The sequence below is a fragment of the Serratia sp. JKS296 genome (genome assembly GCF_900215445.1).
Taxonomy (GTDB): domain Bacteria; phylum Pseudomonadota; class Gammaproteobacteria; order Enterobacterales; family Enterobacteriaceae; genus Serratia; species Serratia marcescens.
Genome location: NZ_OCMX01000002.1, coordinates 1 through 57,671, shown reverse-complemented (window position 1 = coordinate 57,671; position 57,671 = coordinate 1). Strand labels below are relative to the sequence as shown.

Sequence of the window (57,671 nt, the reverse complement as noted above, 5' to 3'; positions counted from 1 at the left end):
CACTTAAAACTGTATAGAAGCGTTGCTCTATGCAGGGAGTATAGTTTTATGCCTTTTAAAGGTCAACTCCTTCGGCGCAACATAAGCGCAGGGCTACTTGAATAGCCAATTTGCGAATGTTGAGCACCACATCAATGAATCCCGTGGCTCCCGGCGTGGCGAGGCTAATGCGCTTCGGCGTGGGCAACAAAAAATTCATCGGCGCTATACGCCAAACCTATGCTGCCGGGTGCCGAAAGGCATGGCGAGCAAAGTTGTTGCTCGCATGAGTAGTCACGACTGGCGGCGTAATGATGATCTGATCGAGCTGCGCCGGCAGGGCTACATCCCCTATACCCAACGCAATAACCCAGACTATCGTCCCAAACCGATGCGTATTGCCGCGCGGTCGGAGAGCCGTGAGGCGCTGACAGTGCTTTCCCTCGTGCTGGGGGCAAACTGCGACTATAACCCGGACAGCGACTACCCGTTCGAGATCATGCTGCCGTTCGAGGACGTGGCCAAAGCCATGGGAGTGCTGCACGTCTACGAAAGTGGCCGAAAGGCTTATGACGTGGCGTTGCATGCGCTGTCGGTGCTCGAGCAGCTGGACTATCTCATCGTGTCGCGCGGGCAGGATACTGACACTGGTCAGAACAAGCCGCTGCGCATCTGGCTGACGGAGAACTTCTTCACCAGCCGCGGCATCCAAGTGGACGAAATTCGCCAGTGGCTGAACCAATACCGGCTGTGGGCGATTAAAAACGGCCTGACTGAAACGCTCAGGCAAAAATACGAGCGCCACCTGGTTCGCATCGCGCATCTGGGGATCGACATCGAGCGCAAGCACTCGCTGAAGAACCGGCTGAAAAAGATCCGGCGGTGGGTGGTGAGTCCCGACCTGCAAAACCTTAAGCGCGGCGCGGAACAGGCGATTGGCAATGAACTGGCCAGGCGGCAGCAGAACGAGCAGCGATTGGATACGCTGCTGGATGACACCGCCGCCGGCATCAAAAAGCTGGCCGCAGCCCGTCGCCAGAAGCAGAACGGCTTTTATCAGGCCTGGGTGCAGTGGACGATGGGCAGCTCGCCGCTGAAGGCGATGGAGCTGGAAAATACGCTCAAACGTGAACAGCCTGGACTGCTGAACAGCGATCCAGAGGCATTCTACCGGCTGCTGCTGGAGCGTGCTGGCGCCATTCCAACCTAATTTTCCGAACATAGCTTGCTTTACCCTGCCTGACCTGCGGGGGTTTTGTGCTGCCAGTTTCCCACCGCTGATGCCTGGTTGGCTATTGATCCGGCATGTTTCGGCAGAGGCCGGCATGATTTTCGCGACCGCCGACGTCGATCGGGGATGCAGACAATAGCGCTCGACGAGGAATAACCCTTTAACTTCGACATTAACTTCGTAATGTGCATTAACTTCGAAAAGGTACTCAGTAATATGCTTAATTTCGAAGGTTGTTTCTGAACAAACTAAGCCCTTTTAAAAGGGAGTAACTCAGCGCACCGGCTTACGCCGTTGCCGTTGAGTACCTCCCTCACTTCGCTCGGGCAAAAAAACAACATCACCCTTAACATCCCAATCTTACTCGGCAAAACCTGAAGTAGCTCCTGCAGCAACAGCTGCAGGCAAAAAACTCTGCACCCAAGCAAGAATCGTGAAAATTTATCAGCAAACCGAGCTCACCAACCTCAGCCCCACAATCCTCCTCACCATCGCTGAAAAGCGCCGCCGCCCCGGCCCAAAGGGCCGGAACAGAGTCGCTTTTAATAATGAATGTTATAACCAGAAATTAAGTGGCTTTCAGATTTCTTGCTGAGCGTACTGAGTACACGCCCGTAAGCGGCCCTTCGGCCCGCTAACGCGGAGATACGCCCCGACGGCGGCTACGCCTTGTCGTGACCACTCCGACGGCGCACACAAAGACATACGTCGCATTTAGCAGTATTGGTCTAGCAGGGCGAGGGGTGGGATAGGCGATACCTATCAGGCCTGGGCGGCTTCGCCGCGTCTCCGGCGACCCTGACCTAATGGCGTTCTCCTGCCGCTCAGCTGTCGCCTCCATGCGCTAACGCGCATACAGGGGCGATGTTGTGAGGACAATGGAACAACACGGGCTAATCGCTGTAACGGGCACGGCAGACACATCATTCAGCCGCATGATCCAGGCCGGCGACAGCTGTTGTCGCCTCCATGCATCGGCGCGCATAAACCTTGCACTTAGAAAGTTATGCCAGTTTGGCAACAGGGATATCCTGAAGTCGTGTTGTGTAGCGTGGTGACAACATTTCTCGGCGCATTGTCCAGGCTGTATTTGTACCCTGGCCGGCAAACCAGACTTTCCCCAACCCGGATTGGTTTATGCCATCGATGACCTTCATCAGTTGTTCACTACCGGCGCGCGGCGGCCGCTCGTCGAATAAATCGATCTGGCCAGGTTTGTCGCAGAAGTCGTTAAGCATAATGCCCGCTTTCTGATACCGAAACCCGTCACGCCAGATCGCATCGAGGGCTTTTACTGCTGCTGCAACAATGTCGCGGGTGTCTTGTGTGGCCAGCATGAGCTGCACGCTGTGGCTGTTGGCGTAATAAGGCTCATGAGGCGCAAAGGGGCTGGTTCGCGCAAACACCGAAACGTGCCGGCAGTATTGCCGCTCTCGGCGCAATTTCTCGGAAGCGCGCTCTGCGTATTGGCACACCGCCTGGCGCATGTCCTGCAGCTGCGTGACGCGCTGGCCAAATGACCGGCTGACGATGATCTGCTGCTTTGCCGGCAGCGCATCGATCGATATACACGGCACACCGTTCAGTTCACGCACGGTGCGCTCGAGCACAACCCCGAACGTCCTGCGTATCAACGCCTGATTGCTGTCGGCAAGCTGCAGTGCAGTCGTGATCCCCATCGCTGCCAGCTTTTTGGTCAACTGGCGCCCACATCCCCAAATTTCGCTGACCGGCAGTAACGCCATCAACCGTCGTTGTCTATCCCGGTTTGTCAGATCAACGACGCCGCCGGTAGCCGGCCAGGTTTTAGCGGCGTGATTGGCGAGTTTGGCCAGGGTCATTGTCTGAGCAATGCCGATCCCGCAGGTGAGCCCGGGTTGCTGAAGCACCGTATCACGGACTCGGCGCCCGTAGTCTTCGAATTACTCTGTGGCATCGATGCCGGCAACGTGAAGAAATGCCTCGTCGATGCTATAGATCGTCATCGCCGGCGCGAGGGATTCTAAAATCGTCATGCAGCGTGCCGACATGTCGCCGTACAAGGCATAGTTGCTTGAGAAGACAGTTACGTTCTGATTTTTAATGATTTCTCTGGCCTGAAAAAACGGCATGCCACGTTTCAGGCCGAGCTTTTTTCCCTCGCGGTTGATTGCCACCAGGGCGCCGTCGTTGTTCGAAAGAACAGCCACTGGACGCCCTTTAAGATCCGGACGGAAAACCTGTTCGCAGGCGCAGTACATCGAATTGACGTCAGCCAAGAGAAACATGGTCACCTCACGAACGAGTGCAGGGCATGGATCACTACCCCGAAAATTTCCAGCGTTTCGGGATAAATAGGACTGTAGGCGGGATTCATCGGCGCCAGGCAAACCCTGGGCGTAAGCAGCAGCCGCTTGACGGTAAACTCACCGTCGACCGCGGCGATCACGATGCTGCCATGCATGGGTTTTTCAGCCCGATCTACGATCAGCAAATCTCCTGACAGTATGCCGCCATCGCTCATTGACTCACCCGTTGCGCGGATGAAATACGTGGCGGCCGGGTGTCTAATAAAATCATTTAAATCAATGGATTGTTCTATGTAATCGTCGGCAGGGCTGGGGAAACCTGCCGGGCATGGTGTCCCGTATAGCGGGAGTTGGATGGGTTGGTCTGGCGAAAAAAAGTACAATTCTCTGGCGTTCATAATAGGCATAATTTATCTGTATATATACAGCAAGTCATAAACGAAACGTGCGCACACGCAAGCCTGAAACCGGGTCTCGTAGCGCGATCCGACGTAATATAATAATTTTCTGAGTGATTTTTTCTGCAGCTTTTGACGTTCTTCATGTGTTTTTGCACACATGATATCCACCAAAACTGTGGATAACGCGCAGCTCAGACCGTTGGTGCCTCGATGGCCAGGATGAGTGAGGGATTGTCATTGCGAACGGCGCCCACCGCCGGCGAGACCGGTTGCCAGGTGAAATCCTCCGCTTGCAGGCTGTACAGGGGTCCGCTTGGAAAACGGAAAATATCCTACGCTAAGCCTGTTTTTTATACAGACCGCTGTCTACTGAGCGTAACGAACGGTATTTCCCCTGTCCCAGCTTGAGGTTTGTTCGCCATACGTAATCTCCGCTCAGGTTGATGTGTTCCCATCCCAGAGGGGACAGATGAGAAATCAGCTGGTCATTGAATGGGATCCCTTTTCGCTTCAGAGAATCTATGGCTCTTTCTATATATACCGTATTCCAGAGTGAGATCGCCGTAGTCAGCAAGGTGAGCCCCGCTTGCGGTTGGCCAAAAAACCGCAGTACTGCACCATCTTAAAATGCCGTGCCGGAATATGGCTGACGTAGCGCTGCAGCATTTCCTCCTGGCTGATTTTCTGGCGTTTGTGCTGCTGCGTTTGGTGATGATGGACCACGGTGCCGTCACGGCAATAACGGAGCTGAGAGGCTGCCACTGGTGGGCGCTTCAGAAAACGGCCGAGGTATTTCACGCTTCGCCAGGCTCCGCGGGTCTTTTTGGCGAAGTGCACTTTCCAGCAACGACGGTATTGTACATGAAGGTAGAGATGCTGGGAGCAATACCATTTATGATATGAATTACAATATTTTTAGCATTGGAATGAGGTGATAGCCTGTCACTAAAATGAAATCACCTGCCCGAAATGGCGCATAAACAAATATGGTGATCTATCTATGAGTAAGGCTATTGCAAAAATACAGGACGCCAATGCACGGCGTGGTGGTGATGTGCTTTTGGAAGTGTTGGAGAGTGAAGGGGTTGAATATGTGTTCGGAAATCCCGGTACAACCGAACTACCGTTCATGGATGCGCTGTTAAGAAAACCTGCAATTAAGTATGTGTTAGCGCTACAGGAGGCCAGTGCAGTAGCAATGGCGGACGGCTACGCACAAGCAGCGAAAAAGCCAGGTTTCCTTAATCTGCATACGGCGGGCGGCTTGGGGCATGGCATGGGCAATTTGCTAAACGCCAAATGTTCACAAACACCTTTGGTGGTAACTGCGGGACAACAGGATTTACGTCACACAACAACTGATCCATTATTGTTGGGCGATCTAGTCGGTATGGGTAAGACGTTTGCTAAATGGTCACAAGAAATCACACATGTTGATCAACTTCCGGTGTTGGTTCGTCGTGCTTTTCATGATTCTGACGCTGCTCCGAAAGGTTCCGTTTTTCTCTCTCTACCAATGGATGTAATGGAATCGCTCAGCACTATTGGGATTGGCACTCCCTCAACGATTGACCGCTCAGCTGTTGCCAGCTCGCTGCCTCTACTTGCCAGTAAATTAGCGGCATACACACCGGGAAAAATTGCCATTGTTGCCGGTGATGAGATCTATCAAAGTGGTGCGTCATGCGAAGTTGTCGCAGTGGCTGAAATGCTTGCCGCCGATGTTTACGGGTCTACTTGGCCTAATCGTATTCCTTATCCAACCGCGCATCCACTGTGGCGGGGCAACCTTTCTACAAAAGCTACGGAAATTGCTAAAGCGCTTAATCAGTACGATGCGATCTTTGCTCTCGGCGGTAAGTCGCTGATCACTATTTTGTACACGGAAGGTAGTGCGGTTCCCGAACATTGCAATGTGTATCAGCTTTCATCCGATGCGGGCGATTTGGGGCGCACTTACTCTAGTGATCTGTCGTTGGTAGGTGACATAAAATCATCGCTGGCGGCGTTGTTGCCAGAATTGGATAAAGCGACGGTGAATAATCGCACCGATTATAACACTCGATATGTGCAAGCTGCTGCAGAGTTTGCATTAAGCAAAGAAAACCTGTTAGAGCTAGTGAAAGAGCAACAATCAGCGGCGGTGATCACTCCGTTAGTGGCGGCATTCGAGGCTGCACGAGCTATCGGGCCTGATGTGACAATTGTTGACGAAGCAATCGCAACCTCTCAAGCTCTGCGTAAATCACTGTCGAGTGATAGGGCGGATCAATATGCATTCCTTCGTGGTGGCGGTTTGGGGTGGGGGATGCCTGCTGCAGTTGGTTATTCGCTTGGACTCGGTAAAGCACCGGTAGTGTGCTTTGTCGGCGACGGTGCGGCGATGTACTCCCCACAAGCGCTCTGGACGGCAGCGCACGAACATTTACCGGTAACGTTTATCGTGATGAATAACACAGAATATAATGTGCTTAAAAACTTTATGCGCTCACAGGAGGATTACACATCTGCTAAGACTGATCGATTCATCGCTATGGATCTTGTTAACCCTACTATTGATTATCAGGCGTTAGGCGCGTCTATGGGGCTGGCAACATGCAAAATTACCCGGGCCGGTGACATTGCCCCAGCAGTTGAGGCAGCATTAGCTTGTGGTCAGCCAAGTCTTATCGAAATTGTTATCAGCAAAGGCTGAATAGTCCCTTAATCTTGTTGTGCCGCTAGCAAATTATCTCGTATTGCCCGGCACATTTTCAAAAAGTGCTTTAGGCATGGATTTCGATTTTTATCAGACCACATTAATACATTCTGGATCTGGTTTGCATCCTCAATCTTTCTATAGATAACGCCTTTAATTTGTGCGTTTTCCATGCTTGCTGGTATAAGTGCAACGCCGAAACCGTATGCAACAAAGTTTACGATTGTTTGTTGCACTGAGACCTCCATTCCTATTTGTGGGCTAAAACCTGCCTTTAGGCATTGATGTAAAATGGTGTCGTAAAGCATGGGGGCCATCAATCGCGGTACGGTTATAAATCGATCTTTGTTTAATTCACTCAAGCTGAAATGTTCGGCTGTTGCTTGTGGGTGAGTTGTGGGCAAAGCAATTATCAATGGTTCTTGTAACAGTATCATTGTGTTAATTCCCGGTGTTGGTCTTTCCGCAAAACTGATCGCTGCATCTAATCGCCCATCCTGTAACGCAGTGTTAAGTTCGGTGGGGATCATTTCCTGAAACTGTAAAACTATGTCAGGTTGATTGGCCTGGTGTTTCATAGTTACGGGAGGGATAACGCTATACGATGCATACATAGTCGCGCCAAGTTTTAACAAACCTCGTTGCCCTGCGGCTACTGCCTGTACATTGTTGCAAGCCTGTTGCATTAAGTTTAATACGGCGCGGGCGTCGACTAAAAATTGCTCACCGGCAAGTGTTAAACGCATTCCTTTTGCGTTGCGAGTGAATAATGTTGTACCTAATATGCGCTCTAATTGAGCTATCTGTCGGCTTAGTGGGGGTTGAGATATATTCAGTTTTTCGGCAGCCCTACTCATATTTCCAATCTCTGCGACGATGCAAAAGCTGGCTAGCTGGTTAAGTGTTGGGGTCATTGTAGTGCCTCTCCTGAGGGCGAATGATATCGATTAAAAGTAGTGTGTATAATTAATTGAATTTAATGGCATAATTGTCAATTTTGGAGTTCATTCATGGCTAGGGGGCATTCATTATCCCGTTGTCAGTTTGCTCAAGCTTATCGTCATGGGCAGAATTTGAAAGGAAATCGCCGTGATTGTCACCGCATGATTCAGCTCATTTACGAATTAGAAGCCGGAAAGTCAGATGTTAAAGAAATAGCTTTCAGCGGGCTCGGCATTGTGATATCGCCAGGACATTGAAGGTTTGCATTAACATAGCCATCCGGACTTTAAAAAACTCTAGCACGGTTATCTCATGCTGATGTGACGCTCATCTGTAAACTCGAAGGACAGTAGCGTTTTGTTGGCAATAGAACCCAACTAAACTGGCTTGTGTTACGGATATAACATGAAAAACGATGGTGTACTAGCCTTCACACTTTTGGCTCTCGAACTGACAACATGTGTCGTGAGTTACTAGCTTGCGGACTTCCTTTAACATCAGCATTATAACCTATAATGATGATTAGGGGATAGTTATATCAGATAGATATCAAAGGATAATCATCTGACTGGCAAGTTCTTAACTCAACACATTGAACGTAATAATCTGATGCTAAAAACCCGTATCAAACGGTTGGCCCGCAGAACCCTCAGCTATTCATGCTCTGTTGAGTCTCATGAAAAGTTTATCTGTGTTTTCATAAAAAAACTCATGTTCTACAAATTGGATCCATCATTCTAGAGTTTAATGAACATAAAATTCCATTTATAACCAACTTGATTGTTGTTTTTGATATGTGACAATGGAAAAGTAGTGATACTAAAGATAATGTGCTGTTTTTTTGTCTTGGTGTGATGCTGGTCCCATTTCTTAAGGTTGAATTGTTAGCCTAAATTTAATTTAATTAGCTTATAAGCGTAAAGTAATAGGGTTGGAAGATGTTTTTTGTTACGCGATTATTGTGGGTTTGTCATGTTGAAATTTTTCCAGTCAGGCATAAGACATAAGAACTGTTTTTTGATATGAAGGTTGTAGATGTTTAAATGATATATGAAAGTGAATAATTGACCGTGTAGGTATGTTACTTAATAAAATTTAGCAAGGCAGCGCATAATATTTAGAAAGTAAAATAATATGAGTGTCTATATTTAGGTGAGGATACTGCTGATAAATATGTTGAGCTCTTAGATAAATAAGTTAGGAAGGGTAATGAGGTGTTTTTGACATAAATCATTTAGTGTGAATATATGTAATTTTTTCAATAATGCAATAAGTGAGTTTATTGCGAGCAGTGAAAATTAGCGTGTGAAATTGATGTTTATTAGTTGAAATCACAATAATGAAGAGTAAGTGCGTTTGTAAAATATAATGCAAGGGAGCGCTAATATTAAAATATGTGCAGAGAGTTTATATGATTATTAAGGTTATTCGGTTGAGTAGGTTGAATGGTTGATGTTTTATATGCCGTTATAATGCATTTTTAGTATAATGTGAGGTTTATTTTATGAATGGATTAAAAAAATTGCCCGTCCTATTTTTAATGATAACATCCATGGTTTATTTTAAAACTTCTTTTGCCGTTAGTCAAAATGCTCTATATCCGGGTTCTTTGTATTGTTATTTTATGAGCGGCAAGATGACGGTGAATGGCAGACAAGGCGTTGCTTCTGATAATAGCTATTATTATATTTCAGGAACAAAAACGCTAGCAAAATATGATAAGAATGGGATGCTGAAAAAATTAAATAAAACACCTTTTGTAGGAAGAGAAAAAATATTGAACCATTTAGGTGGGATCTCTATATTAGATGATAAAATTTATGCGGCTGCGGAGTGGTTTGATGAGCGCGAAGTTAAAAATCTAAAAATATCGATTTATGATGCTAATAATTTATATCATATAAAAGATATCCCTCTCGATTTATCATCCGGACAACGCGAAGGTTCTGCTGTTGCCATTGACGAAGATAATCACTCACTATGGGTTTCTTCTTGGCTTGATGATAAAGGAAAGAGCTATATCTATGAATATGACATTGATAGTGGGAGATATAAGCGAAAGGTTGAAATATTGCCTTATTTGAAATGGATTCAAGGTGTGAGTTACGTTGATGGTAAACTTTATATTACTGCTGATGACGGGGATGCTGATAAAAAACAGGCTGATGGTTTATATAGAATTGATTTGTCAAAAGCATCAGTTGCAACGGCTGTATTGGAAAGAAAATTTAGTGATTTTAATGATTTTGGAGAAATAGAAGGGGTGTTCATTAAAAATAATAATCTATTGGTACTTGCAAATCGCGGAATGAAAATAATTAATGGGATACCAAAAAAACCTTATCCTGGTTATAAAAAAGAAGTCAGCGAGGTTTATCTTTATAAGATGGGTGATATCTGTAAAAGAATAAAATAGTCATCATATCCATTGGTTAGGAGAGTAAATGTTTTTTGCGTCTCCTAGCCCCATGGAATGTTACACAAGATACATCGGCGAGAATTCAAGGTAAAACATTTAATAAGTTCCTGTTAAAAATTATGGACGACTAAGCCTCTCTTCCAGTGAAGATGTATCAGATTTCTAAGTACACAAATCCTTTTTTCTTAGTGATGTTGTGATCATAATCGTAAAAATAACCACAGCGTGCGCTGAAAATTCTTTTCTGCTGTTCAGTATTATATTCGATACTATTGTTTCAATACTTTATTGTAGATGCGAAACGTCCGATGAGCATAAAAATTTACATTTGAGCGGGGTACGCGTATATGTTAGTGCTTGAATGAGGTAGTTGGTTTATATTATTGCTTAATTCCTTTACTAGATGGAGCCCAATATCGCTATGTATGGCAGCTAATGGAGGATTAAAGCCGGGTGCCCGCAACGCTTGCGGCGCGCGGGAAAGCTGCGCCGCATACTCGGCGAGAACGCGCCCGCCCTGACGTTGCACCTCGGTCAGCGCCTGGCGTTCCTGCGCGGACAGCGCCGCGCCACCGCCTGCCAGATAGGTGTTGAGCTTTTCGCTGGTCAGCAACAGGCTGCGCGTCTGGTTAAAGATCAGTTGGATATGCCGGGTGAAGCTTTCATGGTTATCGTCCGCCAGCTGCCAGGTGGGCTCCAGCGTCACCCGGGCCACCACCGCTTCGCAGCCCTCGATCTTTTGCCAGATGCCGATGGCGTTGGTGTTCTCGCCGCTGAGGAAGCGCGACAGTTCCCGCAGCACGTTGGCAACCTGCTGCCGCAGTGACTCCCCTTCGTATTCCGGCCACAGCGTGGCGTGAATGAAGGTGGCGAACCCTACCCCCAGCACGATGCCGATCAGGCGATCGCGGATCTCGGTCAGCTCGGTGACCGGGCCGAAGCTTTCCAGCAGCGCCAGGGAAAAGGTGAACAGGATCTGTATCCCGGCATAGCTTATTTTCTCGGAGCCGGCGGCGATCCAGGCGGAGAGGGCGATCACCGGCAGCGTCAGCAGCAGCAAGCCGACGAGGCTGTCGAGGTGAGGCATGATCCACACCACCGAGATCAGCGCCAGCAGGCTGCCGATCGCCGCGCCGCCGAGACGCAGCCGCGCCCGCCGCTGCGTGGCGCCGAGGCTGGGCTGCGCCACGATCAGGCAGCTCAGCATGATGGTATGAATGCCGGACCAATCGACGGCGGTATAAAACACGTAGGCGACCAGCACGGTCAGCAGCGTTTTCAACGAAAACTGGATGTAAACCGGGTTGGTCAGGGCATCGGGGGTAAAGAAGGGCACTTTTGGCGGCGGCGCGGCCTGCAGGGCGTCGGCGTAGTCGTAGTCGCTGCGGTTGGCGTAGACCTGCAGGAGGCCGGCCATTTCATTGAGCGGCGCCGGCACCTGCGGATCGTCGCTGCCGGCGATCGCGACGGAAAATCGCAGCGCGCTGTCGTGGCTGATCGCGGTTTGCAGCGCGCGGCAGGCGGCGTCTATCTCTTGCGCCAACTGACGCGCGGCCGCACCGAAAGCCGGCGGCAGTTGGTAGGCCAGAATATTGAGCTGCAACACCAAGGTGATCAGCGCCAGATATCCGGGCTCGTTGGCGCGGCAGCGATCGCTGCGCATCACCGAAAAGCGCAGCAGCTTATGCAGCTCGGTGGCGTGCTGCGAGATGGCGCTCAGATCGCGCGTCTCGCCGCCGTTGGCCAACATAGCGCGGGTTTCGTCCAACACCGCGTTCATCCGGCCCTTTAGCTGTTTCAGCGGTTCGGCCGGCAGCAGCAGGGTATTGACGATCAGGGTGAGCAGGATGGCGTAGTTGATCGCCACCCATACCCACAGCACCAGCCGTATCACCACTTCCGCCTGCGGAGTGAGATCGACTAAGCTTTGTGCCTCAATAACTACCAGCGCCATCAGGAAAAACAGCACCCCGACCTTGGTCACCCGCATCAGGAACACGCTGAGGAAAAACAGCGCGCTGGAGAGCAGGATGCGTAGCATTGGGTAGTCGTAGGTGAACTTCAGCACCAGGATAGCGGCGCCGATTGCCAGCGTGGAGCTGACGAAAAACAGGATGCCTATCATGCGGGTGATCACAATATTGGACTGCGTGATAAAGAAGACAGCAATCAGCGACAGCGCCAGCCACGGTACCTGCAACGTCTGCGAGATCATGATGGCGATCGCGCTGGAGAGCAGGGTGCGGCTCATCAGGTTGATGCGGCTGTCCGAAGGGCGCAGCTCGTTAATTAGTTGAGACAGCCAGCCACGAGACATCGTTTTACTCTTCATGGCGCAGGTTCAGCTTGGCGACCGCCGAAGCGCCCACGCGAAACAGCGCCGGGTTGGGGGCCTCTACTACGATCTTGACCGGGAAGCGTTGCGAAACGTGCACCCAGTTGATGTTGCGCGCCACGTTGGGCAGCCCGCCCAGCACGGTGCCGCCGTCGTCGGGCTGCACGCCGTAGCTGATCGATTCCACCTTGCCGCTGAAGGTCTGGCCGGCGTCGCTCATTAAATACAGCGTGGCCGGCACGCCGGGATGCACGCCTTTCAGGTCGGTTTCGCGGAAGTTGGCGACCACGTACCAGCGGCGGGTGTCGATCAGCGTGAATACCGGCTTGGCGCTGGAGGCATACTGGCCGACGGTGGTTTTCAGGGAGGCGATGCGGCCGTCGAACGGTGCTCTCACCTCGGTGAACTCCAGGTTCAGTTTGGCGATGGCGATGTCGGCCTGTACTTCGGCGCGCTGCGCGACCAGGGCTTCGACGCCGCTGACGGCGGCTTCCGCCTGTTTCGCCTGCAGTAATGCGGCCTGCAGCTCCGCCTGCGCCGAGCGCTGGGAGGTGCGGGCGGTTTCCACTTCTTCCGCCGAAACGTAGTTCTTGCCGAGCAGCTTCTGCCGGCGGTTGAGGGTGTCGGTCGCCTGTGCCACCACTGCCTGCGAGCGTTTGACGATGGTGTTCATCGACTCGGCGTTGTACTGCTGTGCGTTGATCGAGCGCTGCGTCAGCTTGATCTGTTCATTCAACGTGATCAGGCGTGCTTCGCTGGCCGCTAGCGCGTCCTGGTAAGGGCGCGGATCAAGGCGGAACAGCAGATCGCCTTGCCGCACTTCCTGGTTGTCTCGGATCGGCATCTCGACGATGCGACCGTTCACCTCCGGCACTACGTCGATGGTGTCGGCATAGGCGTAGGCATCGTCGGTAGTGGGGGCGTTTTCCACCCGCCAGACGACGACGACGGCCACGATGAGCGTCAACGCCAGGATGATAAGTACCAGTAGTCTGCGCCGGTTTGGGATGTAGGATTGGGTCATAGCACTAGACTCAGTGGGGGAAGACCAGTAACCAGATCAGCATGGCGATCAGCGCGGTCAGCGCAGGATACGTCAGCAGTTGCGGCGCCAGCCAGGCGCGTTTTTCCTGGGTGCGCAGCAGCAGGTGGATCGCCACCATGCCCGCCACGCCGCCGTACAGGCAAAACAGCCAGTCGGGGAACGAAGCGCCGAACACCACTATAGCTGGTGCAGGCTTACACCCCATTGGTGTAACGAGAATGATCCCTGTCAGCAGGGCTTTGACTTGAGTCCGCATTCCGTTTTCTCCGTGTTGTTGGGGGCAGGGTAGTAAAAAGGTCGCAGGGCGGCCTTTAAATCATGCAAAAGTCGTGTGACGCTTAGCCGCGTTTGCCGGCTGCGATTTCCGCGTGGTGTTTCTTTTCGTTCAGCATGGTCAGCAGCAGCAGGATAACCGCCAGCACGCCGCCGCCGATCATCACCATGAAGCCGCCGTCCCAACCGAAGAAGTCTACGGTGTAGCCGACGATGGCGCTGGCCGCGACCGAGCCGCCCAGGTAGCCGAACAGGCCGGTGAAGCCCGCGGCGGTGCCGGCGGCTTTCTTCGGCGCCAGCTCCAGCGCGTGCAGGCCGATCAGCATTACCGGGCCGTAGATCAGGAAGCCGATGACCAGCATACAGATCATGTCTACGGTCGGGTTACCGGCCGGGTTCATCCAGAACACCACGGTGGCGATGGTCACCAGCGTCATGAAGAACACGCCGGTGGCGCCGCGGTTGCCTTTGAACACTTTGTCCGACATCCAGCCGCACAGCAGGGTGCCCGGGATACCGGCGTATTCGTACAGGAAGTAAGCCCAGGAAGACTTGTCCAGCGCGAAGTGCTTCACTTCTTTCAGGTAAGTCGGCGACCAGTCCAGAATGCCGTAACGCAGCAGGTAGACGAACACGTTGGCGACCGCGATGTACCACAGCAGCTTGTTCGGCAGGATGTACTGCATGAAGATCTGCTTGGCGGTCAGCTCTTCTTCGTCTTTTTCACTGTAGTCGTCCGGATAGTCGTTTTTGTACTCTTCAATCGGCGGCAGGCCGCAGGATTGCGGGGTGTCGCGCATCAGGGCGAAGGCGATCAGGGCCACCAGGATGGCGCCGAAGGCCGGCATGTACAGCGCCGCGTGCCAGTCGTTGAACCAAGCCATGCCCAGCAGGAACAGCAGCGGCGGCAGGCCGCCACCCACGTTGTGGGCGCAGTTCCAGATGGAAACGATGCCGCCGCGCTCTTTCTGCGACCACCAGTGCACCATGGTGCGGCCGCACGGCGGCCAACCCATGCCCTGGAACCAGCCGCACAGGAACAGCAGGACGAACATGATGGCGATGCTGGAGGTGGCCCACGGCACGAAGCCCATGAACAACATCACCGCCGCCGCCAGGATCAGGCCGGCAGGCAGGAACACTCGTGGGTTGGAACGGTCGGAGACCGAACCCATGATGAATTTGGAGAAGCCGTAGGCGATGGAGATGCCCGACAGCGCGAAGCCGAGGTCGCCGCGGCTGAAGCCTTGTTCGATCAGGTAAGGCATGGCCAGGGTGAAGTTCTTACGCACCAGATAGTAAGCGGCGTAACCGAAGAAGATCCCCAGGAAAATTTGCCAGCGCAGCTTACGGTAGAGCGGGTCTACCTTATCGCTCGGCACACGGGCGATGTGTGCGGCCGGCTTAAAAATACTGAACATAAGCGCCTCCAGCGACTTAAATTTTTTAGAAGATCTCTCCTTGCAAATTTACAACGCCTATGCAGTCTGTATCATTGATCTAAACGTGCGCTGAATATGCATTTTTAAAGTGAGTAAATCCTGATTAGGTAGTATTTTTGATGTAAAATATTAAATCCTTTACTTTGAAGAACATAAAACTATATATAAATTAAGCTCGCCACAAATAAATTGACGGTATTTTGTTTTGGTTCTTGTTACCAATTTGTGCGGAAAATAAAAAAAATAAAACTAGTAATCGCATTTTTTATGGTTTAAACTATTAAATAAACACCGCTATGCAGGATAAAACACTAAAAAAAACATAACAAAATAAATCTCTTTTTTATAAAAAACAAAAAAAACCGATAAACCTATCACTGGAATGTTGAATACCCTGTTAGATTCATAGTGTTCTGTCTGATTGGCATTGTTACGTTGGCGTGAGATGTGGGTCAGAATAAGCAGTGAAAAGTCGAAATCGCTCTACTATGGTCACAATTCCCTAGCGCCTGCCATCAGCCAGCGGTGCATTGATACTTCCGGCTCCAGATTAATCTTCTTGGCATCAAAAAGTTGCTGTTTGAGCTCTAGCCACGAGATGAACTGTTGCTTACGACAGGTTTGGCGGGGGTTTTTCTCAAAGGATCAAAGCGGCACTTTGCAAGCCAAGAGGCACGTTGATCGATGAGATGCACCTACTTAATTAGAGGTTTTACCCGCAATCATCCCTTATTTATTGTAATTATTGGCTGCTAGTAAAATACTGAGCCACCCGTATGACATCTTTTTCATCTAACGTACCGGAGTCGCTCAGCAAGGTAATCCAGGACTTGATGTAGGCGTACTTGGCGGAAGCCAGATCGCGCTGGGCGCTATAGAGCTGCTGTTCGGCGTTGAGCACGTCAACGTTGACACGTTGTCCGGCCAGCACGCTTTGCCGGGTCGCCGTCACCTGTGTAGTCGCCGATTGTACCGCCAGCTCATAGGCCGCCACCTTGGCACGGCTGCTGATGCACAGATTGTACTGCTTGCGCAGATCGTTGAGCGTGGTGCCTGTCTGTGCATCCATTTCATACATCGCCTGGCCATAGCGCGCTGCCGCCTGCCGGGTCGACGCCGAAACGCCGCCGCCGGAATAAATAGGTATGCTGACCTGCACACCGATGCTATTGGTGCGATATTTCTGGTTAACCGTGTTATCGCTGCTGGAGTCGTTTTCCGAATGCGAAGCATACAGCTGAACCTGCGGCATAAAGCCCGCACGATTCCTTTCGACGTCATACTTGGCGGCGTCCACGCCATGACGCGAGGCGGCCAGCACCGGGTTGTTCTCCAGCGCGATCTTTTGCCATTCTTCGAACTTGGACGGGATCAGCGGTGCCACCTTGAACTTGCCCGGCCGCAACACCTGCAATTCATCCAGCTGGTTCAGCGGCATGCCGATAATCACTTCCAGCTCGCGCTGGGCGGCGTCCAGCGCATCGCGCGCTTCGATGACCTGCGCTTCGGCCAGACTGTAGCGCGCCTGGGTTTCCGATACGTCGGTAATGGTGCCTTCACCGGCGCTCTTCAGGTGATCGTTCAAGGTCAGCTGTTCCTTGTAAGCCGCCTTTTGCGCTTCGGCCAACGCGATTTGATCCTTGGAATAGGCGACTTCGACATAGGCGTTAATCACCCTAACCGCGAGATCCAGCAACTTGCCGCGATAGCGCTCGTCCGACATCATCGTCTGTGCCACGCCGGCTTTGTAACGCGCGTACGCTTCATAGTCGAATAGCGGCTGCGTCAACGTGATCGAACTGGAATAACTGCGATATTGCTGCCGCCGTGTGACCTCCGAAACATTGCCGAAAAAGTCGCTCTGCGGGTATTTTTGCGTCTGCCAGTTACGCGGTGAATTCTGATAGTTCAACGACACCTTCGGCAGCAGCCCCGCCCTGCCGATGTTTTCGTTCTCATCTCCCGCTTCTTTCTCTTTTATAGCCGCCCGGAAAGTCGGGTCCTTCTCTAATGCCAGCGAATATGCGTCTAAAATCCCTATCGAATAAACCGGCGCAGATATCGCAAATAAAAGGGTGCCGATAACCAGACCGGCAGCCTGTCGTTTTGATTGAATCAAAATTATTCCTCGGTTAATGAAGTATGAGCGCGATCCAAAATAGGTTTAAACAGATAGCTCAGCAGCGAGCGCGACCCCGTTTTCACGAACACCTCGACCGGCATCCCCGGCTTGATGTCCTCGCCACTGAGCATCTTCATGCCCTCCGGCGAGACCGTGACCTGCATCTGGTAGTAAGGTTCACCGTTGGCTTTGTCGACCAGACGATCGGCGGAAACCAACGTGACCGTTCCCGGAATTTTCGGGGTTTTGTTTTGGTTGAAGGCAGTAAACATCAGATCCACCGGCAACCCGTTGTACACTTTATCGATCAGGTCGACTTTGAGGCGAGAATCCACCACCAATGTCGCCTGACTGGGTACAACGTCCATCAGGTGGTCACCCGCTCCCACGACGCCCCCCTGAGTGAAGATATTCAATCCGACCACGGTGCCATCCACCGGTGAAGTGATGGCGGTGTTGCCCAGATCGAAATCGGCCATTTGCAGCTTGTTGCGAAACTCGCTGGCGTCCATTTGGGTTTGCGCCAGTTGCGTCCTGACCTCGCGCTGATAGTCGGCGAAACGCTGGTCGATACGCTGCTGAGATTCCTGCAGCTGCTTTTGCAGCTGGCCAATCCGCCCGATGGTTTCATCGATGCTGCTGTTCACCTCGGCAAACTGACGCTGCACTTCCAGGTAGCGGTTGCGCGGCAGGTAGCCGTCCGCCGCCAGTTGCTTCATGCTGTTCATCTGCTCACGCAGGCTGGAAAGTTGGATCTGCTTGTTGGCGCGCGAATCCTGCAGGCCTTTCAACTGGAAGCGGATCCCATCCATCGACTGCTTATAGCCTTCAATTTCACTTTGCAGCCCCTGGCGGCGGGAGGCGAACAGTTGCGTTTGCAACGCGATGATTTCGGCCACGCGCGGCTGAGTTTTGATCTGGGCAAAAATAGGGGAAAAAGTGACCTTGCTCAGACCGTCGCGCTCGGCGAGTAAACGCCCTTCGGTGGCCAGCGTGGTGTAGTACTGGTCGCGCAGGGAGTCGACCTGCGCCTGTGCCTGCACCTGGCTCAACTGCACCAGGACTTCTCCGGCTTTCACCTTGTCGCCGTCTTTCACCATAATTTTTTTGATGATGCCGCTGGCCGGGGCCTGCACCGTTTTGCGGTTGCCGGAAACGGTTACCGATCCCGGCGATGCCACCCCTTTATCCAGAGGCGCGAACGCTGCCCAGGCCAAAAATCCGAACAGGCCAATTCCCACGACCAACCAGCCCATCCGGGTAAACCGCCGTTCATCCTGCGGGATCTCTTCAATATACGAGTCTTGCGGCTCGCCAATGTGCGTCGACATACCAACTCCTTTACACTGCGGACGGCAATAAAACCATCAGGCAATTCACGGCTTAATTAATTTGGGTTTTGCATATTGTTTTCATTCTACATGGAGCTCATCGCATGCGCCGCCTGCGAAGGCATCTGTGCTTTAGCTAAGGCTTGTAGCACCTGCTGTGTTGGACCAAACGCGTTGACGTTGCCATTCACCAACAGCAACAACTTGCTGGTCATCGACAGCAAATTGGTGCGATGGGTAATCAGCACCACCGTTTTATTACGTTGCTTGAGGAACATAATGGCCTGGTTCAACGCTTGCTCGCCCGCATCATCCAGGTTGGAGTTAGGCTCATCCAATACCACCAACGAAGGGTCGCCGTATAATGCGCGCGCCAGGCCGATACGCTGTTTCTGTCCACCGGACAACCCAGCGCCACCGTTGCCGAGCACCGAATCGTAGCCGTTAGGGAAACGCAGGATCAGTTCGTGCACACCGGCCAGCTTGGCGGCTTCAATGACTTTCTCTGAGTCAATATCGTTAAAGCGGGCGATATTCTCGGCGATAGTCCCGGCAAACAGCTCAATGTCCTGTGGCAGATAGCCGATATACGGCCCCAACTCATCCTTGTTCCACTGATAGATGTCGGCATTATCCAACCGAACAATCCCTTCGCTGACCGGCCAAATGCCGACCAGCAAACGCGCCAGCGTCGATTTCCCCGACGCGCTCGGGCCAATGATCCCCAGCACGTCACCGGGCTGGATGGCAAAACTCACGTTATGCAATACCGCATCGCCTTGGGATCCCGGCGGCGTGGCGGTGACGCCTTCTACGGCCAGCACCCCTTCCGGGCGCGGCAAGGACATGCCGGTACCCCGTTGCGGATGCGTTTCCAGCAGCTTGACCAACCGGCCATAAGAAAGCTTTGCCGCGCTGTAGCTCTTCCAGACGTTAATAACCTGCTCAATCGGCGCCAGGGTTCGCCCCATCAGAATGGAGCCGGCGATCATCATACCGGGCGTGATGTACCCATCGATCGCCAGCCAGCCCCCCAGACCCAGCACCAATGATTGCAGCGACATGCGCACGAACTTGGTAATCGACGTGACCCGCGATGCGCGTTCGCTGGCGATGCGCTGACTGTTCAAGAACCGCTGGTGCAGACCGAACCACCGGCGTTTCAGGTTAGGCAACATCCCCAAAGCTTCGATCACTTCGGCATTTCGCAGATTGGTGCTGGCCAGCGTACCGGATATAATCGACAGCTTGCTGGCCTCCGCCAGCGGCTTTTTCGATACCATTTCGTTGATCACCGCCAATGCGATCAGCAACAGCGCACCGACCAGGGCGAAAAGCCCCAACCAAGGATTAAACAGGAATATCACCAACAGATAGATCGGAAACCACGGCGCATCAAAGAAGGCGAACAGTGCGCTGCCAGTGAGGAATTGGCGCAGATTGGTCAAGTCGCTCAGCATCTGGCCGGCGTCGGAAGAACCGCTTTTCAGATTCGCCTCGTAGGCCGCAGTGTAGACTCGCGTGTTGAGCCGCATATCCAGCTGGCTGCCGATGCGGATCACCACCATGCTGCGCACGTATTCCAACAGCGACATCATGCCGAACATGCCCAGCATGATCAGCGTCAGCATCAACAGCGTGATCTCATTGCGAGAAGGAAGCACCCGGTCATAAACCTGGAGCATATAGATAGAAGGAACTAGCATTAATAAATTAATAAATGCGGTAAATATGCCAACAGTCCAAAAAACCTTGCTGCGAGTTCGTATAACATCTGCAATTTCATTATTAATGATTAAATGACGCAAAATAACACCTTGATTATGATGGCTGAAATCAGCTTAGTACACTTTATTTAATGGATATGAAAAAAGTAGTAATTGCCCAAGGACGAATAACTACATTCGCAGTATTGTAACTGAGAAAGATCACATGCATCACATTTAAGGATTTTTTTGAGTGGTAGCTATTAAGAAAGCCACGAACGGAACCTTCTGGGAAGGATGTGATCTTTATATTTTACAATATAGTAATAGTGTGAGCTGGCCCCTATTTTTATCAAAGCATTACGCCTGTGGCTGTAGATCGTTTTTTTTGCTACATTTAATTTTTTTGATAAATCATATATAGAGCAACCATTAAGAAGTTCTCCCATGATTTCAATTTCTCTCTTTGACAAAAAGTGACGCTTGGAATTTCTTGTCTTATTTTCATGTATTTCATTGACGTGCGAGATTAATTCTTCAACTGGCATACTGGTTGAAATAAAATGCTCCATCCAACTTGGAGTGCTTGTTTTATTTCTTGGAATTTCAATGAACGGGATTGCTACAGCACCAATAAACGAAATTCTTTCCAAGATCAAATGTTTTTTTATATGTGTACTCATATTAACCATAACAATATCACCTTTGTCAACATGGTCAATCATATATCTAATCCATTGACTGTCAAAACGCAAACAATTTATCATGCAAGCGCTTTGTTCAAATATTTCTTTGCAACCTAACAAGAAAAAATTGTCATCACTAATAATGTGATAGCGCATTTACAGACCTCCGGCTATTGAAATAAATCCACAGTGAGCATTTAATTCACTTGGAGTAGTTTTATATTAGCGTAATTGTTAATAAACAAATCTCCGCCAGAACGAAAGAATAATTCCCGAGGGCCGCCTAGTTCCATTATTTTAAAGTTTAGAAACTTAACCGCCTGCCACAACCGTTGATTAGACGATTGCAGATCATATTTATCCCATACATTGAACATTAAGGTATTAACATTCATTGGTGTTAAATTGCTAACGCAATTGAAAAGTAAAAATATCAATAATCTATTTGTTGTCTTTCGCAAAACCACCCGCTTTATAAAATTGCTACCAAGGTTTTTTGCGTCTATGTTCCAAAGACAACCACGGCGAGCATCAAAGAATATAATATCATTGATCACATAGCCATAAATGGTTTTATCGATCTCTTGCTCTTGGTTGATATTACGTTCATTAATGTCCGCCATATTAATGATTACCTATAGTTTTTCCCCGGTATTAAAAGTGTACAAAATATATCCGCAATATTGCAAACATGTGAAGTAAGTGATGTTTTTGATATTTAATTCCTTTTTTGTTTTTGTTTTTAGGTTTATATGTTGTCGTTTGTGTTTTTTTCGAAATTAACACCTTTCCATGATGCTCACGAGAAGAAGTATTTGTTGGGATGAATATGTTAGTCAAAAAAACCAAAAAAATACATAAATCTAAAATAAAAAAACAAATAGAAAATAAAAATGGTTTTTTATGCTAATGTTTTTTTGTTTGTTATTTTTTTTGCTTTAAAATCAATGCTATACAAAAACAACACAAAACAAATGGGTGTTTGTGATAAAACGTAGGGGGGGGTTGTTACCACTGGTTACCGAATAATACATTTTTTGCAATATTTATCAATCAGTTGATTGGTGGGTAATGTTGGCTACGCTGTCTAAAAAATTAGAAGGTGCTTGTATCTTTTAGGATTATTTTTTTGTAAGTCGTAGCGTTTTTTTTCGAAATCGAGCATTGTAATCTAAGTAACAGTGCTTAATTATTGATTGCTGAAACTAGCTCAACTCGGTTCGAGCGTTTGGAACAATAGCCTAACATCCAAATCACCACAACCGACCAAACGTAGCGTACCTGCGGTGCGAGCACAGTAGCACTGCTGCCGCTGCCCCACATCAACGTGGGGCGTCACCTGGCGATCCGCTTGCTCGATCTCCGCCACCACACTGACTGAGAACAGCTGCGGCATGATAGGTTGGAGTCGGTATCTCGACAAACATGATGTCACCCTCAGCAAGACGGCACTCACCTCCACTGAGCTGCCCCTCAAAATTAGATAAAGCTCTTAGTTGGTCATGTCGGCTCCTTTACTCTCAGAAAGCCCCTTTCTCCAAGCCGCCGAAAATTCAGACGGCGTCTAATATGACCTGCTCCCAGTTGATTAATACACCCTGATATTAGTAGTGTCTCCATATGACCCTTACCCCGAATATGCTTTAGTCATAATCAGGAATAACCGGCTTCATGTTGGTTGTGTATTCTGGCTACCGGCAGACTTTTCGGTAAATTCGGACGGGGTCATCCAGCCCAGCGCAGAATGGGGACGTCTCTGGAGTGTACGTGCCAGGCCTCGATTTTGCATCGTGCATCCTCCAAAGACATAAACCAGCTCTCGTTCAGACATTCCTGCCGTAATCTGTCGTTGAATGATTCCACCGTCGCATTGTCCGTTGGTGTTCCCGGGCGTGATAAGTCGATTCTGAAGCCTCTTTCGTACACCCATCTGTCCAGCATTTTCCCTGCAACTCAGAATCATTATCGGTTTTCAGAAACTGAGGTAAAGGACGTCTGATCGCTATACTATTCAGCATTTCTGCCACCTCTGTTGAACGCAAATTCTGACCCACGCAGATCCCCAGACATTCGCGCGTGTAGAGATCAATGACCATCAGCAGACGTAACCGACATCCGTCAAATAAGGCGTCAGAGACAAAATCCATGCCCCAGACATGATTCGGATACAGCCCCTCAGGCTGCGGTTGTCGCCGCTGCGCCGATTTGTTCCGCCGCGGGCGTTTGAGACGCAGGGACAGACCCTGTTCGCGATAGAGCCGGTAAATGCGTTTGTGATTATCCCGCCAGCCCTCCCGCCTGAGCATGACGTGAACTCTGCGGTAGCCATAATGAACGCGGGCTTCGGTGATTTCCCTGATTCGCAGGCGGAGTGCACTGTCGTCTGCCGCCACAGAGCGGTAGCGGAAAGAGCTGCGGCTGATTTGTAGTGCAAAACAGACCTGTCTCTCGCTGGCCCCGTAACGTGCCTGCAGGTCCCGGCCCCATTCGCGCAGGCGCGCCAGCGTCAGTTCTTTTTTGCCAGGACATCCTGCAGCATGGCTTTGTCGAGGCTGAGATCGGCAACCAGCTTCTTCAGCCTGAGATTCTTTTCCTCAAGCTGCCGCATGTGCTTCAGCTCAGAAGGGGAAATCCCGCCATATTTTTTTCGCCAGATGTAAAACGTGGCATCGGAGATGCCCAGCTTACGGCAGACTTCGGGCACGCTCGTACCTAGTTCGGCCTGTTTCAGGGCAAAGACAATCTGCTCTTCGGTGAATCGTGACTTTTTCATCGGCATAACCTCCGCTCAGGGAAGTATTCATCATGTCGGAATTCTGTTTCTGAATGGAGCAGGATTTTGGGGCAGGGTCACCGGTGTTGCGTTGATTCTTAGGTTGTATAAAATTTTTATTGGAGAGAGACCTCTTTCGATGAAGATAATCTGAAGACCACATGGTTAGACTCTTGGCAGGTCCATTGAACATATAAAATAATATTTTTCAATTAATTAACCATTCTATTGTTAATGGCGAAACTCAAAATTGTAGAACGGCTGAAACCGCGCATTTGATTTTCTTTTTAGAACATTTTTGGGTCGTTTTTTGAACAATGTCACAGTGTCTTTATAAAAGTGATGTTACCGTATTGTTACGGCGGTGTTGAGTTGTGAGTTGGTTGTTTTAAACATGGATACGACAAGTTCATGTAGGTATTCTGATTTTTGTTGTGGTGCTTCTTAGCCTACATTAGGTTTCTAACATGTCATTTGATTTGTGTGAGTGTTTGTTGGTTTTTAATTATTTTATATGAGGAGTCAAAAAATGGTTAAGTTACTTGCTCATCGAGGAACAGCCTTTGATACCGAAGGTAATGAAATTGCTGCGCATACACTTAAAGCGTATGATTTCGCCATTAACTTTGGTGCTGATTATGTTGAACCTGATTTATATATTACTAAAGATGGTGTTTTGGTTTGTAGCCATGACGATATTAAAGGCGGGTTTGCCAACATTACCTATGCCGAAGCATTAAAAAAATATCCTGATTTGGCAACATTTTCAGAAGTGATAGATTTGGTTAATAAAAAGGAAATTGAGACTGGTAGGAAAGTTGGTATAACGTTTGAAATTAAAGAAGGGGTAACAAAACAGGCGACTCTGGATGCTGCGGATAAAGCTGTTGCGACATTAGCTGAAAAAGGATTCACCGATCCAGAACGGATTTATGTCAATAGCTTTGACCTTGATGCCTTAAAATACATGCATGATGTATCATTTCCTAATCTTTCATCGGAATTTTCTGCCGGAACACCACCTCTGATAAAGCTTGTAAAATTTGAACAGGTGATTTGGGGGGAGATTAAAGATGCTATTCCTTTCGTTTCATCAGCAAAAGCTTATAGCCATATTTCTAACGATGAAGTAAATAAATTTGTTGATGGTTATGGTATTTATAGTCAGTTTGGTACAACTAATAAGGCGTTAAAAAATATTGTGGAGGTGATTAAAGATAGCGGAAAGGAAGTTCATGCTTATACAGCAACGAAAGGTGCAAGCGATCACGTTTACGATGGGTTGTACAACGCTGGCTTTGATGCTATATATGTGGATAACTCAGAAACTGCCCGTAAGTATTTTGACAGCAAAGATGGAGTTAATGTTGTATATGGTGATCAAGAGAGCAATAACATCACATTAAATAGCACAGAGGAGAAGTATACTGTCTATGCAATGCAAGGAGATGACAATATTGTAGCTATAACTGATAATGCAACTATCTTTGCTGATGGTGGCAATGATACGATCATTTCCTACGGTGGGAATAATGTTATAAATGGTGGGGGAGGAAATGATATTATTTATTCTTTCGGTGGGAATAATAGTATTATTGGTGGTGCGGGAATTAACTTGATTCAGCTAGATAATACCGATGTGTTGAATTATGATGCTGAGCTTCAAGGTCGAGATATCGTAACCGGAAACGGTTTGGTTAAAATTAAAAATGTTGAATTGTCCGATGTTAGTTTCTCAAGTCAAGGTAACAACTTGGTTATTGATTTTATCAACGGCGGAGAGGTGTTAATGAAGGATGCGATTAGTGATGATCATGTTGTCCGAAATAAAGTGATGGTAGGGAATGTTACTGTTGATGTTGAAAGCCAGTTAAGTTATATACCAGTAAATGAAAATATTCCCTCCCCTGTTTTAGAACTGGAAGTTAATGGTGTGACACCGGGTGATTTTGGATAATTACTGCAATGCTGATAGTGAGTTATCATAAGAATAGTGGCCGGTAATCTTGTCATGCAGTTTAATCGACGCCGAAAATGACAGTGATGTTCTGCTTAATCTTATCAGATACTGTCTTTGGTGCGGTTATATGTAGATAGATTATAAGAGTCTAATCTACGTTAATCCTTAAAACGCGATCAATAACGACCCTTGCTGGCGAGCCTTATGTGGTGGGACTGCTGCGTTGTAATGCGCAAAAATGTCAGTTTTGCCGTTTTTTAAGCTAAAGCCGATTTTTCAGGCGCACTCATCCAGTTTCGGCATTTGAATCCATCGCTTTTTTGTCATCCAATGACCGCCTGTCAGAAAGCATTTTTGTCGCGTGTTCGCCCGCCACGGCACCGGCAAAACGTAGCCGATCTTTGCAGAGGATGCACTGGTACGGGGCGGTGCTCAGGAAGCCTTTCGTCAGCAGCACAGCAAAGCCCGGGACGCTTCGGTTTCTCTCGTACAACTCATCGGGAGCCGTTCTGGGTCAGCATTTCAGCCAGAGTGCGTGCGCCAGCAGAGCCCCGACTCTGGTTCCATGCTTGCCGTATTTCGCTGTACAACTTGACTCGCGCCGGAGTGACAGTATCGCGTCGTTTTCGCCAGTACCGGTAACTACTACGGTGTATTCCCAGAGCGGAGCAAAGGGTAACAACCGTGTGACTGTCATTCAGTCTGGCAACTATCGTGAACCGTCCAGTGAGTCGGACATCAAAAGCGCAGTAGCTTTTTTAATATCGCATTCTGCTCCTCCAGGCGGCGAACCTGCTTTTCCTGCTCGCGGATACGTTGCTGTTCAGCGGTAATGGGGGCACCCCCTGGCACCCCCTGGCACTCTTGCCTGAGCTGGCGTACCCAACTCTCAAGCGTGGTGGAGCCGACATTCATCGCCTCACTGGCTTGCCGATACGAGTATCCCTTATCAACAATCAGCTGTGCACATTCCAGCCTGAACTCAGTGGTGAAAGTACGCTTAGTTTTCTTGTTCATTAAGTCACTTGTTTCATGTTGAGGTGAGAATATCACCTTTAATCAGGTGGCCAAATTTACTGTGCCACTACACCGCCCTGTTAATGTGAAAACGTACTCAGATGTGCAAGCTGGGTCTGCAATTGGGGAGACATCTCCACCGATAGACCTCGCGGGCCAGACTGCGTTTCGAAGTTTTTTAGGACCTCCAACAAATCAGGGGGCAACACGACACCGGGGGCAGTTTCCACGAACACCATCGAGTTGTCGGGAATACTGTCCAGCAACCGACAGAGTTGAGGCTTGCTCATGAACGTGATGTTTTTGTGGATCTGCAACAACCGAATGTTTCCTTGCGTGGTTAGGTTGAGGGTATTTCGTTCGGCCTGCATGACACTGAATAGCAATTGGCACACCATGCCCAATGCGATCCCTTCAAGCATACCGACAGCCAAGATAGCCAGCACGGTGACGGCAAACGGGATCGAATGGGTGATCCCCTGGCGCCATTGGGTTATAAACAGCGTCGGTGATGCCAACTTATACCCGGTAAAAATCAGGATGGCAGACAGGCTGGCCAGCGGAATGGTGTTGAGCAACGGGGCTAAATAAAGGGCACTGAGCAGCAGTAGCACGCCGTGGAAGAACGCGGAGAAACGAGTTTGAGCGCCGGCGTAAACGTTGGCGGAGCTGCGAACGATAACGGCAGTAAGTGGCAACCCACCGAGCAACCCGCTTAACAGATTGCCTGTGCCTTGAGCCATCAGCTCCCGATCGGAGTGCGGCGCCCGATGCAAAGGATCGATTTTCGTGGTGGCCTCCAGGCTGAGTAAGGTTTCCAGGCTGGCCACAATTGCGATACTCAGTGCCACGCTATACAGTGCTGGTTGGTAAAGCACCGACCAGTCGGGCAGTGACAAGGGCCAGCCAGTGCCCGGCGACCAATCTGGCAACTGGACTCGTTGACTCAAGGGAATACGCCAGACCTCATCAAGTTGAGACAAGACCGTAACGGCGAGGATCCCCCAGAATACCACGATGAGCGGGGCCGGAATACGCGTCAACCCGACCCGCCGGCTATAAGGCATTTCCCAGATGATCAAGAGTATCAGGCTGCCGAGTAGGATAAATACGGAACCGGGAGTGACATCCTGAAAGATGTGCAAGGAGATATCCTGGAACCAGATCCGGTCAGGAATGTACCCCACGGCAACCGGTAATTGCTGCAAGATCAGCATCAGACCGATGGCCGCCAGCATGCCGCGAATGACGCTGCTCGGAATGAGTCCCGCCAGTCGCCCGATGCGCAAAACCCCCATTATGACCTGTACGAGTCCTGCCAAAACCAGGGCGGTCAATAGGGCCGATAGGCTACCCAAGGTGGCGACGGCGCTTAACGTCAAAGTGATCAATCCGGCCGCCGGCCCACTGACCGACAAGGGGGAAGGGCTGAGCAGGGTGATTGCCAATCCGCCGATAATACCGCTGAGCAGGCCGGCGAGGGGCGGCGCACCAACGGCTTGGGCAATCCCGAGGCACAGAGGCAACGCCACCAAAAATACCACGATCCCGGCACCAATATCCTGACGCAACAGGCTAATTCGTTGGTTCCATGTCATGCACTTTCTCCTTTTATATACGGTTCCTCGTTCTCATCCATGCCGACTTCTGTGTCTGCTTCCAGAGCAATCAGTTGGCCGTTGGTTAAATTGTAGACACAACCGAACAACGTCACTCCATGAGTGTCCATTAACCTTTGCACCAGAGGAAGTTGTCGAAGGCGAGCGAGTTGCAGGCGAACATTACGTTCAACCAGCGTTTGTGTCGGAACGTCCTGTGACGTGGGCGATGTGCGAAAATCATTGATCAGGTCGGCCAGTTGCCGTTTGAGGGGCGTGTCTCCCCCGCTGTCCGACGGGGGTAAGGCTGCCTGCTGTGCTGCGTAGGCCACTCCGCCGCATTCTGTGTGACCGCAGATGACTATCGTGTCGATGGCGAGTGTTGTCAGGGCATACTCAATCCCACTCATGATATTGTCGTCTTCGGGGCTGACCTGATTGGCCACATTGCGCAGCACGAACAATTCTCCAGGTTGCGCCTGTACCAGGCTTTCCGCTGGCACGCGACTGTCGGCACACCCGATCCACAGACAGCGAGGGGTTTGTCCTGCCTGGTGACGTTGAAAATAGGCCTTATCGTCTCGCTGCAAGAGCGATGACCAGATACGATTACGAGCCAGCAATAAATTCAGGGTCAGAAAAGTCATACGGCAACATCCTTTTGTGTGGGGGATTAGCGGTATTTTGCACAGGAGACGCAGGGTATTGAACGTCACTACAACGATGTTCCCAGAGTCGGCCAGAATGGCGACCAACAATCCAGGACCAACAAACTGGCCAGCAAGAAGATGCTTTTGATGCCGAGAGACAGGGTGATATTTTGACAGATCACCGTGCGGGTTCGACGGGTGAAGGCGATCATGGCGGCCAAGCCAGTCAGGGATGGAGGAAAAGTGGGTCATAGAGCTTCCTGCATGTTGTATGCTTTGGGCAGTGGGCATTTCAACATTGGAGTTGACTCAAAGGTCAATAAGGTTTTACATAGCTTTACGCCGGTTGGTTCGTATCTTTGGGCTGTGTGTTCATGGTTAGGAAATTGGAGCGTAACTTTTGAAAGCGACTGATCATAAACGGTAGCGCGCTGTATCCCCTGATGGTGACGTATTGCTATAGTTTATGTGTAAAAAACTATTTTGATGTGTTTTTAATCTAAAACCTGTTTTTCAGGCGGACTCATCCAGCTTCGGCATTTGAATCCATCGCTTTTTGGTCATCCGATGACAGCCTGTCAGAAAGCATTTTTGTCGCGTGTTTGCCCGCCACGGCACCGGCAAAACGTAGCCGACCTTTGCAGAGGATGCACTGGTACGGGTCGATGCTCAGGAAGCCTTTCGTCAGCATAGCAAAGCCCGGGACGCTTCGGTTTCTCCCGTACCGTCATCGCCAGCACTTCGTAAACCTGATCTCCTCCCTGAAAACAGTACCAGTCTAAACTGAAGTATCCGGTCGTTCTTCCCTCTCACAGTGAGGCACATCGCCATGAAAAAGACCCGTTATGCCGAAGAACAGATTGCGTTTGCGCTGAAACAGGCCGAAACCGGCACCCGCGTCGGGGAAGTCTGCAGAAAGATGGGGATTTCTTAGGCCACTTTTTATAACTGGAAGAAGAAATTTGCCGGTCTGGGTGTGACGGAACTGCGACGGCTGCGGCAACTGGAGGATGAAAATCAACGGCTGAAGAAACTGGTGGCCGACCTGAGTCTTGACAAGGAAATGCTTCAGGAGGTGCTAAAACAAAAGTTCTGAGGCCGGCTCAGAAGCGCCAGGCGGTGCATTTTCTGCAGGAAGCATACCGCATCAGCGTCCGCCGGGGATGCGGGTTACTGATGCAGAGCAGAACGGTTACCACTGGCAGAGCCGGCGTGATGATCGGGCGATAACCCTGCGTATCCGGGAAATCGCGGAAACCCGGATACGGTATGGTTGCCCGCGTATTCATATTCAGTTGCGGCGGGAAGGCTGGCTTGTTAACCACAAGAAAAGCCGCCGGATTTATTGCCTGGAAGGTCTGAACCTGCGCAGAAAGCGTCCCCGCAGACATGTCAGTGCAGCACGCCGTCAGCAGCGCCCGATTCTGACGCATGTCGATCAGTGCTGGAGTATGGATTTTGTGTCGGATAATCTGTTTAACGGGCAGCGTTTTCGGGCACTGACTGTAGTGGATAATTTTAGTCGGGAATGTCTGGCGATCCATGCCGGAAAATCGCTGAAAGGCGAAGATGTGGTCAGAAGTTTATTTCGAAAAGTCTGGATAAATGGGCGTATGAGCACGGTGTTACGATGGACTTCTCCCGCCCGGGAAAACCAACAGATAACCCGTTTATTGAGTCATTTAACGGCAGTCTGCGGGACGAATGCCTGAATATTCACTGGTTCCTGTCACTGGAAGATGCTCAGAACAAACTCGACAGCTGGCGCAGGGAATACAATCACGAAAGGACGCATTCATCATTAAATGACATGACTCCGGCTGAACTCATCCGAAGTCTCCGGAAAGACGAAGATCTCTGATTTAGCACTGCACTGATTTTGGGCCAAGGTCAAAAAGGCCCGGTTCTCTGATTTAGCCTGGTAGCGATATTGGGAAGGGATCAAAACACCGGATATATCAAAAAGTGCATGGAACTAAAGCCGGAATGCTTACACCAGGACCGATATCAACTGCTCACTGTAAAACCTCGCCAACAAAGTCCTACAGACTTCCCCGAAACAAAATAATTTCACTAATCTGTTAAAAATCAATATTTTATTTGTTTTTTTATTATAATATTTGTTTTTATTGTTTTTTTTAGTGTTATGTTCTAAATAATTTATTTATTTGGAGTATTGCATTCAGTAATAATTTGGCGTAATTCACATTAAAACATCTTCCGTGGGGAAAAAAAATCAGAATTATATTCTTTTTTGATTTGACTATTTTGTTTTTCTGGTTGTTGATGCTTTTTTTTTAAAAAATTTAGTGTTTTATTCTTTATTTGTTGGTGGTTGTCACTTTGGTTGATTATTGGATGTTTGGTAAGCTAAATTTGAATCATATGAAAGCGAACATTAAATAAATTTGAATTAGTTGGTTTTATGCTAAATAAGAGGTTTGTTGCATTGAGATTGATATGAAAGGAAAAGTTGTTGAAGAGGTTTTGCAATGATGCTAGCAATATTCGATATAAAATGATTTAAAAAACCGAAAAAAGTAGGTTAGAGCGTAATCAGTACTGACTCTTAGGTCGATTATTAACTGTGCATTGTTAGTGGGAGACGTATAAACTGTAGTAAAATGACTCTGTTCATCCTCTGTTATTTATTATGAATTCGAGACGCTTTTGTGAGCTAACACAAGAGTGTTGAATTGCGTATAATATTATTATACGTGTCATTAGTTAGCGTTCTTTTGTTTTCATATCTCTAATAGGAACTTTGTATGGCAATTTTAAAATTTGAACAGCAGGCAGTCGCTCTCCATATTGCGGTTTTAGGTAAGAAACCTAGCTTTGAAAAAATCGGGAAGGCCGCAGGTGATTTAGAAAGAGAGACTATTTCCCCAGATTCTTTTGTTGGAAAATTATTCAGCACTCGTGAAGGTATGGTGTTATTTTCAAATAAAACAAATGAGCAAATTTTAAATCAAGTATACACTAACATTTATAAGAAGCCTGCAGATCCTAACTATATAAAATCATTAGTAAACTCAAATGACAGCATCGATGCTCTCGTAGTAAAAATAACTAGTGATGTTTTGTATTATAAGGGGTTTGATAACGAAGTTCTGAACTCTCAACAACAATTTGTGACGGAAATTAATGCCGCTAATTATCCGGCGGCCTCTCAAGTGGCTCAACCTGCTGCGGCAGATGTACAGGCATTTTACTACGTTCTTGGATTAGTTCAAGATGCACCTGGCATCAATTATTATAGTGCTTTGATTGCAAGTGGAAATAAAACAAAAGATCAGGTTGCACAATCTTTTGTTAATTCGAAGGCGTCAAAAGAAATGTATAGCGACTCACAGTTCGTTACACTAGTTTACTCTAACGCTTACCTTCGTGAGCCATCAAAGGTAGAGCTTAACAATTATGTAGAAAAGCTTTCCTCCAACACAATTAGTCGCGGTGATGTACTATTAGACGTCATTAAAGTGCTGCGAAATAATACTGTCGCGGCAACTGATGAAAAAGCACAAGCGCAGTTTATCAAGGCGACTCACGTCTATCACGAAGGCGAGTTGCCTGCTATCTCTTTCCAGGAACAGGTGTCTGCTTTATTTTTAGCTATTCTAAATCGAGGTGTCGATGCTTCGGGACTAGATACATGGAGTAAGCAATTGGCTTATGGTGTTACCTATAAAGATTTAGCTAATAGAGTGATCAACTCGCCAGAGTTTCAGGTTAAAGGTGCCCAGCTGAATGATGATGCATTCATTCAACGTGTCTATAAATCTGTTCATGGTGTAGATGCTAATGATGCACAGTTAGCCGTTTACCGTGCGTTGGGCAAAGATAAAGCATCCATTACAGTTGCTATAATCAATGACTTGCGCAATTCGTCCGCACTCGATAGTTCTATTGTGACTCAACAGCATGCTTTTGAAGCTAACATTGGCAATAGCTTGTTGTATAAAACCTCTGCCAACTTGATTAGTTCAGCTAACAACGGTAACGCCAGCGGAGAAATAAATACTGGTAATAATCACGTGCTGAGCAATGCTGAAACGGCTGTACTTGATAATATTAATCTATATACAAACTATTCTACTTTGGTAGATCTAAAATATGCCGATAATCTTGAATATTTATCTATTAATGGAATTGCAAATGCAAATGTAGTTCTTTCAGAGAATATTATTGGCTCTGGTGTGAACGTTAAGGTCAATAATGGAAATGTTAAGCTTGATGCAAGCTCGGCAGATGATGTGGTAACTTTTACTTCTATCTCAAACTTAGCCGAACAACGGCCTGTTGTTAATTTAGGAAAAGGTGATGATAAATTGCTATGGAATGGCAATGCAAAATCAGGGAAGGATAATGCAATCCAGAATGTTCAAGCTGATGGGGGAGATGGTGTAAACACTTTATCAGCCAATTTATTAAGCACATCAAACAAATCATCATTTTCAAATTTTCAGAAAATTGACCTTGGAGGGTTTGTTGGAAATGATGGTGTTTTTGATTCGAAAAAACTTCACGCTAATAGTGTAGGTAGTGAAGGGTATGTTTTATCCAAAAAGGCAGGTAATGTAGTCGTAACAAACACTTTATACAGCGATGAAAAAGCTGTTTTAGAAATAACAGGTGACGCAGGGAAAGATAGCCATTTAACATTTAATTTTAAGGATAACGTAACTAATAAATTCGACCTGAACTTTAATGGTATAGGTGATGACTCTGGAAGTCTAATTGACGCAGGTACTATTAATCTTGTTGATAGTGTAGTATCTAGCAGGACATTGGTTTATGTAAATGCTGGCACTGCACTATCTGAAGTGAATATTCATTCCTATGGTACAGGCAATGTTTCAAATAAAATTGTGCTGCCGGGTGGAGATGGAAAATCAAACCATTTTTCAACTATTAATATTGATGGGGATAAAAAAATTGACTTTAATACTAGTATTAAAGACAATGTTTTTCTTTCAAAAATCGATGCCTCTGGGAACACAGCAGGTGTAAATATTACATCTGATTTGACCGGGCCAAAAGCGGCAGAGGGTAAGGGCGGTTGGCTTACTTTCTTTGGTTTTAATAAGGTGTTTGATACTATACCTGTCGTATCTTTGGTATCAAAGGTGGCAGATGGAATAACAGCTGTGGCTTCTGACATTGTGAGGGGGATCTTTTCATTCACATGGTTTAAAGGTGGGGATGTCCCAAATGCAGCAACGAGCTTTGAGATTGTTGGGACAAAAAGTAATGATACTTTCTCTATAAAATCAGGAACTAAATTGGATGTTGGTGGCGGTAAAGATACCATTATCTTAAATGGTGAAAAAAATGCCGATTTCTCAACAGTTGTTAATTTTGGCAATGATGATGTAATTAGGGATTCTCAGTCTGGCATTTCTATTACTAGCTCTGCTAACCTTGCAAGTCGTAATGAAACTGGATATGCAAGCGTCAAAGATTATGGTTTTAGAAGTGCTAATAATTTTATCGATTTTGCTAAGTCTGCTGGAAATGTTATTTTGGGAAATGTACTGGCCCCTCTCAGTAGTTTTAAAGACGTCATTGGTATTAAAGACGGACAGATGGCGAAAGTAGGAGTTAGTAGTAACGATAGTGGTTCTTTTGTTTTGATTGATAATAATGGAAGTAAGTCTTTAGATGACGGTGATACAATACTCTTCTTGGCTGGGGTTTCACATTCCGATGCTCAGAATTTTGTTTATAATCAACTTTCAACACCAACTATCAATGGTGTTAGCCATGCACCAGAAATGCTTTGATTAATCATTATGATTCATCAGTGATGCTGTGATCACATAAAGCCAGAAGTTATTTTCTGGCTTTATTTTTTATTGGCTCGCTATGATTTATAATTGTTGGCTGTAAATGTGTCTATTTTGGCTTGAAAAGGAAAGTTTTTGTATGGTTCTGAATGTTGTTTTATGAGTGTGTTACTATTTTTATCTCTATATTTTAACTTCGATTTTTTATTTTAGGTTGTGCTAGGATTTTATTTAAATACATGCTACTTTAATTTTGTGTGAATTTAATAACGAAAATTTAATCCTCACTTTAAAAGGGTTGTTTATATATGGACGAAGCTGATAAATTAAAGTTGATATTCAGTGTGATGCTATGGATACGTGACAACTTAGATAATGAGTTAAATGTTAAAGTCGTGTCTAATAAATCAGGATATTCAAGACGTTACTTTCAGAAGCTGTTCAAAGAAAATGTTGGTGTTACTATAAAGGAGTACATATTGCATATTAGGATAAATAGAGCCACCGAACTATTAGTGCTTCCTCAGAAAACTATAAATAGTATTTCCTTTGAAGTTGGTTTTTCTTCTCACCAATCTTTTTCGCGGGCGTTTAAACGGGCTATGCATCAAACGCCTAGAGATTTTAGGCAGGTTAATATAAAGCTATCTCACAAATAAATGGCAGGGTAGTGATTTTAATAAAATTGTCATTTTTCTCGGTGATGGTTAGCATAATGGGTGATTTGTTTTTAGAGTGATGAATTACAACAGTACGACACATTCGCTGATACGTGCGGTATTGTGATTGTTTATGCTTAAAATTAAATTCGTTTTTTCAGGTGTGCTCTTGCTTGATAAATCCCAGCGCAACACACCAATGTTTTTCAACAAGTGCCAGCGATCGGCCACCTGTCTGGCTTGAGGTGCACCTTCACGTGCTGCTGTAGCATAGATACCACCGCGATCGCGCGAGACAACCTGTATTTCCGGATATTTTCTGAACCAGGCAGCCAGCGTACGTTGATCGCGGCCGGGAAGCAGGACGAGGGGACGGTGAGTATCAAGATTGACTATTAACGTGCTAACGGTGGCCCCGATGCCACGCCCACTCGTCGATGCCGACATAGGGCGTGCCTGGCGGTTTCGCATCCTGGGTATTGATAACCCGGCGAAGAAGAGTATCTGCACTGCTACGGAGACCCGCTGCCGTTGCCGCCCGTCTTCCAGCCTCACCTCCGGCTATTAATCCCAGCTGGCGTTGTAAATTTTGTAACGCCTGCGAAGACTGCTGCCGTGAACCTGCGAAGGGAGCCAGCGACTCGGCAAAAATTTTGCGTGAACAGACTGGGTTACGGCAGTACAAGTGGCGGACGGCAAACACCAGCCATAGCGCCTGGCCTGAGCAGGGTAGATGCTGTATTATGGCGCCGACGACAACTATGAACAGAGTCGCTGCGCTTAAGGCATTCAGGACATAGTGCTGTTTTGCGTTTGGCACGAAGATGGAGGGTTATACCATCAGGGCTAATTGGAGGTCAATTCCCAGCCATGTTCTCGATGAGGGGGGTAGCTGCGTATTGCCGACACGCAGGCGTACTTGGCTACCGGAAGCATCCATTCGACCAATACCGCATTGGTTAGCATAAATCATGGTAACTATCAGATATTATGTTTAGTTGGTTGGTAAGCGTCCCGTGTAGGACGTAGCGTAAAGATTGTTTTACGGTTTCGAGATTCCAGGGCAGCAGTTCGTGCACCCGGTTCGATGCCCAGTCGCTGATTTTCCCCAGCACATCGCGCTGCCAGCCCTCCGGCTCCACGCCGTTCAGTTTGCAGGCGCCCAGCAGGCTTTAGATGACAACGCTGTCCAGCTTGGTGGGCTTGTCGCCGAATGAGCAGGAGCAGACGATTTGCTCCTTCGACGCTGCTTTTATGACAGATACTGCCAGTGTTGCCACTATCGCAGGCGCGATGGCTATGATATCCAGTGCAGTACATACCACTCTGACCTATTTGATCAAATAATCGTCACTGGCACTTCTATTGAAGGTGCCGCATTGTTCTTACCTCAATCATTTGTATTGAGCATATATTGTCTCGCAGGTACGATGGGCGTCCTCACCACAATAGGAGCATCTTTATGTCCCCCCTCTCCCCGGTCATCATCCACCGTACTAAGGACGCTGATGCGTGCCCGAGCAATAATCAGAGCCGCGCCCATCTAAACGGCTGCTCACTATCGAATATCTCCCCTGTGATTCACGCTCTCGGTGCCCATCTGCGTGAACAACGTTCGGACCTGATGAGCGGTCAGCTGCTCTCGCAGCTCGAAGAGCCCCTTCAGGCCAAGCTACTGGCGCATGCTAAACAGAAACGTGGGGGGGGGGTGACAAAATGACTCCTGAAATCCGCCGTCGTATCCACGCCTTCCGTAACGCTCTGGTGCTCGCCACCGACACTCATTCGAATGAATGTTTCTGGATGAACCGCTGGCAGGAGCTGAACGATTTTCCGCACGGTTGCTGCGATTTGGCCAGCAACTTTCTGGCGCAATACTTACAGGACAGTGATCCAGCCCTGAATCCGGTGATTGTCCATATGCAGACGACACCGGACTTCCGGATAAATGAGAGTTCGACCATCAAATCCCATGTGATCGTAGAGCTTGAAGGCTGGTTTATCGACCTCACCCTGAGCCAGTTTACGGAATATCGCAGCAGAGTGATCATTGAGAGCAGGGGCGGCACCCTAGATAACCTACTGAGGAACATCAGATACTATGGCGGCAAAGTCACTGAACGGGGGGTACAGCTGAATGCAGGCTTGGATAATGACGGTCGTGCGCTCTATGACTGGTTGCTCGCCACCGCTGATAGCCTATTATATCCCAATACGATTGGATAGCCAAAGTGCCATTCGGGTAATCGAATGACATGATTTTCTCGCCCGCAATGCAGGTATTTTCCTAGCTAGGGTCAACCAGATAAAGCATATTATCGTATTTTGGCCTGCGAACTGTTGGCACACATGAGCTCGATGTTCAGGGCATGCAAGACGCCATTTTAACTTTGCTGCTACAACCTAGGTGCGCATAACACTGATTATGTTAAATTGCATTATTGGGTACGCACCGCCGTTAGCCTGGCCGTCCTTTCCCGCCGCCCCTCATTGTTGCTCAGCGTAGACACCCCTTCTTTATCTAGTGAGGTTCGTCAGTGTCTATACCTGTAAATTAAACCTCTGGTTTTTTTTACAGGTCGAAAAAAGGCCATCAAAACACACCACAAGCGTTTTCTGTTGTTAAGCTGGCTACACATCAAAAATAGCGATAAAACCCCGGATAATCGCTCTGGTGAACTGTGTGCGCATAAAATGTACTTATCCGAAAGAATTTAGATGTGTGTTTCGGCGGGACATGGTAGCATTGGGATTCTGGTGATCATGGATCCCAGAGACGAAAAAGCAGCTATCAGGCAAATTAGGTTTCTCAGGCCCGCCCGATAGCTGCTCACGCTCCAATGCAGAGATTGAAGCGGCTCAACCAAATTTTCCAGATCTGGTCAAGCCGTGGCAGAAGATTACGGCTAATTGTCGTAGATTTCCAGAAGATTTTGCATTCTTGCAAATCTTATTTACATCTCTGCATTGGGTTTATCCGTTCTAGATTGGAGTAACTCACTATGGCAGACAAAGATTTTAATCAACGCAAAGTCACTGACGACTACGCGCCCGAGATGGCTCGTATCAAATTAGCCTCCTTCTTTGAGGGACATCCATCGGTACTGGAAACTGTCCAGACACTCAATCGTACACAGGCCTGTGTGCTTGCTGCGCTGTTAGATGACAAGTCGATCACTACGTCAGGCTATACAATTCCTGCTGATTATGGTGTGAAGCGCGCTTCTGCAGTGATCCATGCTTTAGAAAAGCAACACTCATTTCCCATTTCCAGTCGTCGTGTTGAAACTGAATCGGATGTCGGAAATCGCACAAAACAGTCCTTGTTCTTCATCACCCATGAAGATCAGATACGGTTGAAAGCAGAGCCGGAAGCCGTTTTCAAAGAGCGTCATGAAAGTGCCTGCCGTAAGAAGGAAAGTCAGGCGCAAAAAGAGCTTGCCCGCCTGGTTAAAGAATATGGGAAAGATGGCGTTCTTGAGCTTCTCAAAAACGCCGCTAATGACGAAGCTGGCTCGGATTCGAACGCAAGCTAAATCCTATGGGCGGGTCTTCTTTAGCCCCGCCCATTACCTATTCTCGAACCGACCTGAATTGGAATCTATGAGTCTTCAGTTCACCGGCGAATGAAGTCCGGCCCGATAATGGCAATGATCCGACGCTTATGTGTCAGTTTGACTATTTTTTGCTGTTGCAATCCTCGCAGCAGTTTTTTGATTTCCTGACTACGGCGGATATTCAAGGCATGCGGCAATTGCTCTCGTCCCGTGAAGCTTGCGAGTCCGTCTGCGGATGCCAGTGTTTCAAAACGAACATGATGGCCTTGTGTTTTAAATGTTTCGTATCGCACAGGGCTTAACCAGTTGAGCGCTTCCAGCATGTCGTCCCAGGATCGGCGAAGCAAATGTAAGGAAGCATTGAGCCCGTATATCGGGCGGGAATAATCAGGCTTACCGGTAAGTGGGTTCGTTTCCTGAAACTTCCAGATGGCTTCATGATGTGCCAGGCGGTTACGCAATTCGCGTATGCGGCTGAACTTTTTTTCGATCGCATGCCGGGGTGTCCCTGCCGGTGCGCCAGGAAATACGTCTGCGAGAAGATGTGGCCACAACAGGCTACGGTGGCGGGGCTCGTCATAATGCTGTGTCAGAAAATTTGTCCAAAAACCAAAATCCAGACCGGAGATCAGCCGTTCTGCAGTCGGCAATTTGCCCGCGTCTCGGATACGTTTAGCCACTTTGCGAATACAGTCCTCTTCCCAAGCGGTGCGGTCATACACCGGCATCCCGTGTCGATGTTGAATGTCGCCATGTCTATCGAGACGGTATCTTTTTCCCTGCCGGATCCACGCCTTATCTCCCATATATCTGGGTAAATCAAAAATCCAATTGGTGTCGGTCCGCCAGTGACCGATCGCCCCAGGCGGTGGATTATGGCGAATGGCGTGGTCAATGGCATTTCGCAAGGTGACTTCGAGACAATGTAATAATGGCTGCATGGCACTGCAGAGCGCTTTGTTCCAGTTGTATCCCCCCTGCTCTTCTCCGGGTTTGAGTTTTAGTACTTCCGTGTAAATCTTTAGCCGCTCTGCCGAAATATAGTCTTCCAGCTGCATTCCTGCCCTCCGGGGTGGGATCATCATCATCATGGGGTTGACGTTAATCTAAGACCTTGTTAGATTAAGGCCATCAAGGCACGGATTTCTTCGGACCCGCGCGTATAAGTTAGTAACGGAAAAGCCACCCTCGCGGTGGCTTTTCTCGTTTCGGAACGTCAGAAAACCGGCCGTTCCGTGGGCGGCAGGCGCAGCGCTTGCCGGATCTGATCGACCATATCCAGAAAATCCCCTTCTTTCTGCAGGAAAAACAGTTCTTTATGCACCTTGATTAACGTCGGCAAATCACGACGCGCGGCCTCGATGAAGAGGGCAAACGCCAGTGAGGTGCCATGCGGGATATGCGTGATGTCAGGCAACTGTGCGGCGCGCAGTTCCAGCAGGGGAACGCCGTTACGCATGATCTGCTGCAGATCTTCTTCTTTATAAATGCCCAGCAAGCGACACCAGGTCCGGTTCTCGGCCAGCGTCTGGGCGCTGTCATACCAGTAATCGGCGAGGCCTGCGTTCATCATGGTGGCCACGTCTTTGTCCATCAGCGCCACCAGGCCATTCCCGCGCATAAAGTTACCGATCAGATCCCCGAAGGCTGCCGAAAGGAATTCTTTCACAAAATCGCTTTTTGACTTGCCGGTCGCCCTTGCCTGCTCCGTGATTTCAATATCCACATCAATCGGCATGTTTCGCACGGTCAGCGTGCGTGTGAATCCCTTGTCGGCCTTTTCATTCTGTTCAGTCATGCCTGTCTCCATAGGGAATGAAATCCTCTTAATGTCCTATTTTATGTCGTAAGATGGGAATTTGAATTCAATGTATCTTATGTGCATTCTGTTATCAATCTTGATATGCACTTTTGTTATATTGGTGCTAATTATATTAAAAAATGAACACCTGTAAGCGGGGCACATTATCTTCAGCACGGAGATCCGAAAACCCCCAGTTTCGGATCACCAGATCGTCACCCTGCCCCGCAACCTCGGCAACCACAATATGTGCCACTCTGTAAGCTGATTATTGTTCCATATATTGTGTTTTACCGGGATGATCGTTAACGGCGGTTTTCGGCCGACAACCGCGCTGTGATTATTTTCCCGCCGTGGTACACTTCCGGAAAGTTGTCATACGCCAAAAAGTCGGATCAGCCGGAAACCACCGTCCGGTAATTTAAATGCGTTGCTATATTGCTGCTTATTATCAAGTAAGTGATATTTACGGTGGGAAACTGAGAGGGCGATCATCGTTACTGGGGTGATGGTTGGGGTGATTGCGGGGCGTGATAATTTTGTGGGAAGGACTGCAGAGGGAATACTACGTGGACGAGCAGGAACTTTTTTGTGAGCTGAAGGATAGCGGCTACAGATTCGTGTGGTATCTCTGCGAACCTGGTATTGCTAATCCGGACGGGATCTCCCCTGATATTCATTTCATCGTTGATCTGAACGGGAAGGAACTGGCCCGCCGCTTAAACATCCATGAACAACCAGAAGATGGCTGGCGAATTGACGCCTGGCGCGCCAGAGATTTTAGGGGGCTGCCGGAAGGTGCTGTGAAGGTGGATTTACATCGGGTGTTAACCAGGCTCCTTATGGGCGAAACGGGGTCCATGTTTTCGCGGCCCTTTTTCCTGTCCGCAGAGAATTGATCATAATGGTGGGCAGGATTTTGTACTCAATAAGGAACACACATGGGTGACTGGTTTATTGCCACCGAAGGCGTGAAGATCGTCAAAGACAGTCCCGGCCTGTGGCCGCAGATCATCACGGGGTTTTCGTCCGCCGGCGCGGCATTGGGCGGTGTGTGGCTGACCCACTACTTTGCTCGCCGGCGTGAAGAAAGAGCGACGGCGGCGAAGCAGGCCAGTGAGCGTCTCTTTATCGCCACGGAGCTGGTCTTTTTGCTGGAGCAGTTTGCCGAGGGGTGTGCCCAGGTAGCCACGGACCAGGGCGAGCCCGATCTGCAAGGTGAGTATTCCCCTGCGGTAAAGCCGCCTGAGCTGACTGTCCTGGATGTTTCGGGGGACTGGCGCACGCTTCCTCCGTTGCTCATGTATCGGGTTCGTGAACTGCCCGTACTGCAGAGCGAAGCCCGGCGGGAAATTGCTGCAGCTTCAGAGCATAGCTGGGCCCCCTATCACAAAGAAGGTTTTCAGGCGCGTCAGTACCAGTATGCGCGACTCGGGCTGAAAGCCTTGATCCTCTCACGGCGCCTCCGCAAACTGGCCGGTCTGCCTGACACCCGCCTTGATGCGACTGAATGGTCCGCCCAGCCGGTCCTCTGGCAGGTCTGGCGCCGAGAACGGCATCGCCGCGCGGTGGAGTACATATTGCGTCATCAGCGCGAACCTGCGGCGTTTCAGATCAAGGGAAAACCATGAATATCCAACCCCTCCCCGCCCTGCCCGGCTTGTATTCAGCAAATCCGGCCCCACTGCCCGTGGCTATCGATTATCCGGCCGCGCTGGCGCTGCGCCAGATGGCCCTCGTCCATGACGAACTCCCCAAATATCTGCTGGCGCCGGAGATCAGCGCCCTGCTCCACTACGTGCCGGACTTGCACCGCAAACTGCTGCTGGCCACGCTGTGGAACAGCGGCGCCCGGATCAACGAGGCGCTGGCGCTGACGCGCGAGAACTTCTCACTGGCGCCGCCCTACCCGTTTGTGCAGCTGGCCACCCTCAAACAGCGCACGGAAAAGGCTACCCGCAGCGCCGGCCGGTTGCCGGCGGCCAGCACGCCGCCGCGCGTGGTGCCGCTGTCCGATCCGCAGTACGTCGTGCAGCTGCAGATGATGGTGGCCACGCTGAAAATTCCGCTCGAGCGCCGCAACGCGCGCACCGGCCGGATGGAAAAGGCGCGGCTGTGGACGATCACCGATCGGACGGTGCGCAGCTGGCTGGCGGAGGCGGTTGACGCCGCGGCGCGCGACGGCGTGACGTTCTCGGTGCCCGTCACCCCGCACACCTTCCGCCACAGCTACGCGATGCACATGCTGTATGCCGGTATTCCGCTCAAGGTGCTGCAGGCGCTGATGGGGCACAAGTCGATCAGCTCCACGGAGGTCTACACCAAAGTCTTTGCGCTGGATGTGGCGGCGCGGCACCGGGTGCAGTTCTCGATGCCGGAGGCGGATGCTGTGGCTATGCTTAAGGGTCGAAGCTGAAAATAGTAGGCTTTGCTGATAGAGCCGCGAGGGGAACTTGCTCAATATTTCGCATGCGAAACTTGGTGAGACAACCTTTACGGAGGGTTACAGATGATTGAGGCTATCATTGTAGTGTTTCTCTTTATGGTCATATGGTTTGGGACGATTTGCACCCGTTTGGCTTCAATTGCTAATCGCACCACGGGAAAAAGAGGAATGGAGCTGGTTACTACCGTCATTCATCGCGGGTATCGAAATTTCCGTAATTCGTGATGTTGTCGAGAAAATCAGGTTTCGCATGCGAAACCTTTCAGAGATACTATTTTCTGGAGAGGTAAATGGATCGCTTTGCAGAGATTCTCAAATTGCTTGGATATGAAAACAATTTGACCATACATCATCGACATAACCTGGTGCTCAGCATTTTGGAATGGGCGGTGTTACAGGATGATACTGAACTCGCATTTGCCTGTGAGAATGAGGCTCAGAATCTACGTGTGCAGGCGGCCTCTCATTGAGCAGTTTCGCATGCGAAACTTTTCTAAATGCATTTGGTAGTGGAAGTAACAAGGAGGATGTACGAATGGAGAGATTACATTCAGCGGTTTTTTCTGTGCTGCTATTGATTCTGGCGTGTTTATTTTTTGGTCTGTATTGGTACGGCGATGATAGTCTGCGCCCTTCCCTGATAACGATAGTATTTGCCGTCATCAGCCTCACCGGTGGCGTTCTAACCATGATCAGCTATGCGTTGTCTGCAAGGAAGAACTAATTTCGCATGCGAAACTTCTGCAATGACGAGAAAATAGTGTTGGGGTTGCCGACCCCTTCAATTGCTCACTCGAACAATAACTAACGCGCTGCGCTTGTTAACTGCGGCACGCCCGCGAAATGATTTCGCCAGGCCTATCCGCAGTATCCCCTCTTCCAAAAGTTTCGCATGCGAAATTCTACTTTTTTAAATATCTTTATTGATATTTAATTCACTCTGAGCTATATTCTCTGTACTGATAGTGGAAAGCCACTATCGACTCTCTGGCGCAAAGCCATACTCAAAGGAGAATGTCATGCAACACAATGCACTCGTTGGTCGACTGATCACTCAGCCTGTCGTTGTAGTCAAAGACGACACATGGTTCTGCCGTTTCACCGTAGCTGAACTGAGAAAACGCAGTGGTAACCAAACCAAAATCGAATTCACCGCTTTTGATGCCGTAGCCTCGCATATTGCCGATAAGTGCCTGGTCGGCGATACCGTTTCCATCAATTTCACCATCACCAATGCTGTCTATGAGTCGGATGGTGTTAATCATCATGGCTATCGGTTTCAGGCGACGTTGGTTGAATTCGTTGCCGCCGGCAAACAGCGCCGTGAGCAAGAGAGTCAACGTAGTGGACAACGTCGTTAACTTCCCGGTTTCGCATGCGAAACTGACCTAACGACCAGAGGTCGAGTTTATGTCGATTTATATGGAATTACGCTGCGAACTCCGAGGGGAGTTACCAATTAACGAGTCAAAATGTTGGTCGGAAGTTGACCGCCGCAGCCTGTGGGCAATGGCATTAAACACCCATGAGTCTACAGAACAGACCACAACAGAACTTTTAAGCATGGCCACCCATGCCGGTTGGCAAAGTATTAATGGTGATTGGATATGCCCTGGCTGCCAAGAAAATCTGGCATTAACAGAGCAGATGCAGGCAGTCGCCGAAAGGCATGACCAATAACAGTCTTAGTTTCGCATGCGAAACTTTTGAAGAGGATTTCTGAGATGACAGCGAAAGTGATCACGATTTGTTCACAGAAAGGCGGCATCGGTAAGACCTTTGCCACAACGGAAATAGCGGCAGAGCTGCAGCGTCGCAGCTATCGGACATGTGCAGTTGATGGGGATTGGATGAGCGCGCTGACGTCGCGCCAATTCCCTGATGGCCTGCCGCTGGAAATCGATGCCAATCCTTCCGGGCGCGTTCTTACGCCGGGTACCGCGCACGTCAATCGCATCTATGGTGAAGAACCCTTTGAGCCGCTACGTCTGCATGATGGCCGTGGATTTATGGGGGCGACGGAAGAGCTGAACGATATCAACAACCGCAACTCCGATTGTATTTACGATTTCCGTGCCCGCTTCGCGGAACTGCGTGACCAATTTGACTATATCCTGATTGACTCGTCGCCAGTCTGGTCAAACTTACTGATGGCCAATCACCTTGTCGCTGACTATCTGTTGATCCCAACGCTGCTGGAAAAAACATCCCGCCTCGGTGCCGAAAAACACCTGCGCACGTTGAAGAAAATTAAGGAGCGGTATAACCCGGACCTGAAGCTACTGGGGATCGTGGTTACTCAGGCGACGGTGGCCAACTATAAGAAAGAGGTGCTGGGTGGTCGTTATGCGAGCGTCGATACCGAGAATCTCAAGATGTTGCTGGAGATCCTGGAAGAGAATGGCTTCGGGCCGGAGCAGTTGCTGGAGATCATTCCCTATGTTCAAACCAAAGTCCGTGAAGCCATTGAACTGAACTACACCATGAAAGAATACGCGCCGGACAGCCCATTGGTGGCTCGTTACGACGCGCTGGTTGACACTATCATTGCACGGACAGGGGGCTGATACGATGGCCAAAAACTTCAAAGCCCAAATGCGTGAAAAGCGCGAAAAGGCCGCGTCACCGCAAACGCAGGTTGAAACGCCCGCAGTCGAACGCGAACTGGCGTTACCGCGTAATGACCTGAACCAGAACGACCTGAAGGTCAACCGGGCTGAGCACGAGGACCCTGCAGGTCAGATAATTCGTGTTCCAATCGATGATGTCTACGCTCTTGAGCAAGTTCGCCCCGAAGAAGACTTTGAAGATGAAGTCATCGACGGGATGAAACAAACCTACGGCGATTTTGGCATTTTAATGCCGCCTCGTTGTTTCCCTCGTGATAAGCGTGGGTATCGAATCTGGATGGGTGAGACCCGTTGGCGTTCTGCAAAGGCAAAAGGGGATCTGTTCATCGACATCTATGTCGGTGCACCGCCTGAAAATGAGAAGAAGCGTATCTATGGGCAGCTGATCGAAAACCTTCACCAGTCTGGGTTAAAACCGTTAGCCACAGCAATACAGCTGCAGGCACTTCGCGATGTGCATGGTGAAACTCAGGAGTCGATGTCCCGTATTTTGGGTAAACCCAAAACGTTCATCAGTAAACACATGCGGTTGATTGATGCGCCGGCGCCGGTCATCGCTCTGCTGAAAGAAAAGGTGACCAAGGATGTCGACCTGGTCTATACGCTGTGCCAAATCAACGATATCAGTCCGGAGAGCGTTGATAAACTGGCCAAACTGGTTCGGGATGGAAAGCTGACGCGCCAGGGAGCGATTAAAGAGCTGAACGTCCTGAAGGGTAAGCCGCCAAAGAACCCGCCGCCTCCGACGCCACCAACCAACTCCGGGACAGAAACTCAGGAAGAGAACCGTAACAAAGATGTATTGACGGAACAGCCGGGAACTTCGACGAATCAAACCGGCAACACCGCCGGCGAACAGCAGAATGCCGGCAACGAACAGACCCATAAGACGCAACCGCTACAGGGCGAGTCTAACGTCAAAATCACTCGTGTTATGGTGAAGTTTGAAGGTGGTGAAGGCTATTTGCTGGCTGACCGGATACCCGAGGAATATGGCCAGGTTTGGATAGCGCTGCCGTTAGGTGAACTGTGCATAGATGCCGCAGAAATATCTATCCTGGGGATCAAAGAGGTATAGATGAGTAAAGCGCTGTTTGCAGACCTGGCGGAGCAGTTTTTATCCGTCGCTGTCAAAACCTGGGTGATACGTTCAGAATTACCGGCCGCTGCTGCGGCCGATGTTTTGCTTACCACTGCAATCCAGCAGGGCTTCCTGGAAGACCGTGGACGTCCTTTATTGGGTAATACACTCAATGAGTGGGGGAAGAACAAGAAATACCCGCGATGGGCCATACGGAGCGCTATGGCTCTCCTTTTGGCTGATGGGTGGAAACCCGTCACCCATCCTGAATGGGCTGCCTATGCGGCTATACACGTTCAGTCTAAAAAGGGGGGATCGCTCACCCAACTCCTCGATGTTTTGCCTGAAGGGCTGGACATTGATGTGGTGGCAGGGTGGATCTGCGCGGCGACGGAAGACGCCGCCAGATATCATGAGAGGAAAAAGCTGCGATGACGTTTTCTGATATTGAGGCCGCACTGTCCAGTACCGGGCGACGTGCTTACGCCGGCGTAATTTTAGCTTTCCTGCTTGATGCTCACGATCGTGGTGCTGGTCTGGTCGAGAAACACACTGTGGTGGAGAATGTCGGGATCACAGACACTAATGTTTCGGCGGTGGCGCGCCGCCTGGAGGAACAAGGAATAATCGAGATCCTCTACTGGGATACAAAATCCGACAATCCCACATGGTCCAGCTTACGGAACGGTGCCTGGTCAGCCCCCGGTTATCGTCTGCTGCCAGCTGTACTGCAGTTGTATCGTCGTTGCTGAATGACAAGGTTTCGCATGCGAAACTCACCTGAGGCCACAGAAACGTAAAGGAGCCCCGAATGAAACTGGTAACGAAGAAATCACCCAGAGGTCGACTGTTCCGTGAATTATCGTCGGAAGAGGCGACGGCGGTAGGCAACGTTTGTGGCAGAGGACGCGTTACTTCGCTGGCTGAAAAACAGTTGGCTGAAGCGGTGCTGAGAAGCATGCGTGATCATGACCTTTGGCTGTCTTGTGGGTGCCGCACGACTGCAGAAGATAGGCCACTTAACACCGCCAGTAATCGCGACGGCACTTTGTTTCTGGTGAATTTCAGCGGAGAGCACAGCTCGGATTGTCCGCTGTATCGTTCAAAGCGGGGGGATGATGGCACAGGGCAGGGCGGCGGGCGCCGAACAGCCGGCGCCGTGCGCGTTGATTTTCGCTCGTTCTTGCCGCGAGACGATAATGGGGCTCGTATCTCAGGGCCGGCGAAGCCAGACAGTCATGGCAACGACAAAACAAGTCGTCGCCGTATACCGGCGTTGGCCCGCCTGCTGCTGACCTTGATCGAGACCGCTGAACTTAATCGCATCGATCCTGTTTGTCCTCAACCAGGACGAACTAAAATGCAGGTACTGGAGGCGGTGAAGCAGGTTACAAAAAATGAGCACTTTGCCCAGGGGCGTCCTCTGAGCGAGATTGTATTTTTCGACCCCTGGCTGAAACAAGAACGGCTCGACGCGCGCATGCGTGAACTTGAAAACGAGGGGAAAGCCTGGCCTGCAGGGAGAGCTCGAACTTTCTACCAGATCCTGTTCTCTGAGCAAGTGACACAAGATGAGGTCGTTTTCAAAAGTAAGTTCGGTGAGACAATATTCCGGCCCGAAAAGCGAGTGAGCATCAACGGCGAGGTTGATGGTCATCGGGAGAAATACTGGGTGATCCTGATGTACCGGCGCAATGATGCTGGTACGGTCGTTTGCCGCGATGCTTATGCGCATGCGCTCTTTGATTACGCCTGCCCGGTTCCGGTCGACAGTAACCTTGAACGTGAAACCATTAACTCCATCATGACTGGGGGGAAGTGGCTGCAGAGTTCGGGCTATGAGTTATCCCTTAACAAACCGTTGTTCGATATCACTGTGGACGTTGATGGCGAGAAGCGGTTTGTCTTGCCTGACTTCCTTTTGACCGTCAAACACCCTGGGCGGGTGCGAACTTCGGAGCTTGTCATCGAGACGATGGGCTATACAGATGATGACTACGTCGAACGCAAAGCTAATCAGCATAAAGGGATGAGTACATTGGGTTTGTTGCTGAAAGATCCCCCTCACTGGCCAGAGCCGGCCGATAAGCATGATGCATTTGCGCGGTATTTGTATGGGCGAATTCAGCACCTTAAATAGAATATCAATGCTTTGAAAAACGGGCAGGGCGTTATTCGAATCGAATCATGGATGCCCGACGAGGTTATAGGGAAACTCATCCGTCGAAAACTGGTACAGGCGGAAGGCGCCGATATTACGGTGACGTATACGGTGATCACCGATGAAATGCAGCAGGCTGCCCACAATTTCTGACCACTCTCCTCTGAATAAGGCTGTCGCTGCGCTCCGCTCTTTTCTGATTCCGCCTGGCGGCGGCCACCTCCCGAACACCGTCATATCCCTATAGCGGGCCTGCAGCCCGATGACATCTTGCCATACCCCGGCCTTGGCGGGGCGACGGAATGCCGTCTTCAAGCGGCTTTCGCGGCATATCCTTGCCGCGCGCGGCGGCGGTATTCCACGTCCGCTTGACCCGCGGCGGTGCCTGGCCGCGCTGACATCGGGCCGCAGGGAACGGGTGCCGCACCGGCACCCTCCTGCCGTCCCTTGTCAGACGAGGAACGCCTATGTCCCGCTATGTGTTGGGTGACTCCGTACAAGTCATGTCTAATTTCCCTGCCGGCAGTATCGACTTTATTCTGACCGATCCTCCATACCTGGTTGGTTTTACCGATCGCTCCGGGCGCTCGATCGCCAACGATACGAACGCGGACTGGGTGCTGCCGGCGAGCCGGGAAATGTTCCGGGTGCTCAAACCCAATAGCCTGATGGTGAGCTTCTATGGCTGGAACCGCGTCGATGCCTTTGTCGGCGCCTGGAAGTCAGCAGGCTTCCGTATCGTTGGTCACCTGGTGTTTACCAAACAATATGCCTCGAAATCCGCGTTTGTCGGCTATCAACACGAGAGCGCTTATATCCTGGCGAAAGGTCGGCCGGCATTGCCGGCACAACCTCTCGCTGATGTGCAGAGTTGGCAATATACCGGCAACCGCCACCACCCGACCGAGAAACCCGTTTCCAGCCTGCGACCGCTGATCGAGTCCTTTACCCAGCCTGGCGCCATCGTTCTCGATCCGTTCGCCGGCTCCGGTTCAACCTGCGTCGCCGCTGCATTGTCCGGGCGCCGCTATATCGGCATCGAGCTGTTACCTGAATACCACGCTACGGGCTGCCGTCGCCTGGCTGCGCTGCGCGGCCGGCGCGCGGCATAAGGGGAGGGATACCGATGAACTATCAGGGCCATGAGAAATTACGCGCCGACGTGGCGGCGCTGTCAAACGACATGTGGGATCTGCATTTGCGATTGAGGGAACTGATCAGCGCGCATTTCTGGAACAGCGATGTATTGGCCGATCGTCTGGCCGGCCACATTCTGCGTGATGCGCACGATCGCTACCTTGAGGTCTGCAAAGCAGTCAACGAACTGGATCACCATTTCAGGGAATAGTGGAAAGCAATACCGGGCGGGTAAGGGAGCCTGCCCGGATCGCCAGGCGGTTGCCGTCGGCCGCCGCAGCGTATCGAACGCCGCCCGACCGTGCGGCAATTGCCGGCGCCGCAAAGGGCGCAGGCTGGGCCTGCCCACACCTCTATAAATCCACCTCCTCTGTAGCTGCAGCGTAGTGACGGCCTGTGCCGTCCCCAAACGCTAGTCCGGCTCGGTTGTGTTCAAGCGCCGCGGTGCTCGCCGTCGGCACCCGTTCGCACCCGTTACGGGCATTCAGCCGCGCAACGGGCTTGCGCTGCGGCTTTGACGGCGCCCTTGACCACAGCCCTCAAGGCCGGCCTTTCGAATGGGTACGGCACCGGCCGGTGTCGCAAACCCTGAAACTGTGGAGGTAGTCCCATGCAACATGCTCATTCCGTCAACCTGCAGGTGTGTGAAGCCGATCGTCTGTCATTCCTGCCGTACCTGTTCGACGGCGATTTCCTGCGCGCTGAAATGCAGATTTACGCCACCGCCGATCGCTACCTGTCGGGGTATAGCGACGGGTTCTGGCATTTCATCCGCCTTCCGAATGGCGGCGGGTATATGGCGCCGGATATTGATCAGGTGACGTTGAACAATGCCGATAACTGGTTCGAAAAAACCATCAGCGGCGATGCCGCCGGCATTATTTTGACGTCGCTGGTCATTAACCGCCGCTGCTGGTTCCATCACGACCGCGGCAATGCCGGCATGGTGCAAATGTATATCCAGCGGGAAGACCAGTTGAAAGCCTACATCGATACGCACCCGGAGCGGGCTGATATCTGGCGCGCCCTCGACTGACTGAAGGCGGCGGGGCTGTTTGCCCCGCCTTAAACAACAACACAGAAACCCGAGGTTGCCCATGAAACTGGATGAAGAAACCCAAAAACGTCTGCGCCGATACCAGGCGATCATCAATGAAGACCGTCTGCAATATGGATTATCCCCGCTGACGTTACCGCAAGTGGTCGCCGCCGTTTTTGAATATCTGGCAGATCAGCCGTGCATCTTCTTGCGCGGGGTATTTATTCGACAGTAATGCTGGATTTGCCGTGTAGCCTTACACCTGTGGGGCTACCTGGCACCGCGGGAAAAACCCTGTCACCTGCGGTGACTGGCAGAAGAGAGCGGCGGCGATGCCGCCGCCTCCAGCTGCCAACAATGACTGCATACCCTTGCTGCAGCAGTGAGGCATCTACCGAGGTAAGAAAGATTGATGAAGGGTATCCGCTATGAAAAGGAACACATCTTCCGGTTTTAAAAGGAATAACTACTTGTTTATAAGAGCAGTGTTTGGAAAGTAGTGGTTGGCCACCCTACTATTGCCATAACACATCACATTATCGGGATAGTTGGACAAGGGGGGAGAGGAAAAAAACGAGGGCTTGGGGCAATGGCCGGTCTTACGCCCGACCAGCAGACCTACTCAACCAAGACGCCCGTATGCGGGCGTCAGGTTTCGCCGAACCCGCACGCGGTTTCGGCCTGTCGGTTAGGGTCTCCAAGCCAACGGCAACACCCGCGCTTGCTGCCGGCGTCGCCGGCGCCGCTTTCACTGCGCGTCGTTTGGACGACGAGCGCTAAGGTCGCCCCAGCGTTCGCTGCCGCGCCCGCTGTGTCGGGTTGACCCGTGTTCAACCTTCCAGGATGCTTTAGCCGCAGTAAGTCTTCCCGCCGCAACTGATAACAGCACAACGCCTCGCTTAAACACCAAGGGGTGTATGAACTCCGCCAAAAACTTTTTCCTCCCTTCGGTCAAAAAAACTTTTTGTCTCCGCCCCTTGGTGCCGCTCTTCGCCGTGCTGAATCAGTTTATTGCGACGGCGAATACTCACAGCGGCATCAGTTATCACCCCACGGAGGATTTCAACATGGCTCAACAAAACGTCAACGGCGCGACATCGAAGCCTACAGCAGCATCAGCACTTAAAAACGGCGGTCGTTCTGACCTGCAGGTGTATGAGCTGTTTCTCGCTGTGCAGCGCGCCTGCGGTGGCCGTTCAACCGGCACGAGTGAGCCACCGTCCGTACCGGCTGATGCTGAGTATCTGGTCATCGATCAGGGGGAGTTTGACTCTCTCACCGTTTGGCTGGTCGAGGGGATTCCGGTCGCCGCCAGCGATGAAATGAACCTGACGCACTGGGTGATCAGCGCAGGGCAGTAAAAAGCAGGGTTGCCCCTGCTCCTAACCGCCGGTCTGGACGCCAATCTGACCGGTTTGACAGTAATAACTATTGGAGAGAAATCACATGTCTGACATCGATACTAAAGCACCTGCAAAACCAAAATCAACCGCCAAGAAAAGCCCGGCCAAGGCTGCATCAGCCAAAACCGCAGCGGCGAAGTTTGTTGAAGCTGCGCTGGACAAGGCCGAGCGTAAAAATCTCATGCTCAAAGAGATCACCTTTACGGATCAGAATGCGCGTATTACCCCTCGCACTCAGGACGAGATCGAGGAGATGGCAACCAGTATCGAGGCCACAGGCCTGTTGCAGAACCTCGTCGTACACCGCATGGCGGATGGTCGATACGGTGCGGCTGCCGGTGAGACCCGCCGCCTTGGTATGGATTTGTTGATGGTGCAAGGGCGTTCAGCTGCTGGCGTACCGGTAACGCCGGAGTTTATCGTCCCTGTTTTAGTCGTCGATGAGCAGGACGCCTATGCGATTTCTGTTGCGGAGAACGTGCGCCGCACCAATCTGCAACCTGCTGATCAGCTCGAAAATATGCGTAAGCTGGCTGAGAACGGAACCCCGGCCGAACAGATCGCTGCCATCCTCGGCTTCAGCACTCTGCATGTTAAAAAATGCCTTAAGTTGACAACCGTAGCCCCTGCGCTGCTGGAGCTGCTGAAAACGAATCAAATCAATTTTGACCAGCTGGCGGCGCTGGGCGCAACGGATGATCACCAACGTCAGCTTCAGGCATGGGAAAAGAGCAGCTATTACGAAAACCTCCGGAAACCGAAGGCGTTACGCGAAGCTGTGCTGAACGATGAAGTATCGGCGGCAGACAGCCATATCGTTGAATTTGTCGGACTGGAAGCCTATCAGGCTGCAGGGGGGGAAACTCGAGAAGATCTGTTTGCTGAAAGCGTCATCCTGACAAATCCGCTGATGCTGGAGACGTTGGCTATGGCCAAGCTGCAGGCTGCGGCCGATGAAGTGGCGAAAAATGAAGGGTGGGCATGGGCGGTTGGCCGCAGTCGTGAAGTGCGGCGTTATAGCGGGGACGAAAAGACCTTCGAGCTCCTTTTTGCTCAGGCGAAATTGAGCGACGAATTGCAGACAGAAATGGATCAACTGCTCACCGAGCAAGAACTGCTGGATGACATGTTTGATACTGCTGGACTCGATGCAGACGAAGAATGGGAACATGCGCCGCGCGTTGAGCAGATTGAGGCGCGCATCAACGAGATCAACGACGCCGCCGAGATCAATAAGTGGTCGCCGGAAGTTCGTGCGACGGCGGGCGTAGTCGCTTACCTGAAAGATGGCCAGATCCAAATACAACGTGGCTTGATGAAAGTAGAAGACATCAAGCAACAAGAAAAAGCCAACCGAGAAGAAATCAAGAAGAACACCCCGCCGTCAGAAAAAGGGCTTTCCCAAGTTTTGGTGACCAGTTTATCCGCCGAACGCACATTAGCTGTGTCAGCGGCACTGGCGCAGAACACCAACGTCGCGATTGCACTCCATACGTTCACGCTGGCGCGGCGGGTGTTCGACGCGGGATATTTCTATGTGTTGCACACCTCTGTAGAAAGCATGCGCAGCGGCTGCTTATCCCAGTCAGAAGAGGCTGGTAGCGCGAGCGGCATCGCCAACCTGAAACTGAACGAGATGCATGAGAGCTGGCTGAACCAATTCCCGGAAAATTGGAGCGAAAGTTTTGAGTGGCTGCTGGCGTGGCCACAGGGTGACGTTCTCGGGTTATTGGCATACTGCGTTTCCCACGGCCTCGATGGCCGAGACAGTTATCTCAAGGATAAGCGGGTTGGCACCAAGCTGGATTCGGTAGAAAAAGCCCTCGATTTCCAGATCGGGGAATGGTGGAAACCGACGTGTGACAACTATTTTTCGCGGATCGGCAAAGACCAAATCGTGGATGCTCTCAATAGCGCCGGTGAAAGCGGGAAGGCCAAAGATGCCGAGGGCATGAAACGTAAAGATGCCGCTGAGTTCGCTGCTGCGGTGCTGAGCGAAACAGGTTGGTTGCCGAGCTGCATGGCACCGCAGCCGCAGGCCGAATCGGAAAACCCGGCTGATGCCACTGCCAGTGCCGCGAACGCCAACGATACTGACGCTGACGACAGCGCTGCCGCCTAACTGACAAGGAGCTGCCGCCCTCGGGCGGCAGAACAGACGGATGAAAAATGCATTCAAACTGGAAAAACTTGAGGCGATGAGCGCCGACGAACTGGAACAGTACCGCGATCGGGGCAGGGAGTATCGGGTGATGCTCAACTGCGCGGTGCTGAGCCAGCTGGCGGTGCCGGAAGGCTGGCATGTTGTGGCAGAAGAGGGCTGCGAGTTCTGCGGGTGCGTGCCGGTGGTGTGCCGGATAAGCCCGGCTGGGGATGAGGCGACGGCGCTCTACTTGTGCAGCGCGGGCGCGGATGTGCCGAACTGGTCAATGACGCTGCCGTTTGACGGCGGTCAGTCGCTTGCGTGGCTGTATCTGGATGAGCGTTACACCCCGGTCACGATAAACCGGGTGCTGCACACCGTGGCCGGCTATTACCGGCTGGGGTTCTGGCGGCCGGAAAAGTTGGCGGTCGCGCTGCGGATGGGAGGGCATTGCCTGTGATCCCAAATCATCTCGCTCTGGTGCCGTGGCACCCGTATCGGCAGGCCGTCTGGCAGGCCATAGCTCAGGTCGAAGCCCGGCGTGAAGCGGGCAGACGGTTGCCCGTCTACCCATATGCCACGGCGTTTTTCCGCCAGTTAACCGGACGGCCCACACTTTCAGCCAAGGATCTTCGCATGATTGATGTAACCTACCGGCCCGGCGATCGCCGCCGTGCCACGCGCAAAGAAGACTATATGGACGCGCTCGACACCCTTATCGCCAGCCGGGGAGAGCACTGTTATTCCCCGTTGCCTGGCGACACTCGCGACACGCTGTTTCCGGAAGTGAACCGTCGCCGCCGTCAGCGGTTCGAGCATCGGTTGACGATGAAACACACCCGGCAGGCGCGCATCGATGACAACATCCGACAGCATAAACGGCGTCGTTACCAGGTGCGGAAAGCTCAGGCGGAGATAGAACTTGCGTTCATCACTCCGGGGGAACTTAATCGCTGGGTACGTCGCGCTAAGCAGCAGGGAATAGCGGATTGTGACTTGTTCGGGTTGGTACAGGCGTGGACGAGCCGATTCCCATGCCTTGCCGAACTGGATTGCTACCTCTGGTCAGCGAGGCCATTCTGGGAAAATTGTCTACAGGTCAGTCTGATCAACGGCGATCTATCTGCTGCTGACAAGGCTGATAATGATGCCCGAATTCCCAATCGCCTGATGTGCCGCAAACTGACTGCCCAGGGGCCGGTATTTTAACGGGCCAAAAAAGAAAGCATAGTAATAACAAGGCGCCTGGCGGCGCCTTTTTCTTTTCTGCTTATTGTCTTGGCCCCTTTAGGCGCGCTATGAGGCGTATCCACTCGGTTCGTTGTGCATTCATTAGAGTCGGGAATTCGCTGCGTGTTTAAGCTGCGGGAGAGCATCGGGTCTTTCCCCGGTTGGATTCAGCGTTTTCCTCGTTTTGAATACTGTGCCGAAAGCTGCAAAAGACAACACGCCAGCTGGTGCTTCCTTCGGTGACCGGCCGCAAACGTCCGGCCATCAAGCCCTACTCGACTAATCGCCCGCCGGCGGGCGCCAAGTCTCGCCGAACCCCTTCGGGTTTCGGGCCGGCCGGCTAGGGTCTGAAAGCCAGGTACAACCCCCTTCGCTTGCAGTCGGCTATGCGCCAGCGCCACTTTCACTGTTCGCCGCTGTGCCGGCGATCGCTAAGGGCGCCCCGGCGTTTCGCCGTGTCGGGTATGTTCCTGCTCATCTCACTGGGGTTATCTCTCATCGGCCTCACGCGGCCGCTTTTGTAGCACCGTCGCCCGGTTGCCCGCAAGGGAGGATGAATCGCCGCAAGCGGCGCCCTTGCTGTCCCCCGTTCGCTGTCGCTACGTCAGCTTTTTTGCCGCGCAAGGTTCCGACGATAGATAGATAACCCACCCTGGAAGGAGAACAGCATGAACACACAGAACGTCAACATCAACGTCAACACCGCCACGAAGGAACACTCTGAAAGATATGAAACGGCGGGATTGTGCGAACCAGAGACCCCGGAGCCGTGGGAAAAGCCCGGCGTGCAATATCCCGCAGCCGTTCGAGCGTTGGAAATGGAGTTTATTTACTTAGACGACCTGAATGACCTGTATGCGCAAAGCAGCACGTCAGCCGACGAGCTGGAGCAGGCGCTCTATGTGATTTTCGGCCGAATGACAGAGCTTGTCCAAAGCTGCGGTGCTGATTATAAGCAGCCTGATAAGCCGAGGGTTTCATACGAGATGGCCAAATACTGGATCAGGGGGCAACGGGTAGCGCTGCAATGTTTCGGGGAAATCGGTCAGCGCGCCTGGGAGCATGCACGTTACAGACTGGCGTTCGAGTTGGCGGTGGAGTATTCGTACAACTGACCAGCTGGACGATATACCATCAAAAAGACCTGTTAACAGGTCTTTTTGATGGTATAATAAGACCTGTTAACAGGTCTTTGATGTATAAGACTTTAAGCGGTCTTATTAAGTCGAGGATACCATGCCAAATATCATTTTGAGTGACACAAGTGCGAGCATCAGCGAGCTGAAGAAAAACCCTATGGAAACCGTTGGCGCCGGCGCCGGTTTTCCGGTGGCCATCCTGAACCGCAATAAGCCAGAATTTTATTGCGTGCCGGCGGCGCTCTACGAGCAAATGCTCGATGCCCTCGATGATCAGGAGCTGGTGAGATTGGTCAATGAGCGCCGTAGCGAAGCGCTGGTTGATATCGATCTGGATCAGTTCGCATGACGTATACGGTCAAATTTCGTGAGTCGGCTCTGAAAGAGTGGGGCAAGCTGGACAAAGCGCTGCAGCAGCAGTTCGCCAAAAAACTGAAAAAATGCTGCGAGAACCCGCATATTCCTTCAGCAAAACTGCGGGGGATGCCGGGGTGTTACAAAATCAAGCTGCGCGCCTCGGGGTTTCGTCTGGTTTACGAAGTGATCGACGATTGCCTGAT

The 57,671-nt window shown here is 50.4% G+C and carries 49 protein-coding genes and 12 pseudogenes; 34 read left to right on the top strand and 27 right to left on the bottom strand.

Annotated features, from left to right (window positions below):
- Nucleotides 1-241: 241 nt before the first annotated feature.
- Complete coding sequence (locus tag CRO23_RS24190; RefSeq protein ID WP_097103248.1) at nt 242-1,189, top strand: Replication protein; 948 nt, start codon at nt 242-244, stop codon at nt 1,187-1,189.
- Between the two features lie 1,025 nt (nt 1,190-2,214).
- Here the strand turns inward: CRO23_RS24190 and umuC are convergent.
- The 5 genes and pseudogenes from umuC to CRO23_RS24170 form a co-directional block, all read right to left on the bottom strand.
- Nucleotides 2,215-3,477, bottom strand: a pseudogene (gene umuC, locus CRO23_RS24185) (translesion error-prone DNA polymerase V subunit UmuC).
- Nucleotides 3,478-3,479: 2 nt separating this feature from the next.
- Entirely contained in the window at nt 3,480-3,896 is a 417-nt protein-coding gene (gene umuD / locus CRO23_RS24180) for a translesion error-prone DNA polymerase V autoproteolytic subunit (RefSeq protein ID WP_097103332.1), read from the bottom strand.
- A gap of 194 nt (nt 3,897-4,090) precedes the next feature.
- Nucleotides 4,091-4,204 (bottom strand): annotated as a pseudogene (locus CRO23_RS25425) (SOS response-associated peptidase family protein); the annotation flags it as partial.
- A 32-nt stretch (nt 4,205-4,236) separates the two neighbouring features.
- Nucleotides 4,237-4,485 (bottom strand): annotated as a pseudogene (locus CRO23_RS24175) (Tn3 family transposase); the annotation flags it as partial.
- Nucleotides 4,479-4,769 (bottom strand): annotated as a pseudogene (locus CRO23_RS24170) (transposase); the annotation flags it as partial. The pseudogenes CRO23_RS24170 and CRO23_RS24175, both read right to left, overlap by 7 nt.
- Nucleotides 4,770-4,899: 130 nt before the next feature.
- On the opposite strand from CRO23_RS24170, the gene CRO23_RS24165 reads away from it, so the two are divergent.
- Nucleotides 4,900-6,594, top strand: a complete 1,695-nt coding sequence (locus tag CRO23_RS24165; RefSeq protein ID WP_097103246.1) for a thiamine pyrophosphate-binding protein — start codon at nt 4,900-4,902, stop codon at nt 6,592-6,594.
- An 8-nt stretch (nt 6,595-6,602) separates the two neighbouring features.
- Here the strand turns inward: CRO23_RS24165 and CRO23_RS24160 are convergent, their stop codons facing one another.
- Nucleotides 6,603-7,511, bottom strand: a complete 909-nt coding sequence (locus CRO23_RS24160; RefSeq protein ID WP_097103244.1) for a LysR family transcriptional regulator — start codon at nt 7,509-7,511, stop codon at nt 6,603-6,605.
- Nucleotides 7,512-7,607: 96 nt separating this feature from the next.
- Between CRO23_RS24160 and CRO23_RS24155 the strand changes: the two are divergent.
- Nucleotides 7,608-8,280, top strand: a pseudogene (locus CRO23_RS24155) (IS1 family transposase).
- A 763-nt stretch (nt 8,281-9,043) separates the two neighbouring features.
- On the top strand, nt 9,044-9,955 hold the full coding sequence (locus CRO23_RS25000; RefSeq protein WP_141398635.1) for a YncE family protein: 912 nt from the start codon (nt 9,044-9,046) through the stop codon (nt 9,953-9,955).
- A gap of 325 nt (nt 9,956-10,280) precedes the next feature.
- On the opposite strand, the gene CRO23_RS24150 is transcribed toward CRO23_RS25000, so the two are convergent.
- The 10 genes and pseudogenes from CRO23_RS24150 to CRO23_RS24105 form a co-directional block, all read right to left on the bottom strand.
- Entirely contained in the window at nt 10,281-12,275 is a 1,995-nt protein-coding gene (locus CRO23_RS24150) for an FUSC family protein (RefSeq protein WP_097103242.1), read from the bottom strand.
- Nucleotides 12,276-12,279: 4 nt separating this feature from the next.
- Nucleotides 12,280-13,317, bottom strand: a complete 1,038-nt coding sequence (gene mdtN, locus CRO23_RS24145) for a multidrug transporter subunit MdtN (protein ID WP_097103240.1) — start codon at nt 13,315-13,317, stop codon at nt 12,280-12,282.
- A 10-nt stretch (nt 13,318-13,327) separates the two neighbouring features.
- The gene (locus tag CRO23_RS24140; protein WP_255253528.1) at nt 13,328-13,594 is read right to left on the bottom strand and encodes a YtcA family lipoprotein; all 267 of its coding nucleotides are present in this window, start codon (nt 13,592-13,594) and stop codon (nt 13,328-13,330) included.
- 82 nt (nt 13,595-13,676) lie between these two features.
- Nucleotides 13,677-15,032 (bottom strand): glycerol-3-phosphate transporter, encoded by a 1,356-nt coding sequence (gene glpT, locus CRO23_RS24135; RefSeq protein ID WP_097103237.1) that lies wholly within the window; start codon nt 15,030-15,032, stop codon nt 13,677-13,679.
- Nucleotides 15,033-15,795: 763 nt separating this feature from the next.
- Complete coding sequence (locus tag CRO23_RS24130) at nt 15,796-17,172, bottom strand: TolC family outer membrane protein (RefSeq protein WP_097103235.1); 1,377 nt, start codon at nt 17,170-17,172, stop codon at nt 15,796-15,798.
- Between the two features lie 2 nt (nt 17,173-17,174).
- On the bottom strand, nt 17,175-18,506 hold the full coding sequence (locus CRO23_RS24125; RefSeq protein WP_097103233.1) for an HlyD family type I secretion periplasmic adaptor subunit: 1,332 nt from the start codon (nt 18,504-18,506) through the stop codon (nt 17,175-17,177).
- Nucleotides 18,507-18,592: 86 nt separating this feature from the next.
- On the bottom strand, nt 18,593-20,314 hold the full coding sequence (locus CRO23_RS24120) for a type I secretion system permease/ATPase (RefSeq protein WP_097103232.1): 1,722 nt from the start codon (nt 20,312-20,314) through the stop codon (nt 18,593-18,595).
- Nucleotides 20,315-20,475: 161 nt separating this feature from the next.
- The gene (locus CRO23_RS24115) at nt 20,476-21,054 is read right to left on the bottom strand and encodes a response regulator transcription factor (protein ID WP_097103230.1); all 579 of its coding nucleotides are present in this window, start codon (nt 21,052-21,054) and stop codon (nt 20,476-20,478) included.
- 41 nt (nt 21,055-21,095) lie between these two features.
- Nucleotides 21,096-21,521 carry a hypothetical protein gene (locus tag CRO23_RS24110; protein WP_097103228.1) on the bottom strand — a complete coding sequence of 142 codons (426 nt, stop codon included), beginning with the start codon at nt 21,519-21,521 and terminating at the stop codon, nt 21,096-21,098.
- 1,046 nt (nt 21,522-22,567) lie between these two features.
- A pseudogene (locus CRO23_RS24105) lies at nt 22,568-23,671 on the bottom strand (IS3 family transposase).
- A gap of 529 nt (nt 23,672-24,200) precedes the next feature.
- Between CRO23_RS24105 and CRO23_RS24095 the strand changes: the two are divergent.
- Nucleotides 24,201-25,628, top strand: a complete 1,428-nt coding sequence (locus CRO23_RS24095) for a glycerophosphodiester phosphodiesterase family protein (protein WP_176519343.1) — start codon at nt 24,201-24,203, stop codon at nt 25,626-25,628.
- Here the strand turns inward: CRO23_RS24095 and CRO23_RS24090 are convergent, their stop codons facing one another.
- The 6 genes and pseudogenes from CRO23_RS24090 to CRO23_RS25165 all read right to left on the bottom strand — a co-directional run.
- Nucleotides 25,629-25,733 carry a hypothetical protein gene (locus tag CRO23_RS24090; protein WP_441347591.1) on the bottom strand — a complete coding sequence of 35 codons (105 nt, stop codon included), beginning with the start codon at nt 25,731-25,733 and terminating at the stop codon, nt 25,629-25,631.
- Between the two features lie 174 nt (nt 25,734-25,907).
- Nucleotides 25,908-26,119 (bottom strand): annotated as a pseudogene (locus tag CRO23_RS25420) (IS91 family transposase); the annotation flags it as partial.
- Between the two features lie 15 nt (nt 26,120-26,134).
- Nucleotides 26,135-26,684, bottom strand: a pseudogene (locus CRO23_RS24085) (transposase); the annotation flags it as partial.
- A 44-nt stretch (nt 26,685-26,728) separates the two neighbouring features.
- Nucleotides 26,729-28,246: a SulP family inorganic anion transporter gene (locus CRO23_RS24080; RefSeq protein WP_097103222.1), complete on the bottom strand. Its 1,518-nt coding sequence runs from the start codon at nt 28,244-28,246 to the stop codon at nt 26,729-26,731.
- A complete protein-coding gene (locus tag CRO23_RS24075) occupies nt 28,243-29,148 on the bottom strand; it encodes a carbonic anhydrase (protein WP_255253527.1) in 906 nt (301 codons plus the stop codon). The genes CRO23_RS24080 and CRO23_RS24075 overlap by 4 nt, the downstream gene beginning before the upstream one ends.
- A 261-nt stretch (nt 29,149-29,409) precedes the next feature.
- Nucleotides 29,410-29,648 (bottom strand): annotated as a pseudogene (locus tag CRO23_RS25165) (IS91 family transposase); the annotation flags it as partial.
- A gap of 77 nt (nt 29,649-29,725) precedes the next feature.
- On the opposite strand from CRO23_RS25165, the pseudogene CRO23_RS24070 reads away from it, so the two are divergent.
- From CRO23_RS24070 to CRO23_RS24060, 3 genes and pseudogenes are all read left to right on the top strand, one after another.
- Nucleotides 29,726-30,757, top strand: a pseudogene (locus CRO23_RS24070) (IS3 family transposase).
- Between the two features lie 907 nt (nt 30,758-31,664).
- The gene (locus CRO23_RS24065; RefSeq protein ID WP_097103220.1) at nt 31,665-34,682 is read left to right on the top strand and encodes a DUF4214 domain-containing protein; all 3,018 of its coding nucleotides are present in this window, start codon (nt 31,665-31,667) and stop codon (nt 34,680-34,682) included.
- A 311-nt stretch (nt 34,683-34,993) separates the two neighbouring features.
- A complete protein-coding gene (locus CRO23_RS24060) occupies nt 34,994-35,344 on the top strand; it encodes a helix-turn-helix transcriptional regulator (protein WP_097103218.1) in 351 nt (116 codons plus the stop codon).
- A gap of 195 nt (nt 35,345-35,539) precedes the next feature.
- Here the strand turns inward: CRO23_RS24060 and CRO23_RS24055 are convergent.
- Both CRO23_RS24055 and CRO23_RS25350 read right to left on the bottom strand, forming a co-directional pair.
- Nucleotides 35,540-36,195, bottom strand: a pseudogene (locus tag CRO23_RS24055) (ISL3 family transposase); the annotation flags it as partial.
- Nucleotides 36,196-36,396: 201 nt separating this feature from the next.
- Nucleotides 36,397-36,516 (bottom strand): annotated as a pseudogene (locus CRO23_RS25350) (transposase domain-containing protein); the annotation flags it as partial.
- Between the two features lie 4 nt (nt 36,517-36,520).
- On the opposite strand from CRO23_RS25350, the gene CRO23_RS25160 reads away from it, so the two are divergent.
- The 3 genes from CRO23_RS25160 (at nt 36,521) to CRO23_RS24035 (ending at nt 38,880) form a co-directional block, all read left to right on the top strand.
- On the top strand, nt 36,521-36,691 hold the full coding sequence (locus CRO23_RS25160) for a hypothetical protein (protein ID WP_176519340.1): 171 nt from the start codon (nt 36,521-36,523) through the stop codon (nt 36,689-36,691).
- Nucleotides 36,692-37,060: 369 nt separating this feature from the next.
- Nucleotides 37,061-37,570 carry a hypothetical protein gene (locus CRO23_RS24040; RefSeq protein ID WP_141398634.1) on the top strand — a complete coding sequence of 170 codons (510 nt, stop codon included), beginning with the start codon at nt 37,061-37,063 and terminating at the stop codon, nt 37,568-37,570.
- Between the two features lie 776 nt (nt 37,571-38,346).
- The gene (locus tag CRO23_RS24035) at nt 38,347-38,880 is read left to right on the top strand and encodes a hypothetical protein (RefSeq protein WP_097103210.1); all 534 of its coding nucleotides are present in this window, start codon (nt 38,347-38,349) and stop codon (nt 38,878-38,880) included.
- An 80-nt stretch (nt 38,881-38,960) separates the two neighbouring features.
- On the opposite strand, the gene CRO23_RS24030 is transcribed toward CRO23_RS24035, so the two are convergent.
- Together CRO23_RS24030 and CRO23_RS24025 are read right to left on the bottom strand one after the other, a co-directional pair.
- The gene (locus CRO23_RS24030; protein WP_097103208.1) at nt 38,961-39,959 is read right to left on the bottom strand and encodes an Abi family protein; all 999 of its coding nucleotides are present in this window, start codon (nt 39,957-39,959) and stop codon (nt 38,961-38,963) included.
- A 158-nt stretch (nt 39,960-40,117) separates the two neighbouring features.
- Entirely contained in the window at nt 40,118-40,699 is a 582-nt protein-coding gene (locus tag CRO23_RS24025; RefSeq protein ID WP_097103206.1) for a hypothetical protein, read from the bottom strand.
- 572 nt (nt 40,700-41,271) lie between these two features.
- Here CRO23_RS24025 and CRO23_RS24020 point away from each other — a divergent pair.
- From CRO23_RS24020 to CRO23_RS23970, 12 genes are all read left to right on the top strand, one after another.
- Nucleotides 41,272-41,601: a hypothetical protein gene (locus CRO23_RS24020; RefSeq protein ID WP_097103327.1), complete on the top strand. Its 330-nt coding sequence runs from the start codon at nt 41,272-41,274 to the stop codon at nt 41,599-41,601.
- 42 nt (nt 41,602-41,643) lie between these two features.
- Nucleotides 41,644-42,333 carry a hypothetical protein gene (locus tag CRO23_RS24015; RefSeq protein ID WP_097103204.1) on the top strand — a complete coding sequence of 230 codons (690 nt, stop codon included), beginning with the start codon at nt 41,644-41,646 and terminating at the stop codon, nt 42,331-42,333.
- The gene (locus tag CRO23_RS24010; RefSeq protein WP_097103202.1) at nt 42,330-43,118 is read left to right on the top strand and encodes a site-specific integrase; all 789 of its coding nucleotides are present in this window, start codon (nt 42,330-42,332) and stop codon (nt 43,116-43,118) included. The genes CRO23_RS24015 and CRO23_RS24010 overlap by 4 nt, the downstream gene beginning before the upstream one ends.
- 320 nt (nt 43,119-43,438) lie before the next feature.
- On the top strand, nt 43,439-43,618 hold the full coding sequence (locus CRO23_RS24005; protein ID WP_097103200.1) for a hypothetical protein: 180 nt from the start codon (nt 43,439-43,441) through the stop codon (nt 43,616-43,618).
- 65 nt (nt 43,619-43,683) lie between these two features.
- Nucleotides 43,684-43,872 (top strand): hypothetical protein, encoded by a 189-nt coding sequence (locus CRO23_RS24000; protein WP_097103198.1) that lies wholly within the window; start codon nt 43,684-43,686, stop codon nt 43,870-43,872.
- Between the two features lie 295 nt (nt 43,873-44,167).
- Complete coding sequence (locus CRO23_RS24995) at nt 44,168-44,509, top strand: hypothetical protein (protein ID WP_141398633.1); 342 nt, start codon at nt 44,168-44,170, stop codon at nt 44,507-44,509.
- 49 nt (nt 44,510-44,558) lie between these two features.
- A complete protein-coding gene (locus tag CRO23_RS24990; protein ID WP_141398632.1) occupies nt 44,559-44,828 on the top strand; it encodes a hypothetical protein in 270 nt (89 codons plus the stop codon).
- Nucleotides 44,829-44,872: 44 nt separating this feature from the next.
- Nucleotides 44,873-45,715, top strand: a complete 843-nt coding sequence (locus CRO23_RS23990) for a ParA family protein (RefSeq protein WP_097103195.1) — start codon at nt 44,873-44,875, stop codon at nt 45,713-45,715.
- A 4-nt stretch (nt 45,716-45,719) separates the two neighbouring features.
- Nucleotides 45,720-46,856, top strand: a complete 1,137-nt coding sequence (locus tag CRO23_RS23985) for a ParB/RepB/Spo0J family partition protein (protein WP_097103193.1) — start codon at nt 45,720-45,722, stop codon at nt 46,854-46,856.
- Nucleotides 46,857-47,294 (top strand): hypothetical protein, encoded by a 438-nt coding sequence (locus tag CRO23_RS23980; protein ID WP_097103191.1) that lies wholly within the window; start codon nt 46,857-46,859, stop codon nt 47,292-47,294. It abuts the gene before it with no gap.
- The gene (locus CRO23_RS23975) at nt 47,291-47,611 is read left to right on the top strand and encodes a hypothetical protein (protein WP_038883461.1); all 321 of its coding nucleotides are present in this window, start codon (nt 47,291-47,293) and stop codon (nt 47,609-47,611) included. Before CRO23_RS23980 ends, CRO23_RS23975 begins: the two co-directional genes overlap by 4 nt.
- Before the next feature lie 59 nt (nt 47,612-47,670).
- Complete coding sequence (locus CRO23_RS23970; RefSeq protein ID WP_097103189.1) at nt 47,671-48,999, top strand: hypothetical protein; 1,329 nt, start codon at nt 47,671-47,673, stop codon at nt 48,997-48,999.
- Nucleotides 49,000-49,044: 45 nt separating this feature from the next.
- On the opposite strand, the gene CRO23_RS24985 is transcribed toward CRO23_RS23970, so the two are convergent.
- Nucleotides 49,045-49,335 carry a hypothetical protein gene (locus CRO23_RS24985; RefSeq protein ID WP_141398631.1) on the bottom strand — a complete coding sequence of 97 codons (291 nt, stop codon included), beginning with the start codon at nt 49,333-49,335 and terminating at the stop codon, nt 49,045-49,047.
- Nucleotides 49,336-49,487: 152 nt separating this feature from the next.
- Here CRO23_RS24985 and CRO23_RS23965 point away from each other — a divergent pair, with 152 nt between their 5' ends.
- The 11 genes from CRO23_RS23965 to CRO23_RS23920 form a co-directional block, all read left to right on the top strand.
- Nucleotides 49,488-50,132 (top strand): DNA methyltransferase, encoded by a 645-nt coding sequence (locus CRO23_RS23965; protein ID WP_097103187.1) that lies wholly within the window; start codon nt 49,488-49,490, stop codon nt 50,130-50,132.
- A gap of 14 nt (nt 50,133-50,146) precedes the next feature.
- Nucleotides 50,147-50,368 carry a hypothetical protein gene (locus CRO23_RS23960; protein WP_097103185.1) on the top strand — a complete coding sequence of 74 codons (222 nt, stop codon included), beginning with the start codon at nt 50,147-50,149 and terminating at the stop codon, nt 50,366-50,368.
- A gap of 399 nt (nt 50,369-50,767) precedes the next feature.
- Entirely contained in the window at nt 50,768-51,193 is a 426-nt protein-coding gene (locus CRO23_RS23955; protein ID WP_097103183.1) for an antirestriction protein, read from the top strand.
- Nucleotides 51,194-51,254: 61 nt separating this feature from the next.
- Entirely contained in the window at nt 51,255-51,431 is a 177-nt protein-coding gene (locus CRO23_RS25155; protein ID WP_158526716.1) for a hypothetical protein, read from the top strand.
- A gap of 682 nt (nt 51,432-52,113) precedes the next feature.
- A complete protein-coding gene (locus CRO23_RS23950; RefSeq protein ID WP_255253526.1) occupies nt 52,114-52,557 on the top strand; it encodes a hypothetical protein in 444 nt (147 codons plus the stop codon).
- A gap of 85 nt (nt 52,558-52,642) precedes the next feature.
- Entirely contained in the window at nt 52,643-54,721 is a 2,079-nt protein-coding gene (locus CRO23_RS23945; RefSeq protein ID WP_097103181.1) for a ParB/RepB/Spo0J family partition protein, read from the top strand.
- A 40-nt stretch (nt 54,722-54,761) separates the two neighbouring features.
- Nucleotides 54,762-55,202, top strand: coding sequence for a conjugation system SOS inhibitor PsiB (gene psiB / locus CRO23_RS23940; protein WP_097103178.1), 441 nt, complete (start codon nt 54,762-54,764; stop codon nt 55,200-55,202).
- On the top strand, nt 55,199-55,951 hold the full coding sequence (locus tag CRO23_RS23935; protein WP_176519339.1) for a plasmid SOS inhibition protein A: 753 nt from the start codon (nt 55,199-55,201) through the stop codon (nt 55,949-55,951). Before psiB ends, CRO23_RS23935 begins: the two co-directional genes overlap by 4 nt.
- 689 nt (nt 55,952-56,640) lie before the next feature.
- A complete protein-coding gene (locus CRO23_RS23930; RefSeq protein WP_097103173.1) occupies nt 56,641-57,087 on the top strand; it encodes a dehydrogenase in 447 nt (148 codons plus the stop codon).
- A gap of 121 nt (nt 57,088-57,208) precedes the next feature.
- Nucleotides 57,209-57,460 (top strand): type II toxin-antitoxin system Phd/YefM family antitoxin, encoded by a 252-nt coding sequence (locus tag CRO23_RS23925; protein ID WP_038883487.1) that lies wholly within the window; start codon nt 57,209-57,211, stop codon nt 57,458-57,460.
- Nucleotides 57,457-57,671: type II toxin-antitoxin system RelE family toxin (locus tag CRO23_RS23920; protein ID WP_097103170.1), on the top strand; the 215-nt coding region annotated here is incomplete at its 3' end. The genes CRO23_RS23925 and CRO23_RS23920, both read left to right, overlap by 4 nt.

What these genes read in the sequence shown, in the direction of transcription:
- CRO23_RS24190 (WP_097103248.1), top strand. Translation starts at nt 242, where the DNA reads ATGGCGAGCAAAGTTGTTGCTCGCATGAGTAGTCACGACTGGCGGCGT.
- umuD (WP_097103332.1), bottom strand. Translation starts at nt 3,896, where the DNA reads ATGAACGCCAGAGAATTGTACTTTTTTTCGCCAGACCAACCCATCCAA.
- CRO23_RS24165 (WP_097103246.1), top strand. Translation starts at nt 4,900, where the DNA reads ATGAGTAAGGCTATTGCAAAAATACAGGACGCCAATGCACGGCGTGGT.
- CRO23_RS24160 (WP_097103244.1), bottom strand. Translation starts at nt 7,511, where the DNA reads ATGACCCCAACACTTAACCAGCTAGCCAGCTTTTGCATCGTCGCAGAG.
- CRO23_RS25000 (WP_141398635.1), top strand. Translation starts at nt 9,044, where the DNA reads ATGAATGGATTAAAAAAATTGCCCGTCCTATTTTTAATGATAACATCC.
- CRO23_RS24150 (WP_097103242.1), bottom strand. Translation starts at nt 12,275, where the DNA reads ATGTCTCGTGGCTGGCTGTCTCAACTAATTAACGAGCTGCGCCCTTCG.
- mdtN (WP_097103240.1), bottom strand. Translation starts at nt 13,317, where the DNA reads ATGACCCAATCCTACATCCCAAACCGGCGCAGACTACTGGTACTTATC.
- CRO23_RS24140 (WP_255253528.1), bottom strand. Translation starts at nt 13,594, where the DNA reads ATGCGGACTCAAGTCAAAGCCCTGCTGACAGGGATCATTCTCGTTACA.
- glpT (WP_097103237.1), bottom strand. Translation starts at nt 15,032, where the DNA reads ATGTTCAGTATTTTTAAGCCGGCCGCACACATCGCCCGTGTGCCGAGC.
- CRO23_RS24125 (WP_097103233.1), bottom strand. Translation starts at nt 18,506, where the DNA reads ATGTCGACGCACATTGGCGAGCCGCAAGACTCGTATATTGAAGAGATC.
- CRO23_RS24115 (WP_097103230.1), bottom strand. Translation starts at nt 21,054, where the DNA reads ATGCGCTATCACATTATTAGTGATGACAATTTTTTCTTGTTAGGTTGC.
- CRO23_RS24110 (WP_097103228.1), bottom strand. Translation starts at nt 21,521, where the DNA reads ATGGCGGACATTAATGAACGTAATATCAACCAAGAGCAAGAGATCGAT.
- CRO23_RS24095 (WP_176519343.1), top strand. Translation starts at nt 24,201, where the DNA reads ATGGTTAAGTTACTTGCTCATCGAGGAACAGCCTTTGATACCGAAGGT.
- CRO23_RS24080 (WP_097103222.1), bottom strand. Translation starts at nt 28,246, where the DNA reads ATGACATGGAACCAACGAATTAGCCTGTTGCGTCAGGATATTGGTGCC.
- CRO23_RS24075 (WP_255253527.1), bottom strand. Translation starts at nt 29,148, where the DNA reads ATGACCCACTTTTCCTCCATCCCTGACTGGCTTGGCCGCCATGATCGC.
- CRO23_RS24065 (WP_097103220.1), top strand. Translation starts at nt 31,665, where the DNA reads ATGGCAATTTTAAAATTTGAACAGCAGGCAGTCGCTCTCCATATTGCG.
- CRO23_RS24060 (WP_097103218.1), top strand. Translation starts at nt 34,994, where the DNA reads ATGGACGAAGCTGATAAATTAAAGTTGATATTCAGTGTGATGCTATGG.
- CRO23_RS25160 (WP_176519340.1), top strand. Translation starts at nt 36,521, where the DNA reads ATGACAACGCTGTCCAGCTTGGTGGGCTTGTCGCCGAATGAGCAGGAG.
- CRO23_RS24040 (WP_141398634.1), top strand. Translation starts at nt 37,061, where the DNA reads ATGACTCCTGAAATCCGCCGTCGTATCCACGCCTTCCGTAACGCTCTG.
- CRO23_RS24035 (WP_097103210.1), top strand. Translation starts at nt 38,347, where the DNA reads ATGGCAGACAAAGATTTTAATCAACGCAAAGTCACTGACGACTACGCG.
- CRO23_RS24030 (WP_097103208.1), bottom strand. Translation starts at nt 39,959, where the DNA reads ATGCAGCTGGAAGACTATATTTCGGCAGAGCGGCTAAAGATTTACACG.
- CRO23_RS24025 (WP_097103206.1), bottom strand. Translation starts at nt 40,699, where the DNA reads ATGACTGAACAGAATGAAAAGGCCGACAAGGGATTCACACGCACGCTG.
- CRO23_RS24015 (WP_097103204.1), top strand. Translation starts at nt 41,644, where the DNA reads ATGGGTGACTGGTTTATTGCCACCGAAGGCGTGAAGATCGTCAAAGAC.
- CRO23_RS24010 (WP_097103202.1), top strand. Translation starts at nt 42,330, where the DNA reads ATGAATATCCAACCCCTCCCCGCCCTGCCCGGCTTGTATTCAGCAAAT.
- CRO23_RS24005 (WP_097103200.1), top strand. Translation starts at nt 43,439, where the DNA reads ATGGATCGCTTTGCAGAGATTCTCAAATTGCTTGGATATGAAAACAAT.
- CRO23_RS24000 (WP_097103198.1), top strand. Translation starts at nt 43,684, where the DNA reads ATGGAGAGATTACATTCAGCGGTTTTTTCTGTGCTGCTATTGATTCTG.
- CRO23_RS24995 (WP_141398633.1), top strand. Translation starts at nt 44,168, where the DNA reads ATGCAACACAATGCACTCGTTGGTCGACTGATCACTCAGCCTGTCGTT.
- CRO23_RS24990 (WP_141398632.1), top strand. Translation starts at nt 44,559, where the DNA reads ATGTCGATTTATATGGAATTACGCTGCGAACTCCGAGGGGAGTTACCA.
- CRO23_RS23990 (WP_097103195.1), top strand. Translation starts at nt 44,873, where the DNA reads ATGACAGCGAAAGTGATCACGATTTGTTCACAGAAAGGCGGCATCGGT.
- CRO23_RS23985 (WP_097103193.1), top strand. Translation starts at nt 45,720, where the DNA reads ATGGCCAAAAACTTCAAAGCCCAAATGCGTGAAAAGCGCGAAAAGGCC.
- CRO23_RS23980 (WP_097103191.1), top strand. Translation starts at nt 46,857, where the DNA reads ATGAGTAAAGCGCTGTTTGCAGACCTGGCGGAGCAGTTTTTATCCGTC.
- CRO23_RS23975 (WP_038883461.1), top strand. Translation starts at nt 47,291, where the DNA reads ATGACGTTTTCTGATATTGAGGCCGCACTGTCCAGTACCGGGCGACGT.
- CRO23_RS23970 (WP_097103189.1), top strand. Translation starts at nt 47,671, where the DNA reads ATGAAACTGGTAACGAAGAAATCACCCAGAGGTCGACTGTTCCGTGAA.
- CRO23_RS23965 (WP_097103187.1), top strand. Translation starts at nt 49,488, where the DNA reads ATGTCCCGCTATGTGTTGGGTGACTCCGTACAAGTCATGTCTAATTTC.
- CRO23_RS23960 (WP_097103185.1), top strand. Translation starts at nt 50,147, where the DNA reads ATGAACTATCAGGGCCATGAGAAATTACGCGCCGACGTGGCGGCGCTG.
- CRO23_RS23955 (WP_097103183.1), top strand. Translation starts at nt 50,768, where the DNA reads ATGCAACATGCTCATTCCGTCAACCTGCAGGTGTGTGAAGCCGATCGT.
- CRO23_RS25155 (WP_158526716.1), top strand. Translation starts at nt 51,255, where the DNA reads ATGAAACTGGATGAAGAAACCCAAAAACGTCTGCGCCGATACCAGGCG.
- CRO23_RS23950 (WP_255253526.1), top strand. Translation starts at nt 52,114, where the DNA reads ATGAACTCCGCCAAAAACTTTTTCCTCCCTTCGGTCAAAAAAACTTTT.
- CRO23_RS23945 (WP_097103181.1), top strand. Translation starts at nt 52,643, where the DNA reads ATGTCTGACATCGATACTAAAGCACCTGCAAAACCAAAATCAACCGCC.
- psiB (WP_097103178.1), top strand. Translation starts at nt 54,762, where the DNA reads ATGAAAAATGCATTCAAACTGGAAAAACTTGAGGCGATGAGCGCCGAC.
- CRO23_RS23930 (WP_097103173.1), top strand. Translation starts at nt 56,641, where the DNA reads ATGAACACACAGAACGTCAACATCAACGTCAACACCGCCACGAAGGAA.
- CRO23_RS23925 (WP_038883487.1), top strand. Translation starts at nt 57,209, where the DNA reads ATGCCAAATATCATTTTGAGTGACACAAGTGCGAGCATCAGCGAGCTG.